General features: G+C 40.8%; 46 protein-coding genes and 1 pseudogene (1 of these 47 running past the window's edge). 18 read left to right on the top strand and 29 right to left on the bottom strand.

Features of this window, described 5'->3' with window-relative positions; genetic code table 11:
- Together DK846_RS16785 and DK846_RS16780 are read right to left on the bottom strand one after the other, a co-directional pair.
- Positions 1-3,034, bottom strand: partial view of a PAS domain S-box protein gene (locus DK846_RS16785; RefSeq protein ID WP_109970157.1) — the 5' portion only. The gene continues 113 nt to the left of window position 1, outside the view; 3,034 of the gene's 3,147 nt are visible here — the first part of the coding sequence; it begins with the start codon at positions 3,032-3,034; its stop codon lies beyond the left edge, outside the window.
- Positions 3,027-5,786 carry an ATP-binding protein gene (locus tag DK846_RS16780; protein ID WP_109970156.1) on the bottom strand — a complete coding sequence of 920 codons (2,760 nt, stop codon included), beginning with the start codon at positions 5,784-5,786 and terminating at the stop codon, positions 3,027-3,029. The genes DK846_RS16785 and DK846_RS16780 overlap by 8 nt, the downstream gene beginning before the upstream one ends.
- Before the next feature lie 243 nt (positions 5,787-6,029).
- Between DK846_RS16780 and DK846_RS16775 the strand changes: the two genes are divergently transcribed.
- Entirely contained in the window at positions 6,030-9,107 is a 3,078-nt protein-coding gene (locus DK846_RS16775; RefSeq protein WP_109970155.1) for a PAS domain S-box protein, read from the top strand.
- Between the two features lie 141 nt (positions 9,108-9,248).
- Here DK846_RS16775 and DK846_RS16770 read toward each other — a convergent pair whose 3' ends face one another.
- Positions 9,249-11,801 carry an oligosaccharyl transferase, archaeosortase A system-associated gene (locus tag DK846_RS16770; RefSeq protein WP_109970154.1) on the bottom strand — a complete coding sequence of 851 codons (2,553 nt, stop codon included), beginning with the start codon at positions 11,799-11,801 and terminating at the stop codon, positions 9,249-9,251.
- A 366-nt stretch (positions 11,802-12,167) separates the two neighbouring features.
- Between DK846_RS16770 and DK846_RS16760 the strand changes: the two genes are divergently transcribed.
- Both DK846_RS16760 and DK846_RS16755 read left to right on the top strand, forming a co-directional pair.
- Positions 12,168-13,520 carry a secretion protein gene (locus DK846_RS16760; protein ID WP_109970152.1) on the top strand — a complete coding sequence of 451 codons (1,353 nt, stop codon included), beginning with the start codon at positions 12,168-12,170 and terminating at the stop codon, positions 13,518-13,520.
- A 615-nt stretch (positions 13,521-14,135) separates the two neighbouring features.
- Entirely contained in the window at positions 14,136-16,367 is a 2,232-nt protein-coding gene (locus tag DK846_RS16755; protein WP_109970151.1) for a methyl-accepting chemotaxis protein, read from the top strand.
- Between the two features lie 71 nt (positions 16,368-16,438).
- Here the strand turns inward: DK846_RS16755 and DK846_RS16750 are convergent, their stop codons facing one another.
- The 3 genes from DK846_RS16750 to DK846_RS16740 all read right to left on the bottom strand — a co-directional run bounded on the left by DK846_RS16750 (position 16,439) and on the right by DK846_RS16740 (position 18,934).
- On the bottom strand, positions 16,439-17,047 hold the full coding sequence (locus tag DK846_RS16750; RefSeq protein ID WP_109970150.1) for a sulfite exporter TauE/SafE family protein: 609 nt from the start codon (positions 17,045-17,047) through the stop codon (positions 16,439-16,441).
- 114 nt (positions 17,048-17,161) lie between these two features.
- On the bottom strand, positions 17,162-18,301 hold the full coding sequence (locus DK846_RS16745) for a 4Fe-4S binding protein (RefSeq protein ID WP_109970149.1): 1,140 nt from the start codon (positions 18,299-18,301) through the stop codon (positions 17,162-17,164).
- Positions 18,302-18,445: 144 nt separating this feature from the next.
- On the bottom strand, positions 18,446-18,934 hold the full coding sequence (locus DK846_RS16740) for a TspO/MBR family protein (protein ID WP_109970148.1): 489 nt from the start codon (positions 18,932-18,934) through the stop codon (positions 18,446-18,448).
- A gap of 100 nt (positions 18,935-19,034) precedes the next feature.
- On the opposite strand from DK846_RS16740, the gene DK846_RS16735 reads away from it, so the two are divergent.
- On the top strand, positions 19,035-19,607 hold the full coding sequence (locus tag DK846_RS16735; RefSeq protein ID WP_109970147.1) for a DJ-1/PfpI family protein: 573 nt from the start codon (positions 19,035-19,037) through the stop codon (positions 19,605-19,607).
- A gap of 83 nt (positions 19,608-19,690) precedes the next feature.
- Here the strand turns inward: DK846_RS16735 and DK846_RS16730 are convergent, their stop codons facing one another.
- The 8 genes from DK846_RS16730 to DK846_RS16695 form a co-directional block, all read right to left on the bottom strand.
- Positions 19,691-20,203, bottom strand: a complete 513-nt coding sequence (locus tag DK846_RS16730; RefSeq protein ID WP_181391846.1) for an IPT/TIG domain-containing protein — start codon at positions 20,201-20,203, stop codon at positions 19,691-19,693.
- A gap of 124 nt (positions 20,204-20,327) precedes the next feature.
- The gene (locus DK846_RS16725; protein ID WP_109970145.1) at positions 20,328-21,038 is read right to left on the bottom strand and encodes an ABC transporter ATP-binding protein; all 711 of its coding nucleotides are present in this window, start codon (positions 21,036-21,038) and stop codon (positions 20,328-20,330) included.
- Between the two features lie 2 nt (positions 21,039-21,040).
- Entirely contained in the window at positions 21,041-22,249 is a 1,209-nt protein-coding gene (locus DK846_RS16720) for an ABC transporter permease (protein WP_109970144.1), read from the bottom strand.
- Positions 22,246-23,511: a COG1361 S-layer family protein gene (locus DK846_RS16715; RefSeq protein ID WP_146201263.1), complete on the bottom strand. Its 1,266-nt coding sequence runs from the start codon at positions 23,509-23,511 to the stop codon at positions 22,246-22,248. Before DK846_RS16715 ends, DK846_RS16720 begins: the two co-directional genes overlap by 4 nt.
- 70 nt (positions 23,512-23,581) lie before the next feature.
- Positions 23,582-23,887, bottom strand: a complete 306-nt coding sequence (locus DK846_RS16710) for a hypothetical protein (protein ID WP_109970142.1) — start codon at positions 23,885-23,887, stop codon at positions 23,582-23,584.
- Positions 23,888-23,932: 45 nt separating this feature from the next.
- Positions 23,933-24,703, bottom strand: coding sequence for a toast rack family protein (locus DK846_RS16705; RefSeq protein WP_109970141.1), 771 nt, complete (start codon positions 24,701-24,703; stop codon positions 23,933-23,935).
- Positions 24,700-25,281, bottom strand: a complete 582-nt coding sequence (locus DK846_RS16700; protein ID WP_109970140.1) for an HAAS signaling domain-containing protein — start codon at positions 25,279-25,281, stop codon at positions 24,700-24,702. The genes DK846_RS16705 and DK846_RS16700 overlap by 4 nt, the downstream gene beginning before the upstream one ends.
- Positions 25,268-25,594, bottom strand: a complete 327-nt coding sequence (locus DK846_RS16695; protein ID WP_109970139.1) for a PadR family transcriptional regulator — start codon at positions 25,592-25,594, stop codon at positions 25,268-25,270. Before DK846_RS16695 ends, DK846_RS16700 begins: the two co-directional genes overlap by 14 nt.
- 236 nt (positions 25,595-25,830) lie before the next feature.
- Between DK846_RS16695 and DK846_RS16685 the strand changes: the two genes are divergently transcribed.
- Together DK846_RS16685 and DK846_RS16680 are read left to right on the top strand one after the other, a co-directional pair.
- Positions 25,831-26,511: a DUF4013 domain-containing protein gene (locus tag DK846_RS16685; protein ID WP_109970137.1), complete on the top strand. Its 681-nt coding sequence runs from the start codon at positions 25,831-25,833 to the stop codon at positions 26,509-26,511.
- Between the two features lie 159 nt (positions 26,512-26,670).
- Positions 26,671-26,976 carry a hypothetical protein gene (locus DK846_RS16680; protein ID WP_109970136.1) on the top strand — a complete coding sequence of 102 codons (306 nt, stop codon included), beginning with the start codon at positions 26,671-26,673 and terminating at the stop codon, positions 26,974-26,976.
- Positions 26,977-27,003: 27 nt separating this feature from the next.
- On the opposite strand, the gene DK846_RS16675 is transcribed toward DK846_RS16680, so the two are convergent.
- Positions 27,004-27,657: a chemotaxis protein CheC gene (locus tag DK846_RS16675; protein WP_245926598.1), complete on the bottom strand. Its 654-nt coding sequence runs from the start codon at positions 27,655-27,657 to the stop codon at positions 27,004-27,006.
- Positions 27,658-28,137: 480 nt separating this feature from the next.
- Between DK846_RS16675 and DK846_RS16670 the strand changes: the two genes are divergently transcribed.
- Positions 28,138-28,653 carry a hypothetical protein gene (locus tag DK846_RS16670; RefSeq protein WP_146201262.1) on the top strand — a complete coding sequence of 172 codons (516 nt, stop codon included), beginning with the start codon at positions 28,138-28,140 and terminating at the stop codon, positions 28,651-28,653.
- 645 nt (positions 28,654-29,298) lie between these two features.
- Here DK846_RS16670 and DK846_RS16665 read toward each other — a convergent pair.
- Positions 29,299-29,886, bottom strand: coding sequence for a hypothetical protein (locus DK846_RS16665; RefSeq protein ID WP_146201261.1), 588 nt, complete (start codon positions 29,884-29,886; stop codon positions 29,299-29,301).
- A gap of 442 nt (positions 29,887-30,328) precedes the next feature.
- On the opposite strand from DK846_RS16665, the gene DK846_RS16660 reads away from it, so the two are divergent.
- The 3 genes from DK846_RS16660 (at position 30,329) to DK846_RS18385 (ending at position 34,111) form a co-directional block, all read left to right on the top strand.
- Positions 30,329-32,812 (top strand): methyl-accepting chemotaxis protein, encoded by a 2,484-nt coding sequence (locus DK846_RS16660; protein ID WP_181391845.1) that lies wholly within the window; start codon positions 30,329-30,331, stop codon positions 32,810-32,812.
- Positions 32,813-33,000: 188 nt separating this feature from the next.
- Positions 33,001-33,480, top strand: coding sequence for a GNAT family N-acetyltransferase (locus DK846_RS16655; protein ID WP_146201260.1), 480 nt, complete (start codon positions 33,001-33,003; stop codon positions 33,478-33,480).
- A 133-nt stretch (positions 33,481-33,613) separates the two neighbouring features.
- Entirely contained in the window at positions 33,614-34,111 is a 498-nt protein-coding gene (locus DK846_RS18385; RefSeq protein ID WP_394339603.1) for a DUF6444 domain-containing protein, read from the top strand.
- Between the two features lie 1,050 nt (positions 34,112-35,161).
- On the opposite strand, the gene glgP is transcribed toward DK846_RS18385, so the two are convergent.
- Positions 35,162-37,312 (bottom strand): alpha-glucan family phosphorylase, encoded by a 2,151-nt coding sequence (gene glgP, locus DK846_RS16640; protein ID WP_245926597.1) that lies wholly within the window; start codon positions 37,310-37,312, stop codon positions 35,162-35,164.
- Positions 37,313-37,423: 111 nt separating this feature from the next.
- Complete coding sequence (locus tag DK846_RS16635) at positions 37,424-38,461, bottom strand: 6-phosphofructokinase (protein ID WP_109970127.1); 1,038 nt, start codon at positions 38,459-38,461, stop codon at positions 37,424-37,426.
- Positions 38,462-38,731: 270 nt separating this feature from the next.
- On the opposite strand from DK846_RS16635, the gene DK846_RS16625 reads away from it, so the two are divergent.
- The 3 genes from DK846_RS16625 to DK846_RS16615 all read left to right on the top strand — a co-directional run bounded on the left by DK846_RS16625 (position 38,732) and on the right by DK846_RS16615 (position 41,559).
- A complete protein-coding gene (locus DK846_RS16625; protein WP_109970125.1) occupies positions 38,732-39,919 on the top strand; it encodes a phosphoglycerate kinase in 1,188 nt (395 codons plus the stop codon).
- Positions 39,920-40,218: 299 nt separating this feature from the next.
- Positions 40,219-40,737, top strand: coding sequence for a response regulator (locus DK846_RS16620; RefSeq protein WP_181391844.1), 519 nt, complete (start codon positions 40,219-40,221; stop codon positions 40,735-40,737).
- Positions 40,738-41,160: 423 nt separating this feature from the next.
- Entirely contained in the window at positions 41,161-41,559 is a 399-nt protein-coding gene (locus tag DK846_RS16615; protein ID WP_181391843.1) for an IS66 family transposase, read from the top strand.
- 622 nt (positions 41,560-42,181) lie between these two features.
- On the opposite strand, the gene DK846_RS16610 is transcribed toward DK846_RS16615, so the two are convergent.
- Entirely contained in the window at positions 42,182-42,445 is a 264-nt protein-coding gene (locus tag DK846_RS16610; protein WP_109970122.1) for a hypothetical protein, read from the bottom strand.
- Between the two features lie 92 nt (positions 42,446-42,537).
- The gene (locus tag DK846_RS16605) at positions 42,538-42,882 is read right to left on the bottom strand and encodes a winged helix-turn-helix transcriptional regulator (protein WP_109970121.1); all 345 of its coding nucleotides are present in this window, start codon (positions 42,880-42,882) and stop codon (positions 42,538-42,540) included.
- A 176-nt stretch (positions 42,883-43,058) separates the two neighbouring features.
- On the opposite strand from DK846_RS16605, the gene DK846_RS16600 reads away from it, so the two are divergent.
- Together DK846_RS16600 and rsgA are read left to right on the top strand one after the other, a co-directional pair.
- The gene (locus tag DK846_RS16600) at positions 43,059-44,243 is read left to right on the top strand and encodes a cytochrome c biogenesis protein (protein WP_181391842.1); all 1,185 of its coding nucleotides are present in this window, start codon (positions 43,059-43,061) and stop codon (positions 44,241-44,243) included.
- 107 nt (positions 44,244-44,350) lie between these two features.
- Complete coding sequence (gene rsgA / locus DK846_RS16595) at positions 44,351-45,445, top strand: ribosome small subunit-dependent GTPase A (protein WP_109970119.1); 1,095 nt, start codon at positions 44,351-44,353, stop codon at positions 45,443-45,445.
- Between the two features lie 71 nt (positions 45,446-45,516).
- Here the strand turns inward: rsgA and DK846_RS16590 are convergent, their stop codons facing one another.
- The 8 genes and pseudogenes from DK846_RS16590 to DK846_RS16555 all read right to left on the bottom strand — a co-directional run bounded on the left by DK846_RS16590 (position 45,517) and on the right by DK846_RS16555 (position 53,339).
- A complete protein-coding gene (locus DK846_RS16590) occupies positions 45,517-46,275 on the bottom strand; it encodes a class I SAM-dependent methyltransferase (protein WP_109970118.1) in 759 nt (252 codons plus the stop codon).
- A 227-nt stretch (positions 46,276-46,502) separates the two neighbouring features.
- A complete protein-coding gene (locus DK846_RS18080; RefSeq protein WP_109970117.1) occupies positions 46,503-46,760 on the bottom strand; it encodes a helix-turn-helix domain-containing protein in 258 nt (85 codons plus the stop codon).
- 25 nt (positions 46,761-46,785) lie between these two features.
- Positions 46,786-46,917 (bottom strand): annotated as a pseudogene (locus DK846_RS18380) (hypothetical protein); the annotation flags it as partial.
- Complete coding sequence (locus DK846_RS16575) at positions 46,917-47,357, bottom strand: hypothetical protein (protein ID WP_109970116.1); 441 nt, start codon at positions 47,355-47,357, stop codon at positions 46,917-46,919. The pseudogene DK846_RS18380 and the gene DK846_RS16575, both read right to left, overlap by 1 nt.
- Before the next feature lies 1 nt (position 47,358).
- On the bottom strand, positions 47,359-49,347 hold the full coding sequence (gene feoB / locus DK846_RS16570; protein ID WP_109970115.1) for a ferrous iron transport protein B: 1,989 nt from the start codon (positions 49,345-49,347) through the stop codon (positions 47,359-47,361).
- On the bottom strand, positions 49,344-49,577 hold the full coding sequence (locus tag DK846_RS16565; RefSeq protein WP_181391839.1) for a FeoA family protein: 234 nt from the start codon (positions 49,575-49,577) through the stop codon (positions 49,344-49,346). The genes feoB and DK846_RS16565 overlap by 4 nt, the downstream gene beginning before the upstream one ends.
- 2 nt (positions 49,578-49,579) lie before the next feature.
- The gene (locus DK846_RS16560) at positions 49,580-49,822 is read right to left on the bottom strand and encodes a FeoA family protein (RefSeq protein ID WP_109970113.1); all 243 of its coding nucleotides are present in this window, start codon (positions 49,820-49,822) and stop codon (positions 49,580-49,582) included.
- Positions 49,823-50,777: 955 nt separating this feature from the next.
- Entirely contained in the window at positions 50,778-53,339 is a 2,562-nt protein-coding gene (locus tag DK846_RS16555) for a calcium-translocating P-type ATPase, PMCA-type (protein ID WP_245926596.1), read from the bottom strand.
- Between the two features lie 167 nt (positions 53,340-53,506).
- Here DK846_RS16555 and htpX point away from each other — a divergent pair, with 167 nt between their 5' ends.
- The 3 genes from htpX (at position 53,507) to DK846_RS16535 (ending at position 56,612) form a co-directional block, all read left to right on the top strand.
- Positions 53,507-54,382: a zinc metalloprotease HtpX gene (gene htpX, locus DK846_RS16550; protein WP_109970111.1), complete on the top strand. Its 876-nt coding sequence runs from the start codon at positions 53,507-53,509 to the stop codon at positions 54,380-54,382.
- Positions 54,383-54,679: 297 nt separating this feature from the next.
- Positions 54,680-55,405: a winged helix-turn-helix transcriptional regulator gene (locus DK846_RS16540; RefSeq protein ID WP_109970109.1), complete on the top strand. Its 726-nt coding sequence runs from the start codon at positions 54,680-54,682 to the stop codon at positions 55,403-55,405.
- A gap of 163 nt (positions 55,406-55,568) precedes the next feature.
- Positions 55,569-56,612, top strand: coding sequence for an AI-2E family transporter (locus DK846_RS16535; RefSeq protein WP_109970108.1), 1,044 nt, complete (start codon positions 55,569-55,571; stop codon positions 56,610-56,612).
- A gap of 509 nt (positions 56,613-57,121) precedes the next feature.
- Here DK846_RS16535 and DK846_RS16530 read toward each other — a convergent pair.
- On the bottom strand, positions 57,122-57,671 hold a 550-nt coding region (locus tag DK846_RS16530), incomplete at its 5' end, for a PGF-CTERM sorting domain-containing protein (RefSeq protein ID WP_146201259.1).

The following is a 57,671-nucleotide window of genomic DNA, read 5'->3' as shown; positions in this document are numbered from 1 at the left end:
TCATCCCCAGACTCTCCAGTTCTTCAATATTGAAATTAGATGGAAGTCCTTTTCCATTATCATGATATGTCAGTGTATAACTTCCATCTTGTGACGGAGTAACCGAGATCTCAATATGCCCCTGAATAGTTGGACTAAATGCATATTTCATTGAATTTGTTACCAATTCATTTATTATTAATCCAATCGGAATCCCGACATCAATATCAACAACATAGTCATCTAAGCAGGCAACACTCACGGTAGCATGCCTTTCATCAGATTCAAATTCTTTAACCACCTGGTTAGCCAGTTGATCAAGATAATCTCTTAATGGAATTTCTGCAAGATTGTCTGTCCTGTATAATTTCTCATGCAGCATAGCCATAGAAATAATCCGGGTTCTACTTTCTCGAAGTATCGCATTTATTTCCGGATCAGTGGAACTATATTCCTGTAATTTTAGTATACTTGAGATTATCTGGAGATTATTTTTTACCCGGTGGTGAATCTCTTTCAGGAGAATTTCTTTTTCTTTTAATGATGCAATAATTTGTTGTTTATTTTGTTCTTCTATCTCTCTGACAATGTTCTCTGCATTTTTTCGTTCTGTAATATTTCTTGATACAGCCAGAATAACGGGTTTTCCATTAAGGGAAAAGAGGTGTGCACTAATTTCTATTGGTATTAATGTAAAGTCTCTACATCTATGCTCTTTCTCAAAAGTATCATACCCGACGACTTTTAACCGTGTAAATATCTGAGTATAAGCCTCTTTGTCTGGATTAGCATCAATATCAACAAAATTTTTGCCTATCAACTCTTCTTTTGAGTACTTCAGCATGAGGGTAGCTTTCTCATTAACATCGATTATCTGCCCGAATGAATTGTTTTTGGTCTCTATCAGGTAGATTGCATCATTTACATTATTAAATATCTCTTTGAATCTATTTTCAGAAATGGTGAGTGCTTTTTCTGCTTTTCTCCGATCTGTTACATCTATAGCAGTGCAGATTACTGCCCGTTCCTGTTCAAAGTGGACTTTTCCAATAAACAGGGTGAAGATTATTATAATATTGGTGCTTGAAATACTCCTTATTTCGAGTGTTACATCACTATTTTCATTATTTAGTATCGTGCTTATGATATCATGTAATTTTTTCCTGTCTTCGGGATGAAAAATGGAATAACAGGAAGAAAGGTTGAGTAATTCCTGCTCCGAATATCCAAGCATTTCAGACAGTCGAGGGTTTACAAATTTAAATTTGTCATTTTGTATGACAAATACGCCCGTGAGTGAATGCTCAATTGGACGACGAAATACCTCTTCGAGTTCACTGCGGTAAATTGCAGATCCGATTATGTCTGTAGCAATAATCAACGAGTTAATCTCGATTTCAGAGAACTGGCGATTCATTGAATAGTCTACAAATGAAAGGAAACCCCATCGTTTGGATTGGACATTAATAGGTAGTATTATTAATGAATGCACTCCGTTCTCCTCAAGATATCTTCTGAAATCAGTACTAAAAATTGGTTCTGTATCATCATTTTTCCAGATACAGGAGGTATTACATTCAATCAGATCATCAAATTTAGTAATGATTTCAAGTGGATTTTCAAGGTCCGGAGATTTCCACATCCCTATTAATTTCAGGTTGAATGTATTAGACCCCTTATCAGTAATCTGGTGTAATGTGATCTGATTTATGCCGATTGATTCACCTATGTATTTAAGAGCAGAGTCTATAGAATCGATCCAGTTAGTCTGCTTCAAAAATAAGGCTGAAATTAAATTAACAGATTTTAGTATTGCTTCCCTCCAGATTAATTCTTCAGATAATTTGACTCTATCAGTAACGTCAATTAGAGTTTCAATACCTCCGATGATGTTATTTTGTCCATCCCGAATCAGGGATGCAGTAAATGATAACCATTTACCATTTGCACCGAGAGATGGGAAAAAATTAGTAACCTCGTATGAATCAGGAATCAGATTTGAAATTGTGTATTTTCCAGGGTAAAGGAGCGGAATCTTTTCTAATTTCCCATCGACAAGGATATCAACCAAAATTGGTCTCTCCTGTTTATAAAACGGTTTCCACTGCAGACGAGTCCCTATCACTTCCTCATATTTAAACCCGCTCATCCGCTCCAGGGAAAGATTCCAGTTAATTATATTGTGCTCATTGTCGATGACAAGCATAGGGATTGGCAATCCCTGAATAATGGAGTTTAAAATAATTTCACTTGCTTTTAATTTTTTTTCAAAAATAATCTGATCAGTGATCTCAATACCGGTATTGACAATTTTTAGAATATTCCCAGCATCATCACGTATCGATGCAGATGAGTTAAAAATCCAGGTTTCTTTACCGTCTTCGTTATTTAGTTTGTATATTGTATTCATTGAGGTTTTTTGCTGACTAACAATCAGGTCTTCTGATGAATTATATTGTGAAGAAATCTCAATAGGAAATAATTCCTGATCTGTATGTCCTATTATTTCATCTTCCAGTTTTCCACTCTTTTCACAGAATGTTGAATTAACCATTAAATACCGCTGGTCAGGTCCTTTTACAGAGACCATAATTGGCATTGCGGAAATAAGGGATTTTAATTCTGCATTACTTGAGTTCAGTTGAATGTTTTGTTCCTTTTCCTTTTTCATGAGTTCAAACAGATGTATGTGGTTGGAAACTCGAAGGAGCAGTTCTTCAATCTCATAGGGTTTAGCAAGAAAATCATTGGCACCAAGCGAATATGCCTGCTTTTTGTAGATCATCTGATCCAATGCAGTGACCATGATCACCGGAATATCTGATGTTTTAGGATTATTTTTGATGATCTCAAGTACATCTATTCCACTCAGTCCTGGCATTGAAATATCGAGAAGAATGAGATCGATTGATATATTTTTTTCAAGCAATATCAGGGCGTCTTCTCCTGATTCTGCGATCTCTACATTGTATCCCTCATCCATGAGGGTGTATTTAATTAAACCGAGAATATCTGGTTCATCATCCACTGCCAGAATCGTGTTGTGATTAATCATGGTTCTCCCCTATAAATCCTAAAAACTTATCTAATAGAGATAAAAGTTCAGTGTTCTCAAAAGGTTTCTTGAGATAATAATCAGCTCCACAGGTATGGGCCTTGATCTGATCATCAGATCCTACTGCCGCCGTGACAATAATGATTGGAATTGTCTGGGTTTTTGAGTTCTTTTTCAGGGTTTTGCAGACATCATATCCGGTTATTCCAGGCATCCATGCATCAAGGAGAATCAGACTTGGAAGGTTGGATAGTGCAATTTTTATTCCCGTTGCCCCGGTGTTGGCTGTAAGAACATCGTATGTACCAGACAGAATATCCTCAAATAACTGGACTGTATCTGCTTCATCATCAATAATCAATATCGTCTGTTTCTCTGATTTTCGGTTCTTTGAATTTGTTTGGACATCATCAATTGGTTTTTTCTCTCTTGTGATAAAATGGTTTTTTTGGGGTGTACTTACCTGTAAAGCAACTTCTTTTACCGGGAGTATTATTTGAAATGTTGTTCCTTTTCCTTCTGAGCTTCTCACAGAGATTGATCCCTGGTGTGCATCGATAATTCCTTTTACTATTGAAAGTCCTAGACCTGTTCCTCCGGCTAAAAACTCCTCTTTTCCAGTTTTGTGTGTCGTGATAGAGTTTACCTGATAAAACCTGGTAAAAATACGGGGAATATTCTCCTCTGAAATGCCGATTCCGTTATCCTCAACTTCACATATTATATTCGTGCCTTCTGATCTGGCACGAACTGTGATGACTCCATGATCCGGTGTATATTTTATTGAGTTTCCAAGTAAATTAATAAAAACCTGGGCTAATCTGTCCTTATCGCCAAAAACTTGTGGAATGTTATCATCGATCTCAAGTAAGAGGGTGTGGCCGCGTTTTTCAAAAGAACTGGATAATTCTTCGGTAACATCATGAATTACATCTGGAATTGAGAACCAGTCCTGTAAAAGGACGAGTTTGTTCTGCTCAATAACTGAAATATCCAGCATTTCGTTGATAATTCTTCCAAGTCTTGATGTATTGCGGGAGATTATTTCAAGCATTCTCTTCTGATCTGAATTAGTTTGATCCCTTTTATCTGTAAGAAGCAGGTCAACATATCCCTTTATTGCTATGAGGGGAGTTTTGATTTCATGAGATGCAATAGATATGAACTGAGATTTTATTGTGTCCATCTGGCGGAGATCCTGGTTGGCTTTTTCAAGTTCTTTTAACTGTTTACTCAATTCATCAGCCATATTATTGAAATTTATTGCCAAATCTTCAAGTTCATCATGTGTTGATATCTTGATTCGATGATCCAGATCCCCTGATCCAATCTGTCTTGACCCTGCAATTAGTGTGCGAATAGGCTGTGAAATCATATTAGACAAAATAAAAGCAGTTGGAATCATGGCAACAAGAATCAGCATTATCAGGAGAGTTGTATTTACTTTTAATTGGTTAACATTATCAGAGATATGTTGAGATGAAATTTTTATCTGGTCCTGAATTTGATTATTCATTGTGAGAGCTGGTGCTGTTACTTCATCGACCGGGACTACTACTGCTACACTCCATCCGGTTTCACTAATAGGCGTGTAAGAGACAAAGTATTCATGGTTATCATGGGGGCTCACATATCTGATGACATTTTGATTTCCTTTCGACATATTGACTGCAATATCTCTGAGGTTTAGATCAGAACTATTCAGGAGATTGTATTGGAGTTGCTCATCTCCTTGAAATGTTCCCGCAAGTGTCCCGTTAAATCCCAAAAAAGGTCCTGCTCGTTCAGGGAATGCTATTAAATTCCCATTATTAGCCATTAAAAAGGCAAATCCACTCTTTTCGATTGTTACATTTAGAATTGAATCTGTAATTCGATGCAGTGTAATATCTGTTCCGACAACTGCTTTCAGTTCCTCTTTTAAATAAACCGGAGAGATTGAGGATATCATCCATCCGAGACCCGCAGGATCATAATACAATGTAGTCCAGACGGTTTTTTTGGCGGGGTTATTGGTTTCATTAGCAAGATAAAAAAAGTCATACATTGGGAGATTTATGTCAGAATGAAATTGCTTTGTTGCATCGACCCATTGGTAAGTGCCATTTACAAAAGGCATTCCCCGTGTAATCTGGCTTTTAGTATTTATATAGAGTTGAATAGCATTTGGATCATTTGATGCAATGGAACGAAATATTATGTCCATCCACTCTGTGAACCTGACTTCTTTTAAGATGGTATCAGGAATTATACCCTCTGAATTCTCTGCCAGATTTGAGACAAGTAACCAGGAATTGTTATCCGGGTATATACTACCATAATTTGAGCCATTTTTGCGGCTATACATGCTAGCATTTGGATAATTGTTAAAGTTATCCGGGTATTCATAAATGAAGGAAGCATAATCCCTCATTGTCGTTGTTTCAGTAGTAACCTGATGAAGTTTTTGGTTAATTTCATTTCCCAGTGCAGTTGTCTGAATGTAAAGGATTCGTATTAGTTCAGTCTCAAGAGCCCGGGTAGTATCTTCAGCAGATGTATTTGCTATCTCCAGATTTGTTGTGGAAGATATTGTTGAAACAGTCTGGACTGAGTAGAGTGAGTTAAGACTTACAATCAGATATGGAAGAATCGATACAGTCAGGATGATAATTATTAATTTGGCAGCAATTGACTGAGAGATCAGACTAATTTTTATCCCATGGAAGATGTCAAACCGTGAATCTTTTTTTGAATCCCTTTGTTTTTCCATCTATTGTTCCACATTGTTTCAACGACCAAAATCAGCCAATAATCCGAATATGAATGATATCAATTCTATCAATATATATTTAATTGTATTCTTGATAAAAACCGGAAAATATTCTGGAAAATCGGAATTTTATTTAGAAAAATTGATAGTTCTTCTGTAGAATCGAATAAAATGTACTCAATGTAATTAGGGAAATACTCATGTGTTAGTAGCGACAATAACCAATCAAGTTACAGAGTTATAATGGAAAAGGCTTTGGTTCTCCTGATAGACGATGAACTATCGTTTATTGAGGCTGTTATGGATTACTTAGCCTTAACTACTGAATATGACTTTGATTATGCTTTATCTCCTTTTGAAGCCCTTGAAAAAATCTCTAAAAACCGGTATGATGTGATAGTATCTGATTATACCATGCCACTGATGGATGGAATTGAATTATTAAAAAAGATCAGATCATTCTCCAACATTCCTTTTATTCTCTTTACTGGAATAGGTAGAGAGGATGTAATTATTGAAGCTATCAATAGTGGTGTCGATTTTTACCTGCAAAAAGGTGAAGATCCTGTTATTCTATTTGCCAAACTTAACCACCTGATACAGTTAGGTATCGAGAAAAAAAGGGCAAATGAAGCATTAGTAGAAAATGAGATAAAATATCGCGAACTATTTGAACAATCTTCTATTGCGATATTAATATTTGATGCAGATGGATTTTTAGAAGATATCAATTCAGCAGCTCTGACATTATTTGGATTGCATTCAGTCTCTGATATCAAGGGATTTTCTTTATCGCAATACTATCCGACCCTTATTCAAAGTTTGAAATCTGGCAAAATAGTAAATAGAAAGAAATTTTTTACCCAGGATGAGTTACAAAGAATTCATCTCCCATCTTCAAATGGTAAAAATAGTATCTATGTTGATATCACAATTATTCCTCATATCCTGTCTACTGGGAGAATCTCTAACTATTATGTCCAGATTATCGATCTTACAAAAGAACATACAATTGAGCATAATCTTTTGAAAACCTCTGAACAACTGAGTCTTGCCCTTGATGGTTCAAGAATTGGTCTGTGGGATTGGTATGTGCAATCCGGAGAAACAACTTTCAATGAGCGATGGGCTGAGATGGTAGGATACACATTAGATGAGTTATCCCCAACAACAATCAAAACCTGGGAGGATTTGACACATCCCGATGATCTTGAGTTGGCAAAAAAAATAATCTATCATCATCTCTCAAAAGATGAACCTTATTATGACATTATTATCCGGATGAAACATAAAGATGGTAACTGGGTCTATGTTCATGATAGGGGAAAAGTCACAGAATGGGATTCAATGGGAAATCCTGTCAGAATGATAGGGACACATACTGATATTTCAGACCAGAAAAAGACCGAAGATACATTATACCGGGTTCGTACGATATTAGAAGCGGTAGGCTATGTCGCTACCCAATTGATGATTGCAATAAATGATTCTGTAATTTATGATTTATTGGCACGAATTGGAGAAGCTGTTCAAATATCCCGTTCATACATTTATATTAATAAAAATCATTTTGTCAATTCACCTCTTACAACTCAAACCTATGTATGGACAGTAGGAGATTGTTTCGAAGAACAGAATAGATCAAACAATATTTTTCAATGTAATGAGTCACAATATAATCGATGGAATGCAATATTAAAAACCGGAAAAATAATATCTGGAAATGTGTCTGATTTCCAACCGGAAGATCAAAGTATCCTGCTTGAAAAAAAGATCAAAACCATTGCACTTATTCCGATCTTCTCTTTTGATACCTTTTTTGGAGTTATTGGGTTTGATGATTACAATAAAGAACACTACTGGAGTTCAGAAGAAATCGAAGCCCTAAAAGCAGCAGCCGGATTACTTGGCGCCTCTTTTGGACGATACAGGGTGGATGAAGAGTTACGAATAAGTGAAAATAATTTTTCAACGTTTTTTAATACGATCCAGGACTTTCTTTTTGTTTTAAATCCGGAAGGAATCATCAAAAAGGTGAATGATACGGTTGTAAAAAGACTTGGCTACTCTGAAGTTGAGTTAATCGATCAGTCTGTAGAGATATTAAACCCTGAATCCAGTATTGATGAAGTATTATGTAAATATAATCCTCATATTGATGATGAAACCAATTGTTGTGTAAGAACAATAGTCACAAAGGAGAGAAATCAGATTCCCGTGGAGACCCGAATATTATCCGGATATTGGAATGGTCTTCCTTCACTATTTGTTGTATCTAAAGATATTTCCGCTTTGAAATTATCAGAGGAAAAATTCTCAAAAGCATTTCAGTCCAGCGGATCGATTATGTCATTATCTACTTTGAATGAGGGAATATTTATTGATGTTAATAAGGCATTTATTGAAACCATTGGGTATACACGTCCGGAAGTAATTGGAAAAAGTTCATTAGACCTGGGAATGTTTATTGATCAGGATATACGTAAAGAAATAATACAGATAACTCGTGAAAAAGGCAGTGTTAGAAATCTTCGTATTAACATAAAAACCAAGGATAATAGAATAATTACCGGAATGTTTTCTGCAGATGTTATTCTGATTCACGATACTGAGGCATTATTGGTAGTATTCAATGATATAACTGAAATTATGCGATTAAATGACTCTCTCCTGACTGCTAATAATAAGTTAAACCTCCTCTCTTCAATAACACGTCATGATATTCTTAATCAGATCCAAAACCTGATTTTGCTTGAGGGGTTATTCAGGAGAAAAATTCCTACCGAAGTCCCGGTAAGTTCAGAACTTGAGAAATTACGCAAGTCTATAGATACAATACATCGTCAGATCCTGTTTACCCGTGATTATCAGGATATGGGCATAAAAAGCCCTGAGTGGATTTCTGTAAAAGATATTGTTGTTAAAGAAAAAAGGAATAAAATTTTCTCTGATATTTCAGTAGAAATCAGGATTGGTGATCTAGAAATCTATGCTGATCCAATGTTTTCCAAAGTCTGTTATAATTTAATGGAAAATGCTGTTCGTCATGGTGGTTCTGTTACGAAAATGGAAATTTCGTTTAATAATTCCCCTGATAATGGTATTCTTATATTTCAAGACAATGGTAATGGCATTGATATCTCTGAGAAAGTAAACATCTTTAAAAGAGGATATGGGCAAAATACCGGGTTTGGACTATTTTTAACTCAGGAAATCCTTGCAATAACCGGTATGACTATACACGAAACAGGATCACCTAAACATGGAGCCAGATTTGAGATTGAAATACCGTCTGGTGGATATCGGTTTAATGTAGAATAATGTTTTTTGAATATCGGTATAAGTCTTTTTACCATGAAATAGATAAATTAATAGCATACTAGAAATATAAAAGAAAAACGATTTTAATTAATTTACAAAAATAATTTGTAAATTTAATCTATCAAATTATCTGAAAAAAAGTCAGAGGATATTTTCTTCTTTCTGAACCTGTTCCTCGGTAACTGTGTATTCTTTTCCTGTCTGTTCGTTCTTATATGGTCCAAGCGTTTGAATATCTCCTACCTTTGCACTTGTCGGGTATGGAAGGGTGAACGATCCATTGACACTCTCCTGCCTATAGGTAAATGTTCTTCCTGTGTTGGTTATTATCGGGATCTCAAGAATTCCCTCTCCTGTCAGATGGGCCCCGGGAACGTACTCGAAGACCTTTACGTATCTTACATCAGGCAGTTCATCAGGTGATGCCCGGGTAGATGATTCATAAACCAGCCGGAAGTGATTTAATGCCGGAACTGTTGAAAGTGGAGAGGTATATACATAGTTCACGAGAGTGGAATTAAATTTTGAACCCAGGCTGTTCTGATCATTCTTTACTAATTGCTCTGCAACCTGATATGGAACTTCTGAGCCATTTACGATTAATGGACTACTTGTATGCGAGGAACTCGGATCCATGTACTGTATGTAATGGACTTTGTTTGGTTCCTGCATTGATCCATCAAAATTGTGGAGCCGGGAGACCATAGTCCTGTAATAGGGTTCCACAAAGAATGGAATGTTCTGACCGGTATTTGGATTATCCGGGTCTGGAAGAATAAACGAACGCTGATATGGATATGCACCAATTTCAGGGTTATCCCATGTTGCCATTGCCCAGAATTTGTCAGTATCCATTTCGTAATCGGTCATTACGTACTTGGTATGAAGTTTGTCCATAATTCCTGAAGCTACGGATTCATTGGTTGTGACAAAGAACCGTGCTGCACCATTTTCTCCATCAACTCCAAACTGGAATGGATTTGCATTTGGTAGTCTGTCTCCGAGTTCCAGGATAATGTGCCCATAATCCCACCATGACATTATACCGTATGATTCAGGAGGCTGATGGAAAGAGTTTTCATTATATATTTTGTAGAAATCAAGTCCGGTATCCGGAGTATTGTTTTCAAGCCATGAACATGCTTCCCACCAGTCAGTGTTCAATTGAAAAATACCAAGTGACTTGTCATCAGCGATGGCATTCATCGTAAAGAGAATGCTTAAAATTGCTACGATGATCAGAACAATAATTCCTACTCCCCTGGTGAATCTTGATTGATGATGAACAGTCCCTTGCACTTTCCTGGATCCTGACTTGGAATGTGCAGGTCTTTTTTGATCTTGTTCTGTTGCTTTTTGTTCCTGCTTTTTGTGTGGGAGGGCCAGATCAATTGCAGATCCGACCGCAATACCTGATAGCATGGCAATTGGAACAGCCATGTAATATTCGTACCTGATATGTTCGCATGTTGCGTACAAAATCAGCCCTGTCCAGATTAGCAGAAAAATGTAGGATGGATTAATTTCTCGCCTGAATTTCCTGAGTAAAACGAGAATTCCACCAGCGAATAGGAACAGGCTGTAGTTAAATGTTCGCCATGCATCAAAGATTGTCCATTGCCTGGCCTCCTGAATTGTTTTCCAGTGTATATCTTGTCCAAAGAATGCATTGGCATTTTGAAGGAAATATGAAAACATCGAAGGGAAGAGCAGTGCAAACAGGACTATACCAAGAATTGTTACCCCTATTATTGCAAGCACAAAGGAGATGAGAGATTTCTTACGCAGGTAATATGAGAATCCAAAGAGTATCCAGGTTCCCAGAATGATAAGGCCATATGCAATCGGATGTCCGGTTGAATAAAAGTCCATTCCAAGCTGGGATGTATTAACACCAATTGAAAAAAACCCGATAATTGCTATGATGAAGGTGGTTGTATTTATGACCAGGGCTGAAGCTCCGAGGTGGTGATTATAACGCTGGATCATAAACCATATCGGCGTAATTATTGCAACAATAAGTGCAAAAACTAGCATTGTCGGCATTATGGCCAGACCAAGGACATACGTAAATCCACAGAGAAGCCCGAGCAGGATTGGGATCTTCCAGGTGTTTTTGTCTTCTATCTGGACCGGATTTTTCCTACAGTAAACCAAGGCATATAGGTAACACAGACAAAACAGCGTGCTGAATAAAACTTCCCCGATATGATGGTCAAAATACCCGTAGTATGACCTGAAAAAATACTGACCCGGCACTATTGTCATGAATGCTGCAGTTGCAATCGCACTCTTCCAGTCTGACACCAGTTTGACTGTTGCATATGTGATTGGGATCATAAGTGCAGCCATAATCCCTGGGATGAAAAGACATACCGAAGCGATATCAACCCGTGTGGTTGCTCCAACCAGAATACATGCGGCTGCTGATATCAACGTAAAAAGTGGTCCCCAATGCTGTGGTTGGCCCTGTGGGTAATATGTCATCGGGTCAAACCATGCATAGTGCGGGAAATTAGCCACGGTCTGTTCAACCATTCGCAGGTTATACATGGGATCATCCATGGCTACATTAGAAATAACATTAAGATTGGCCTCAAATCCTGGCCACATTCTGAGATAAAACGCAAGAATTGTTAAAATTAGAAGTATTATTCCAATAATTACATTTTTCCTGGTAATATTACATTGCATGCTGAATCTCCTCTTCTGCCACTGTATCTCTCTTTAACATTGATATTATGATACGATCCTATTACTTGCACTACCATTTCACTTCCTGGAGAAGTGTAATGTGACGGTGATTACACCGTTATATTCTTTAATGTATGTATACGAAATTTCTTCTCTGATTGGTTATTAATGGAAGTTCTATAGTTTTGGTCCCACGAATCTGGGAACTCTGATTCTCATCAAATATCTTATCCCTGTGCATCTGCGCATTTTTACCTGGAACAACCGGGTTTGAGATATTCTGTTTCAAGTATCGGAAATAACCTTTATCATCTCTCGTGTTCGAGTAAAGAGTAATACCTCCTGATCTTCTTCGACAAAAAAATAATGACATCAATGGTTTGTTCGCATATTGTTCATCAGGCTGTCTTCATGATTCCAGGAGTACTGCTGATGCTTTTGTTCCTGGCATTACCTGTTTCTGTTGCAGGATCTGATTCTTTGGAATCTTCATATCATACCATTGATATTGAGTACCCAGACATTATAACCCCTGAAATATACTGGCAAAAATGCCTGAACGGACCAATTACTGATTCATCATATATTATCCAGCAGACCAGTGACGGGGGATATCTTTTGATCGGAAGGCCTGATTCTTCTGGAGAGAATGGTACTGACTCCAGGCAGAATCCTGGTTACTGGATTGTGAAACAGAGTCCTGGTGGTGAGATAGTATGGCAGAAGAGTTACCGTGGATCGGGTTGGCAATCTCCTGATATCCTGAGTCAGACAGAATCATGCGGGTATGCTTATGGAGGAAAATTTGGACCCGGTGAAAAGAATGCCACTATAAACCAGAGTATGAATACCTCCTGGATCATTAAACTTACACGAGAAGGCCTGATTTCATGGGAAAAAAGTCTTGACACTCCAAATCATGAAGAGATCCATAGTATCCAGCAGACCCGTGATAGTGGTTATATCGTATCAGGAAGTATCAGGTTTCCAGATGGATTGCACACCCCAAGCCGCAGTGATCGCGATATTTGGATTGCAAAACTGACCTCTTCCGGAGATCTCATCTGGAAAAAAACCTTTGGAGGAACAAAAGATGATCTGGGATACAGTATACGTCAGACAATAGATGGTGGCTATATCATGGCAGGAGCATCGGCCTCCCATGATGGTGATGTATCCGGTAATCACGGTGATCTCGATTATTGGATAGTCAAACTTACCCCCGGGGTTGAAATCACCTGGCAGAAGTGTTTTGGAGGATCACAAAACGATATACCATATTTTATTCAGCAACTTTCTGATGGCGGATATATTATTGCCGGAGCTTCAGCATCCGATGATGGTGATGTATCCGGTAATCACGGTGAGCTCGATTATTGGATAGTCAAACTTTCTCCAGGAGGGGATCTTGCATGGCAGAGATGTTTGGGTGGAAAAGGCATTGATGAAGCAAAAAGTATCAGACAGACCCGTGATGGTGGATATATAGTGGCAGGGGGATCAGCATCCGATGATGGTGATGTCACCGGGAACCACGGAGATTCTGATTACTGGATAGTAAAACTTGGCCCTGATGGGGGCCTGAAATGGGAAAAAAGTCTGGGAGGGAGCATGTATGATTCTGGAGAAAGTATCCTGCAGACAAATGATGGAGGATATATTATTGCAGGAATTACCCTGTCTGAAGATATAGATATCGCGGGAAACAGAGAGAAATAGTTTACAAGATTGTTTTCGTTTGTGTGAGTTTCCAATATTCCGTTTCCATAAATTCCTACAAATTAACAAATACTTTTGTGTACCATGAGAGGAGAATATAGGGTTATAAAAAAAATTTAGAAAGAATGACTCCCGGTGTGTACGAACCCTCGGAGAACTGATGGTTCTATCATAATTATTAAAGTTCCTGATGATGCATCTGTTTTTTAAAAAATGCAGATTTAATTAAATGGTTGTTCTTGTCTTTATTTTCCCTATTCGCCTTAATATCTCGGATCAGATGAATAAGCCGATATTGACTTTGTGTATGCTATGGCACCCTCCTAAAAAACCTCAAAATCGGAGGATAATGTATGTTTATTCATTATTCTCTCTCAAAATACAGGGTTCTCATTCATATCATTTATATTTTGTGTCGATGGCGCCATTATGGCCTTCCTTAATTAGTTTACGGTCTCACTAATTGTTTTAGACATTAATTTAAAAAAATGTCTTCAACTTCAGGAAGTGTACAAAAAGTGCTGGATCCAGCCTGATGTTTATATATTCTATAATGATCGATCATCAGGTGCAAAACCAGATCTAAAGTGAGTAAATGTTTACAGTGGGGGGAAAATGCAGTTTAAACGTCGTTTAATTCTTATGATGCTTGGAATTTCAGTAATTCCATTGCTGATTATTGGGTCAATTGGTATATTTAGTTTATTTTCAGTCAGTAATACGATTGACATCAAGGTAAATGAGATTGGAAATGAATCCATTACCTCTTCAACCGGTGCATTACAAAAACTTGCTGAAGATAATGCGGTTGACAGTACAAAATCTATCGCCAAAGAATTAGAGATATACCTGGCAGATCATCCTGATAAAACCTGGTCTGATCTTTCGAAAGATCCTGCTTTCAGGGCAATTGCTGTACAACCGGTTGGTTCACAGGGTTCCAGTCTTATTGGAGATCCAATAGGATTTAAAAACCTCATGCATTCTTCAAAAGCTAAAGAAGGTATGTCCTATGAGGATTACAAGGTTGATCAACCTGAACTTTACGAAATAGTGAACCGGATTAAAAATGGATCTCCGGCAACAGGATATTACAAGTCAAAAGAGACTGATGGATCATACCGGGATAAATTTATCAGTTATTATCCGGTAAATCTGACATCCAAGGATGGAGTCCATATGGTTGTCGGCATTGCTGTGTATATCGATGAATTCCTGAAGCCTACTAAGGTTCTTGGAGAGAAGTTACAAACTGAAAACGATAATCTTGTAAATGAACTGGCCAATTCAACACGGCAGGCCATACTTCTCATCTTCATAATTGCTATCCTCACTATCATTGCTGTTATGTTCATTGGGATTGCCTTTGCCCGACAAACCACTACACCCATTGAAAAAACTGCACGAATGATCAGTGAGATGGGGAAAGGTCATCTTTCAGAGAGGCTCAAACTTGACCGGGATGATGAGATAGGAATTTTGGGGAGGGAAATGGATGCATTTTCTGATAACCTCCAAAATACTGTTGTATCTGCCCTCAAAAAGATTGCATCTGGTGATCTTTCGATTAATGTCGTACCCAAGGATGAGCAAGATGAGATCTCACATGCTCTTATTCAGTTAGTTGAGTCAATATCTGGTATTACTGGTGAGATCAAAGGATTGATTCAGGATGCAGAAAATGGAGAACTTGCTAAACGTGGTAATTCTTCAAAGTTCATCGGAGCATACAAGGATATCATCATTGGTATCAATAACATGCTTGATGCCATAACCACTCCTCTCAATGAGGCACTTCGTGTTTCAGAACAGTTTGCACAAGCCAAATTTTCTGCCCGGTTTGATGAAACTGTTATTACAAAAGGAGATCTGATTTCCCTGAAGAATGGACTCAACACGATTGGTATTGAACTCTCAATTGCTATCAAGGATGTTTCTGAACAGGTTAATTCCCTCACTGCGTCATCAGAAGAAGCTGCAGCAAGTATTGAAGAGATAACTGCGGGTGCTTCATCTATAGCACAGAGTTCATCTGTAGTAAGTACAAATGCAGAAAACAGTGTCCATGCCATTGAGCAGGTTCTTACAGCTATGGAGGATTTAAACCATTCTGTTGCAACAGTCGCAACAAAGGTGGAATCTGTAAGCAATCTCACTCTTGATGCCAATACTACCTCTGTAAAAGGAGTGGAACAGGCTGCAGTAGCTGAAGGAGGCATTAAAGCTATTAATGGTGCTGTCTCTGATGTCGGGTCAATTATTACCGAAATTAGAGATCAGATGATTGAAATAGGAAAAATTGTTGATATTATCAGCAGTATTGCAGATCAGACAAACCTGCTTGCACTAAACGCAGCAATAGAAGCGGCACGGGCAGGAGATGCAGGTATGGGATTTGCAGTTGTCGCTAATGAAGTGAAAACACTTGCTCAGGAATCCCAGGGTTCAGCAGAAAATATTGCAAAAATTATCAGTTCTCTGCAGCATCAGTCAAATCGTGCTGCTGATGCAATGAACCAGGCCAATACTGAAGTTTCAAAAGGATCACAAGCGATTACTGACACAATCAAGTTCTTTAATGAAATTGCAATTCAGGTAGAAGAAATTTCAAAGAATATGACTGAAGTTGCAAGTTTATCAGAAGAGGAGTCAGCTACTGTTCAGGAAATTACCTCCAGTGTATCTGAAGTAAAAACTATGTCGGTAGAGACAGCAAAAGAAGCAATCAGTTCGGCTTCTGCTTCTGAAGAGTCTGCATCGGCTCTTAATCAGATGTCAACAATAATCAACGATTTGTCTATTATTGCAACCCGCATTGATGAGTCTATGTCAAGACTCAACAAATAAATTTTTTATTCTAGTTTTATTGCCCTGGTTAGTCTTTTATAGGGAATGGTTTTTAGGGTTGCAAAATAGGTTTATCCAACGATATAGCCTATTCCGACAAAGAAGAATACGATTGAAGAAAGTATTGCCGTGATTCTTCCTACAACTCTGAAATTTTCATACTTTCCTACGTATCCAACAGGGATGAGAAGCACAAGATAAATGGATGTCCCAATAAAAAATCCAAGAAATAAAAGTATACTACCTAGCAGATTTCCGAGTGAGATGGCATAACTTATCGCAAGAAGGAATGGAGGACATATATTTATCCCGGTTAGGAATCCGAATAACACTGGAATATTTGATTGGATTTTTGGGTTGCAGCCGCAAAAACGTGGGTGGATTGGGATTAGGCTGAATGTGTATAGCAATAGTAGTACTGAAACCAGCACTAATGCAGCTCCTCCAATTTTGTGGAATAGGTTTTCTTCCAGGTTAGCCGCGAATATTCCTACTGCAGTTCCGATTAGGATATATGCACAAAGTCTGCCTATTGATAGATTTATTGTCGTGGACACTATTTTTTTAAGGTTTCTTTTCTCTCCAAGCATGAATGGTACCATGATTGGAGCACAGGATGCAAGACAGAAGAGGCCCGTGGATAATCCGAGAAGGATACCTGATGCGATGGTCTCAATCATCAGTATCTCCTCATGAATGTATTTTCATAAGCATGGTGACTGTTATTATAAAAATTACAATCAGGTAAATATATGCAAGAATTCTCCTCACTGTTTCCTTGTTTGAAAACGTGATCATGATGAAATCCCCCCAGTGAGGAGAAAGACCTCAATGGCCATGGCAAATGTGTATGCCATCATGATACAGAATGTAACCGCCAGGATAATGAACAATGTACGAGCCTGAGTAGTTGTTCCAGTAAGAGTGTAGTCGATTGCTCCTTTTGGGCATTTATCCATACAATGACCACACCTGACACATTCGATTGTTGGTTCAGGTTTTTCTGACTTTTCTGTAGTAATAGCAAAGACATCGCAGGTCTTTACGCAGAGGCCACAGTTGATGCATTTTTCATGATCTACTTTCACCCTGAATGGACTGACAATTCCCACAAGTGCATTTGCTGGAAGAAGGGGACATACAAGACTACAATAGAGCCGTTTTTTTGTGAGGAATGGTCCTGCAATTAATAAAACAAACCCTCCAATAACAAAGATAAGTGCCTGAATCCATTCAATTGAAGAAGTCACCATTGGTGGATCATATACAATTCTGAGTGGGCATACCCATGAACAGAAGACCGGTGAAAACGTTACCAATGCAATGAGAATAAAAAATAGCATGAGGGCATATGGGAGCATTTTTGCCCATTTTGGAACAGTATCAAGTCTGATTAAAGGTTTCTTGGGAAGTGCAGCAAAAAACTGACTGATCCATCCGAAGAAACATATCCATGAGCACCATCCTCTTCCAAGTAGAATGATCATTGCAAGCCAGAGAAGAAGGATACTTATTAGTGCTGCAACGGTGGAGGGAAAGATCATCTTTCCTGTCAAAACAAGTGGAATCGAAACAAACGGGATGGTTATTGGACAAATTGGGGTGGTCCCTGCAGTAATTACTGACTGGCTTAATAAGATACTACCCCTGGACACAATATGTTCAATTGAAAATGAAATTGTGAATAAAATACCCATTAATACATAGATTCCCAGTCTGAACCGTGAAATTATTCTAGTAGTAAGTATGGAGTAGGTGATTGTTCCTCCAAAAATTGCCAAGATTCCGCTTGTAATTATTGAGGTTATTGATCCGGTTCCATGACTGGTGAAGAAAAAGATAAGAAAGCACGTTATTAATGCAGCAATGATATTGTTTCGCCGTAAATTGGAATATGAAACAATATCGTTGCCTGATGATAAATTCCCTGGCATTACTGTATCGTACAAATGGGAATTGTCATCCAAGTGTTATGTTTATGATTTCCTTTTGTTAAATCATTATATGAATAAACCATTTCTATACTAATTATTCCCCTGAAGTTTTAGGTATTGCGATTTTCGTATTTTAGTATGTTTTTACATATTCAGGAGAAATACTGCTGCATTGAGTACGGTTGCACAACATGTCCAGCAGAAATAAGGGATGAAAAGATATGCTGCAGGACTTGAAATATTTTTAAATATCTGAATTGTAAGGCCGATAAGGTATAGGAGTGCGATAATTACGACTAACCCCATTGCCGGGGATCTCATCCCAAAGAAAGCAATAGTCCAAAGAAAATTGAGTAGTAATTGTGCTCCAAAACAAATTACGCCTCTTTTGACCTCATTATTCTTAAATCCGTCTTTGATGATAAGCCACAGGGAAACGCCCATCATACAGTAGAGTATTGTCCATATCGGTGCAAATACCCAGTTTGGAGGGGTGAACCAGGGTTTTGTGAGTGTGTTGTACCAGATTGGGATTGAAGATGTTGTAATAACTGATCCTAAAGCTCCGATTAAAAGTGGTAGGACGATGCAGCCAATCAGAAGGAGAAGTGAATGAAGTGATGGGATCTTCATGATTCTTAATTGGTGGTGATGCTACATTATCTTTGGTTCCAGTTTGTGAGGTATGTACTTTGCTTTGAGCATCCAACCTCTAAAATGTCAGGTTTGAAGTATGAAGATCGCATTTGTTCTTTACGATAACGTTACACTCCTTGATTTTGCCGGACTCTATGATCCGATCTCTCGTCTTAAAACCATGGGATTTTGCCCTGATTTAGAATATGTGGTTTCTTCCCATACAGACCAGATCAGATCCTCAGAAGGGCTTGTCATGATACCAGATGATATCTGTACAGATTTCACTTTATATGACTATGTAGTCATACCCGGAGGCGACGGAGTGAAGGATCTCATGAAGAATTCTGAATTCCTCCAATGGATCTCTACAGTTGGTCAGGATACAACCATTGCCGCAGTCTGTGGCGGAGTTCTTCTCCTTGGAGCTGCAGGTCTTCTTCGTGATCGCAAAGTTACAACACATCCTGCAATGCAGCCTGTTTTAAGGCACTTTGCCCGGGATGTCCTGGAAGATCGAATAGTTCCTGATGGAAAGATTATCACTGCAGGAGGAGTAACTGCTGCAATAGATCTTGGTCTATATATCACAGAACTGATTGCTGGTCGGCAGGTGAGAGAGACGATCCAGAAACAGATGGATTATCCGCATTACCCTGTGACATTGTAAGATGGCATTGCTTCCTTATAATTGAAATGGGATTTGCACAATCGCAGAAAAAAAGTATAGGATCCCGGATATTGGGGTTCTTATTATTCTTTAATTGTAAATTTCACTGGTGTTGAGCTTTCCTTTCCATTCTGCTTGACAACTACGTTCCAGTCACCTGCTGGCACATTGGTTGGCATCTTGAAGTTTCCACTGATGAGTGAATTGGATACTACAGTATTCTTTGCAGCTTCAATGGTCTTGGTCTTGTTTTTGACTTCTGTCTCAAGGTATACCTTGGCAGTCTTGTCAAAATCTGAACCTGTCACGTTGAATGCGACCTTGTTTCCGAGAGTTCCTGAACTTGGTGTAATTGAGATTACCTTTGGTGCGGTCAGGATTTTTGCAACAGTTGTTGTGTTGGCTGGCTGGGTTGGTTGTGCAATCTTTGCAGTGCTGGTGACGTTTCCGGTAGATGTAGTGGTCGGTGTGGTGGTTTTTACAACCTTGGTAACATTGGTTGCGTTACCTGCCGGGGTGGTGGTTGTTGCCGACACTACTGAGAAGATGAGACAGCAGGATAATACTGCTGCAATAATGAACATTTTACGATCCATAATAACCACTTCATGTTGCATCTGTCCCTTTAATATGATTATTATCAAATCGATGTAAAATTGCGATGCTTTCTTTATTTTAGTATATGAATGAAAAAAGTGGGTATGCTCAATATCCCGCGTTTCAAGATTGAAGGGTACTTGTCCGTTCATGGAGTACTGGCGGACCATCAGAAATTATTTTCCCGTCACGCAGGATGATCACCCGGTCGAAGTATTCCATGTGCCACTCTTCATGAGAGACCATCACGATTGTCTGTTGGAGCTCATGATTGATCTGTCTAAAGAGATCAAGCACGTTTCTGGAGCTTTCTGTATCCAGGTTTGCACAGGGTTCATCAGCAAACAGGATTTCAGGTCTGTTTACAACAGCACGAGCGATAGAAACCCTTTGCTGCTGACCGCCTGATAGTTCACTCTGCAGGGCATTGTGGCGATGCCAAAGTCCGACACGCGTTAAAATCTCCTTTGTCTGGGACAGGTACTCTTTCTCGCTGGTACCCCTTACCATAGATGTGAGGTAGACATTCTCCTCCACGGTTAGTTCAGGCATCAGGGCATAATCCTGAAAAACATACCCGAGTCTCTTCAACCTGAATCTGGATTTCTGTTGCTCTGTAAGAGTTGATACATCTATGCCACCGATAAGGATCTTCCCACTTGTTGGTGTATCGAGAAGGCCAATCATGTGAAGAAGTGTTGATTTGCCTGATCCTGATGCACCCATGATCCCGACAAATTCACCCTTTTTGATAGAGAGGGTTACGTTCTTGAGAGCGTCAACAGTCACTTTTCCCATTTCATATACTTTTGAGAGGTCCGTTATCTCGATCATAATCAGGCCCGCATTGCAGTCATTATGTCCTCACTTGCCACACGCCATGCTGGTATATACCCGGCAATGGCTGCCGCAATGTAGAGTAGGATTGTGTTTGTGATGAGATCTGAAGCGCTGGCATAGGGGGTGACATCGCCGTCAGGGAATTTGATTGGGTATAAAGTGAGCAGTCCGACCATTCCCTCAACAATGCAGACTCCAAGGATGGTACCGGCAGTCGTGAGCAGGAGAACCTGGAAAAGGTAGTTGTTGATGATGATACTCTTTTCAACACCGATTGCCTTGAGAACACCGATCTGGCGACGACTGTTCAAGGTCTTGATCATGATGACGATAAAGAGAACTACGATAGCGATGACCAGGCTGACGATAACGGTAACACTGTTGATAATTGAAAAACTCTGAATTGCCCTGCCAAATGCTTCTTCAAGAAGATCCTGCCATGTCTTTACCTTCTCCTGGACTCCAAACCGTAAGATTGTCTGCTTAACCTGTGCTTCAGGAAGATCAGGCGAGGTTTTTATGATGAGGCCGGTAGATCTGTCAATCGGATGGCCAAGTACACTCTCCATCTCGTTCCAGGTGACAAAGACATCCATATCTGCCTGATAAGAACGGGTCTCAAAGATCCCTTTTACTCGATATTCACGGGTTACCCCGTTTGTATATTCGATGGTGACCGGGTCTCCGGTTCTGACATATCCAAGTGAGGAACCCATATCCTCATTCTTGTCTTTGTGACCGGCTGTCTGGATACCAATGATTACCTCACCTGTCTCACCATCAGAGAGGTATTCTCCTTCTTTCATCTTTTTCCAGGTCCCGGTAACCATACGCTCGTCATCAGGACGAATCGCAGTGACAGTTCCTCCTATCCGGTTTCCCTCATTTTTTAGTGTAGCTCCCATCGAATAATGGGCTGATGCCCTGATGACTCCGGGAATCCTGTTTAGTTTATCTAAAAGACTACTCACGTCCTCGATGTACTGCTCATTATCTTTAGTTTCGACAAGAATGTTGCCGGTCTGGTACTCTATGATCGATCGCTCAGAATTCTTGATGACCCCCATGATGATAGAGGACATGAAGATCATGTTTGTAAAGACCATCGCGATGATGAGGATGGAGAGGTAGAGACTTCCTCTGCTTCCCCGTGATAATCCCCGGATAGCGAGGAAGAATGATACTTTCAGGTGCTGCAGACTCATTCCATCTCATCCGGGTTATTCTTCCTGCGCCAGTACCAGAAAACTCCAGCACCGATAACGACCAGAATGATAACACCTAGTATTGTTGAGCCTGAATCATCAGATCCCGGAATGCCTTGTGAAAGTTCACGGGTGAATGAGTGCTCTCCCCAGTCATCGGTCCAGGTTATTATAGCCTTGTACTTGTAATCCCCAGCCGGTGCTCCTTCAAGGATAAAGGTTGCCGGAGCATCGTTTCCAGGTTTTATCTTTCCGACAAATGCCTCTTTAGTTCCGACAATCGGCAGATCGATCTTTGCCGAGACAGCCTTTGCATCACCAGTTCCGGTGTTCTGCACCCGTATCATCAGATCGAATGCCTGTTTCTGTGAGACTCTGCTTGGGGTGGTCTCAACTGCAGTGATTCCGAGTTCAGCATTTCCCCTGACGTCGATACCTATGCTGCCAAGTTGTTCTACAGATGAGCCATCAATCTGGGCATATTTCATTCTGACAGGGACTTCCACAAGTCCTGCCTGAATATTTTTGTCCACGAGCAGAGAGAGATCACGGGTAACTGACTGGCCAGCTGCGAGTTGTTCTATCTGGAATGAACTGATTCCTGATGCAATAACAGATGGAGGGGTTCCGTTTATCATTACCTGAATGTTGTCAGCCTGACTTGAACCTTCATTTTTTATTGTGATATTGCCGTCGATCTTTGTTCCCGGTTTGACCATGGATGGGAATGAGTTTTCCAGTGAGAGAGTGGGTGTTCGAAGGACAGAGAGTTGGGTGCCGACGTTGACTGGAACCGGATATTTAAGGCTCTGCCCGTCCCGTACCCGAATCCAGATCTCAGGGAAATACAAACCGGTTTTCTGGGGTGCCTGAATGTAGAATGTTACCGGTATCGCCTGATCAGGTCCGATGTTTCCTTCAAATTTAGAGTCTGTACTGAGGAGGTCAATATCCTTACTTTTGAATGTGACAGAATCGATGTAAGGAATCACCGGTGAACTGAGTGAAGTTGTATCACTCCCTGATGTGACTGAACTTGTTTTTGTTCCTGAAGTTACTGATTTTAATGTAACTGTAAGTGTTCCTTTCTCTCCCGGTGTAAGAACTGTAGGCGTAACTTTGTAATCTTGGATGATCACCGATGGTACCTGGGGTGTGTCACCTGCGGCTGAAGCGGGTAGATTGATTAGTATCAGCCCACACAGGATAAACAAGGCGAATTTCCATGATATAGTGCAGCGATTTGAATTCTTTCTGATCATAGATCTTTGATAGATGTTTGAATTGTGATGGTCAATTGTCGTTTCTTAAAGGGTGGATGATACAGCATGACTACATGCCTTTCTCCCGGATTGGTAATCTTTTCATATCTTCGTACATGTTCAATATCGTTACAACACCTTCGTGCAGGAGGAAAACGCCGCATATCATATTCAGCACATGAGAGGCGTCAAGATTCCAGTTAGCAACTGCAAGCCCGAACAGCACTAGTGCGGTGGTGATATGTACAAACGCCTTGAATGAGAGGAACCGTATGTCCCTCTTGATTTCGGCCCTGTACAGGGGATACGTCCAGACAAAGGTCAGGAGTATGAGTAGGATTATCAGGACTCCTGCTTTGACTACCGGATCGGTCATATATTCTCCATCGTGAGTTTTTTGAGGAGAATATCCTCCAGATATTCAGGATTCATGTACTACCTTCATGGTGAGATCTCCGATTCCCTGGTTTACAGATAGTGAGATCACCGGTGCCTGACGATCCTGAACGGTATGGTAATACGTGCCTTTCTCTCCGTCAAGCCCTAATATGCTTCTGCTCCCGATGCCATTCTCAACATGAGTTGCAATTGAGGCATATGCAGGAAGAATAATTGTCATGCTTCCTATCCCTTCGTCAATGGATCCCATAAGGTGGGTCCCTTTCCATTCAGAGAGATCGAGGGTGAGATCCCCGGTACTCTGTTTGATCGAAAGGTCGGTCAGATTCGCATTTCCTGGCTTTATTCGAAGATCACCGGTATTCATCATGATCGAGAGTGAAGTCGGTACTTTCTGCCCAAGGGTAAGATTCCACTGATCCTCTTTTGATATGGGATCAAGCCACATGGATGACTCCTGTTTCATGTTCATATGGCCGATCTCATCCGTGATTTTGTACGAGATATCAGGTCCTTTCTGGGCATGCACTCCTGATATGTTACCTGATATGAGACTGGTAAATTGATCTTCAGAGAGGTTGATACTCCCGGAGTCCATCTCCAAGGCTACGATTGCATGATTGATCGTTCCTGATTCAATTTCAACCGGAGTGACGTTGGATTGGTATTTTGATCTGTAAGAATTTCCTTCAATGCCTGCGATAATCGCTCCGATGGCGAAGGATACTACTGTTATGATGAGTAGCCAGATGATAATCTGCCTGAGGGGTGGGAATCTGATTCCAGTGTTCATAACGTCTCCTTCCCTGAAATTACTTCAATATTCCACCGAAGGTATCTGATTGTTTGGCGGTAGCAGATCCTTGTTAACCAATAATCGAGTGCGATCATGAGAAGGCCTGCTGAAGTAAGTCCAATCCCAAAGAATACTGCTGCCAGAGGAGGTGTATCCAGTTGCATAGGCAGAACCCCGATAAGGATCAGCACAGCATATCCAGCCAGAAATGGGCCGGCACATGCGATTGAGAATCCAATGATCAGGATAAGGACGATCATAAGTACCAGGATCAGGAACGGGAGAAAGACTACAAACAGGTTGAACAGCCCGAGACCAACAGTTGCAAGAACAGCCCTGCCAATGCCTCTGGCAGAAGGGCTCTCTTCGGCACGGTTTACAAGAGAGACTGCTGCGTACTCTTTTCCAATTGATCTGGGATCCCCGAGTGCCGATGCTATCTCTACTTCGGTTCTCCCTTCCGTGATCCCCATCCTGAAGTGTTCATCATAATCTGCAAGGATCTCTTCCTGTTCATCCTCGGGGAGGGCTCGTATCGCCTGCCTGAGTTGCGATAAGTACTCATCCTTCTGCATGACTCACCCCTTCCAGCAGGCCGTTAACTGCAACAATGAACTCCTGCCATTCAGCAACAAGTTCATCTCTGATTATCCCGCCCTTTGCCGTGAGAGAGTAATACTTTCGTGCCGGACCTTCTGCAGATTCCTGAAGGTATGTAACAACATTCCCCTCATCTCGAAGGCGCCTAAGCAGTGGATAAATACTCCCTTCTGATATCTCGAACCGATGTGAGATATCCTGGACCAGTTCATATCCATACCGATCTTTTTCGCCAAGTAACACCAGCACACACATCTCCAGAACGCCTTTCTTAAATTGCGCGTTCATCGGTTTCTCCCTTCATGCGCATCCCCGAAGAACGGCTTTTTTGTTTCATAATTCTGATTAGTGACAGGTTCCATCATTTTAGTAGTATCTTGCATTGAAAGATAGTGAATAATCCTTGTACTTACTGATATTAAATGATTTGTGGGCTTAATTTCGGTATCTTCTTCCGAATTATCCTGTTCCTGATAGAATATCATTAAATGTCAGTCATACAAAACTTCGGATGGTAGAGCATTATGGATATTGGATCAGCAATTCGGGACTCAATCGATTATACGAAAGAGTCGGTATGGCAGCAGTGGAAACGGTGGATTCTTCTTACCATTATGTCGATCATCTTCCCTCTCATGATGGGATATACACTAGAGATTTACCGGGGAAAGACTCCTCCACCAGAGGTAGAGAACTTTGGAAAACTCTTTGTGAATGGTCTGAAGTACCTCGTAGCAATCTGTGTGTACTTTATTCCGGTCCTCATTGTCACAGTAGTTTCTTTCATGGCCATTGGCATGAGTATCTTCTCCAAGATTGCCGCCGGCGGTGAATTTCATTTTAATTTACATGATCTTGCACCCTACATATTCCCAATAATTGGTAGTAGCCTTCTCATATTCATCCTGGGAATTATTACCGTCCTCATCTCATCCATTGGGATTATACGAATGGCACGAACAGAATCTTTCATGGAAGCATTCAATTTCTCAGCAATTCTGCAAACTATTCGTGAGATTGGGTGGGGTTCATATCTTCTTGCTTCAGTTGTTCTGTGGGTAATAAGTTTTGTAGTAGGCATTTTCTTTAATCTCGTTACGGAAATTCCATATCTTGGATTTATTATCATGTTCTTTGTTTCGGTTGTATTCACCATCTTTGAAGCACGGTACCTGGCTCTCGTGTATGAGAGTGGTAACCAGTAACCCTTTTTTTATTGTCCTGGATAAAAGAGAATGTTTGTAGTCTCCCCCGGGTAAGTGTTCTGTGGCTAATCGAACAGGAATCCGGGTGTTATGCAGACATTCAATGTGTAGCTCAGTCTACGACAAATGCTTTTGCATAGCCTTTCATAGATTAATACTATGGAACAACATAAAACCGACCGGATTCTCATTATTGTCGGTCTACTCCTTGTAGTTGCAGTCGTCGGCTGGATCATTGCCAGTTCTCTTATTCCAGTAAAAGCGGTTGATACAGAAAAAATCCAGAAAAAGTATACCTCAAGTGGAAAGGCGTTTGGAGAATCAAAGTGCTGTAAAAATGATGATCAGATCTCTGCCAGATGTCAATTAGGTGGATCAGTTGGTTGTCAGGGACAGAAACTAGGATGTCAGAAAGCCTGTTCGCGGTCAGGGTATCCCTCATGTGGCCGACTGGGTCAGAGCTGATTGGCTTTCTGATAATCTGTATATCTGTTATCCTTTATTTTCAGATCTGACTTTTCTGAATCGTTCGAGGAGTTCTTTTAGAAGGGCATGGCTAGGAAGCAGAAATAATTCGGCATCTATCTCCTCATCTGCACAACTCATCTCGGTTTTGAAGAAGAGAACCTGGTCTGCATTGTCATCCACCTCATGAGTTGCGATGATAGATTCTAGGATAGCATGTGCCATATCGATAGTCATGGATGGTGGTGACGGGAGGAGAATAATAGAGAGAAGAGTGGCACAGGCATCCAGATATGATGACATCATGATGTTGCCAACCTCGTGAAGCATGCTTTTATCCATCTCGTCGATTTCCCTGTCGTTTTCAGGCTGTCCAAGCATGATATGGGAGAGTCTGAGAATTGAAGGTTTTGGGACATGCAAAACAAGTGATCCTCCACTTGTTACCTGTCCTTTTATCTGAAAGATTACCATCGCTGCAAGGGTGTCGTCAATATGCTCCTGAAGATTGCTTAAGTTCACCACCGAAATTGAAGGAAGACTGATGGTAACCTTCTGGTTAAGGAGGGTTGAGAGCACTGCAGCAGCATTCTGTGCTCCTGCATTCCCAAGTTCCCAGATCTCTTCTGATTGGTCTTTTGAAAGAAGGATAGTTCCGTCAGTTGATACTTCTGAGGTCATATGTATTCCTGTCTCTATATATCCAAACTACCTATGTTCTATTCTGTGAAGTTCGTATCTGTTCTGTTGAGTGTCAGAGAGAATGTAGTGTTCCAGGAAAAGGTTTTCCGGTTTCAATTATTTTAATTGTTGAACTGAATAATTAAATCTGATCAATGTTGAAAAATGATCCCGGATTACTGATATTTCGATATAGTTTTCAAAAATCCTATTGAGGGAAATGATCCACCTGCAGTAAAATTTTATCTTTATTACATTGTTTCGTTGTGATAGTCAGAAATTAATTCAGGAAGCATATACGATCCCGGATGAGATACATTCTATATACATAATTGAAAACTTTTCTTTATGCCTTGAGCTCTGTATGGACACAAGGAGTATACCCCACGGTGACAAAAATGATTTATGCGGTTCAGGGTTTTTCCCGAAAAAATTGCTGGTATTCTACGATTTTGTAATATCAAGGGTATTCTCCTGTTTATGGTAATATTATTGGGATTCATCCCCTGTAGTTCAATCGCTGAAATGTGGCAGCCTTCAGAGGCAAGATCATGGGTTCAGGCAGATATGCCTGCAGGTTGGAGTGTTTCTGTGGATTCAAATGAGACAGTGAAACCAGATGATGTAACCATCAAGGCTATCTCTCCTGATATGAATTCCCGGCTTACCTATATTCTGACGCATAGTCCAGATCCTATGAGTATCAACGAAATCCAGCAATTTCAAAATAGGTATATGAGTCAACTTGGATTTCGCATCTGTCAAACCAAAGAACCTGTAAGGGAAGAAAGTCTGGATCACACCGCATATCGCCAAACATACGTCCGGGGTAGTGATGATGCAGCCGTGATTGGAACGATAACATATCCTGGATGGGGGGTTGGACATTATATTCTGGTCATGGAAGGTCCTGAAGCAGTCAAACAATATTATGAATCTATCCCTCCACAAATTATCGGGCATATAAAACCGGTGAATACCAGTTTACCCGCCTGACCTGTAGGAGGTCGGGGTTCTGGTTATCAGATTCGAGACAGGTAGTCAGATATTATTTTTGATGTGCCGCGTTTGAATTCTGTCTCATTTTTTTTTGAATAGCAAGAGGTCTTGTCAGCCATTGGAAAAAGTTCGTTGCAACCGGTTGCAACAATAAATCAGGTCTTCTTTCATTTATTGAGTTGCAAAATATGATGAACATGTTTCAAAATTTTAGTGCCTGAAACCAGATGCAACGAGTAGTCCATGTCAAAAAATTTATTCAGCCTCTCATTTAGTATTGGAAATATTTTTGTGAGTGATGTGATGGTAATTTTCAATGAAACTATGTTATATTCGTTTCCTCGTAATCCTTTATACGGTGTTTCAGACAACGTATGTATGTCATAGGGAGAACATGCGGGCTACGGACAAACCCAAACACCCTGCCTGTCTAACCCTGACAGGAAACCTCCTGAGTAATACCCCACAATGTCCTCCTACATCCGTGCCGTATAACCCCTCAATCCTGTCCGGCCTGACTGATTCACTCCCTCTGCAAATATTTCCACAATGGACTGATCCTCCATTGTTTTTTACTTCTATTGATTTTGGCTCGTTTGAGCGATCAACGTTTAATAAATAAATCAGGTGGATAATTCCTGATTATGATTCTTTTGTAGAATTGGTTTCAACTTTGATCTGTCTGATATGGTCTGCAACATCATCAGGGAGATCATCGTAATAGGTACTGACTGCACTTCGTCCATTCATGAGGAGTGCATACTGGTACCTTCCCCAACCCGGGTATGCTCCAGAACAGACAACAGCTCCGTCGTCAGTGCCTTTGATATATGTCTGTTTCATTGCTGTGTTTCCATTAGTTTCGGTAAATGACGGTCTTTCCTGGCAGAGACAGAAACCCTGCTGATTCATGTACTTATCCTGGGTTCTGCTGAGATCTCCGGGAGATGCCTGGTTAGTATCGTGATCAAAAAGATATTGGAGAGTTGCTGATCCATCCGGGGATTTTGCCTCAAGAGTTGTTTTATCAGAATCAAATGGATCAGTGGTAATATCTCCGTAAGTCCATCCAGGGGGGATATCAACCTGGGCCCATGATGTCACATTAACCGGTTGCCATCCTGAATTTGTAACAGCGGTTGTTGAAGGACACAAGAAAAGGATAGAGAAAATGAGAATATTTACTGCCAGAAACATTTGGTTTTTACATAGGATATCAGGGATCTGCATATCTATTATTGGGAATTATGGAGACTAACAAGTTGTGCAGTACCTCTCAATGAGACTGTGATTATTGGTATATTTTTTTATTGTTATATTTTGACCGAGATATCCTATTAGATCTTTGATTTGAGTAATTTTATTCTTAAAGAACAATGCAGAATCATTTTGTCATGTAACTGAATCATCAGTTTTGGTTTATAAATTCATGGGACTCGCTTCAAAAAGTCAGTGCTATTGTAAATCAATATTCTCAATATTCTACAATAAATTCGTATCGATAATTATTATAAATATTACATAGAAATTCTTAGTCATAGTATTTAGAATAAAGTAATTTATTAATTATATCGATAACAGTGATCCCCGGTTTCTTTAGAGGATGGGAGTTAAGGCTCAGAGAAAATCGACTGATTACTGGTTTGGATATCTTCTTAAAAAAAGGGAAATCATGAATTCACTTATAGAACGTTCACATACTATTCAGGGACAAATTCTCATCTGGGGTGCTATTTCTCTCTTACTCGTAGCCGGAGTCCTTATCTGTCTGTCTTCATTTAGTATCTATCAACTTGTCCTCCAAGAGTCAACACATGAACTCATGGACTCTTCAGAGTCATATGCACTCAAGGTGTCAGATTCTCTTGATAAAAACCTGCAAATGGTTACAAATCTGGCCAATGCACTCACCGGTATCAAGAATCAGAACCTCTCGGTGAGCAGGGATCTTGTCAATTCTATGCTACGACAGTCTCTGAGCTCCAGTGACAAGGTCATTGGCATGTCAACCGGATGGGAACCAAACGCTTTTGATGGAGCTGATCGCGACTTTGTCAATAAAACCGGCCATGATGGAACCGGGAGATTTATTCCATACTGGAGTAAGGGTCAGACAGGCAATATTGCTCTTGAACCTCTGGTGGACTATGATACCCCGGGTGCAGGCGATTATTACCTGGTTCCAAAAAATACACACAATAACACCCTGACTGAACCGTATGTCTACCCTGTCCAGGGCAAGGACGTTTTTATGACAACAGTAGTCTCCCCTATTGTCGTTGAGGGAAAATTTGTCGGTATTGTGACTGCCGATACACCCATTGATTATATGCAAAGCCTTGCAGATCAATTTAAAGGAGATCCCCTGAATCAAACGATGACCATTGTGAGTAACCAGGGGATTGTAACCGGAAGCACAAATCATCCTGAACTGATCGGTAAAAATGCTTCAGATGCAATGTTGAAAGAGATCAAATCAGGATCAGGGTTAACCATTGTTGGTGATCAGATTCATCTAATAAATCCGGTGATTGTTGGAAATACTGACACTCCCTGGTATATTATAATCTCTGCTCCGTCCGGTGTTTTGTATAATGAGGCATACACAGCAATGCGAAATCAGGTAATTATCGGTATTATCCTGATCATTATCGGTCTTATTCTGCTGTATTATAAATCCCGGAAGATATCATATCCAATCGTTGCTATGACAGATCTCTCTAGAAGGCTGGCAGAAGGAGATCTTACTGTACCGATACAGCATACTTCCAGGGATGAGACCGGTAAACTGGCAGATGCATTTCGTGAACTTCAATCTAGTCTCCAACAAAAATCTGCCATTGTAGAAAAAATATCTGCAGGTGATCTGAATTTTACGTATCATGCCTCATCAGAGAAAGATGTCCTCGGTCAGTCTCTTGTTCATATGCAGACGACAATAAAAGATCTGACATCAGTTATTCATGACCTTGCAATCCGTTCATCTGATGGTGATCTGTCGGTCAGGGGAGATGACGGGAAATTTGTTGGAGATTTCAAAATAATTGTTCATGACCTGAATAAATCCTTAGAATCTGTTATTAATCCGGTACATGAAGCAATGCGGGTTGCAAATCATTATGCAGAGGGTCATTACTCTGTCAGGATGGATGAGCATGTTCCTGTTAAAGGAGATTTTATCCTCTTTAAAGAGACTTTAAACCAGATCGGGATGAGAGGCTCTGAGGCCATTGGTGGGATTCAGGACGAAGTTGAAAAACTTGAAAGCCAGATGGAAAAAAGTAATAAACGGGTTGATGAGATTGCCAGATCCATGAATTCTCTTGCTGAAAGTTCATCATCTGTAAGTTCATGTGCTGAGTTTAGTGGGAACGGGATAGTTGAAATTTTGGCTGTGATGAATGATCTGTCTCATACAGTAGGGGATGTAGATGGAAAAGCTCATCAGGCCAGTTTATACACAAACCAGGCAGTTACCCTTTCTGAAAAAGGTGTTTCGTTCGCACAAAATGCAGAAAAGGGTATGGAGGGAATTATCCAATCATTTGATACAACTACGAGCATTATCAAAGATATTACCAGTCAGATGGATGAGATTGGAAGTATTGTTGAATTAATTACAGATATTTCAGAGCAGACCAACCTTCTTGCTCTTAATGCAGCGATAGAAGCAGCCAGAGCTGGTGAATATGGGAGAGGCTTTGCAGTTGTTGCTGAAGAGGTTAAGTCACTTGCAGTTGAGTCACAGAAATCAGCAGAAAATATTACCACAATAATCGGAAGATTGCAGGAAAAATCCTTAGTTGTATCTGATTCTGTTGATGTTTCTTCTAAAGAGGTCCAATCCGGTAATGTCTCTGTTCATGAAATGCTTGGAATATTCAAAGAGATAACCGGGGTCATCACAAGTGCAAATACGAATCTTGTACTAGTGGCAAAGGCCACTGAGGAGCAGGCAGAATCGGTTGGCCGGATTATTAATCATGTCATGGAAGTTGAAAAGATGGCAAAAGAGACTGCAAAAGAAGCAGCAGGATCATCTGGCGCAACAGAAGAGATCAATGCAAGTCTGAATAAAATTGTGATGGCAATTCATGAATCTACTCTTTCCATTCAGAGTATTGCTGGAGAGCTGAAAAAATTCATAATTTCGTAGAATTGTTTTTTGTTTTTTTTGTATCTGGTCATCAGGCTTAAGGTTCATTTTCCAGATGATCTTTAACATTTTATTCATTTTGTCCGGTGTTTCGTGTGTTGATTTAGAAATAATATGGAATTTTTAATTGATTTCCTTTTTATGAGAGAAAAGCCTTATCTTCGAAAATATATAGTTTTTGAGATATTTTGCAGAATTTAACTATATTGCCAATGAACTCTGATAATTTCGAAGAAGCGAAAAGAATCATGGAAGAAACATTTACTGCATCTGTCCCTGATTTACCTGAAGATTTTGGCGTTGCAGATGATGACGGAAATATTCCTTCAATAGATGGAATATTAGAAAAACCAGATGCAACTCCCTTAGTTTTTTATCAGGGGGAGAGGATGATTGGGGGTGCAGTTGTAATTATAAATGATGATAATAACAACATTTTAGACCTGTTATTTATTGATTTAAATTGCCTGGACAAAGGAATCGGCTATAAGGCCTGGCTTGAGATCGAAAAAAAATATCCGCATACCAAAACCTGGACAACAGTAACACCACCATGTTTAGTGAGAAATGTACACTTTTATGTGAATAAATGTGGTTTTAACATTATCAGAAAAGATGATCCTAAAAGTCCTGATGCCATGTTTGTGTTTCAGAAAGTTATGACATAAATGTAACTACTCAACGCTATCCATATTATTCTCTTTTTTTGGGCCTACATTTTATAAAATTATGGCATAATTACCGTTAGATCTAATTAATATGAATGATAATGTATTATTTACGATCTAATTATGGAATTAAGTGAGGACGATAAAAGAATTATTGAAGATTCTCATCCTCGCCTTATCGAAATCATCAATCTTTACTTCAAACAACCTTGATTTACAACACCGGGTACAAGAACTCGAAAACCGTCTAAGCCTCAACAGTTCAAATAGTAGTATCCCTCCTTCAAAAAATCCATTAAATAAAAAGGTCAAAAGAAACCATAATTCTCGTGAAAAGACAGGAAAACCACCCGGAGGGCAACCTGGTCATCCAGGGAAAACTTTGGTCTCGAAAAATGAGCCAGATGATGTGATCGATTATACATCTGATTTCTGCTCACACTGCAGTTCTATTCTATCAACGAATGATCAATTTTTTATAGAAGAACGGCAGGATGTGGAAATCCCTGAAATACAAGTTCAAACATTGCGCATCGGATATATGCCTGTACTTGCCCTCGGTGTAATAATCTCAATAAAGGAGAGTTTCCCCCTTATATCACACAGAAAATCCAATATGGGTTCAGATTGACTGCATTTGTTGCATATAAACCGGTCAACAATGGGCCGTAAAACTTAGGTCACTTCTTGTGAATCCTAAGAAAGCCGCCGAGTTTTATCACAGGATGACTTAGTAGTACCAGATAAAAAACTCAAAAATAGCGTCAATCCTATCTGAAACTAGTTGCAGAGGGTTTTGCAGAAAAGCCACCTCCCCCTATACCGGAAAAAAGACTGGGAGAAAAAAGCAGGTTATTGCACTAAATTTTCTTAAACGATTAAATAAACATCAGAATGATATTCTACGGATTTTATATGATCCTTTGGTTCATTTGATAATAATCAAGCCGAGCGGGATATCGGAATGGCCAAACTTAAAAATGAAAATATCTGATGCTTTCAGAAGTAACAAAGGGACAGATACGTTTTGCAAACTTCGAAGGTACATCTCTACGATGAAAAAGCAAAAGGTGTCAATTATTGATGGACTTATTTTGGCATCAATGGGAGAGCCATGGTTGCCGGGTCAAATCCTTACCCCTGAAACTTTGGAAACCCAAGGTTTAGATGTACAGAAGGCCTATGACGAATAGTAACATTTTTTAAAGCACTCTGCGACAATCTCTTTTTTTAAGATCAGAATATTCCAGATGGGAAAAGCCGGGGAACTGAATCTTCAGGATCGGGATGGCGATCATAATAGTGCCCTGATCATTTTTTATTTCCATAGTTTGCTGATACCCCCACATCCAGTGTAGCCGTCGTTGAGTCCCCTCATTTATAAATCCATGAGGAAAATTTTTGATAACTCCAGATCGGCTGTTATTGAAACATCAGAGTTCTTACTCGACCGATTTAGTATTAGGAATATCAGAAACATTGATCACATCGATAATCCTGTTGAGGTGTCGCATGAATGCTCCGATCTGAGCATCATTTCAGGGGTCAAGCCTGAGACAGCGCCTCATGGGTGTTTTTATCCTCCGTATCCTCATTTATGAGTTTTTTATTCAAACTGTTCCTGTCTTTTACCATCATCTGGGACTGGTAATTTTGGATTCCTATTGATGGAACCATCTGGTTAATGAACATGATTTAAGGCTTCCAGATAAAATTTTTGTACATATTCTTTCACCATCCTGCGACTGGAGAAAACCGGCCCGACGCTCTTCATGGCCTCTTTCATGACGTGTACCCACCCGTGAGGAATACCTTGGCCATCAACTTCGTAATAGAGGGGGACGATAGTGTTTTTCAGGAGATCATACATTGCCTCAGCATCGGCTTTGTCCCGGTTTTCCCCGACCTCCTTTCCAAATGTCCATCCATTCTTGCCGTTATATCCTTCGATCCACCAACCATCCGGGATGCTCATATGAGGAACACCGTTTAATGATGCCTTCATTCCGCTCGTCCCACAGGCCTCCATGGGAGGAAGAGGATTGTTCAGCCATACATCAACTCCATGTACAAGGTACTGGGCAAGTTGTTCATCATAATTTTCAACAAAGGCAATTCTTCCCCCCATATCGGAATTTCTGGCATAATTAAAAACCCTTTGCAGGATTTGTTTCCCTTGGTCATCATTAGGGTGTGCTTTGCCGGCAAATATGATCTGAATTGGCTTCCAGCGATCATTAATGAGATCTTTCAGACGCTCAAGATTAGTAAAAATGAGATCTGCACGTTTGTAAGAGGCAAATCTGCGAGAAAATCCGAGAGTTAAATATGACGGGTCAAGTAGTATGCCTTCTGCCATAACCACAGATGAACTAATCTCACGATTTGCCCATTCTGTACGAACATTTTCGCAGATCCTGTTGAGAAGCTTCACTTTTAGCCAGTAATGGGTCTGCCAGAGTACCTCATCTGGGATCGTGTCAATGAGATCCCACCGGGATGGTTCATCGTGATGCATCTTCCAGTCCTTACCCAGGTACCGGTCAAGCAATTGTTCCATCTTCGGTTCTATCCAGGTAGGGACATGGATACCATTAGTGATGTACCTGATTGGAACTTCTGTTTCAGGAGTATCTGGCCAGAGGCTCTTCCACATGTGGCGGGAGACCTCACCATGGCGTTTGCTGACGGCATTGTGATATCGGGAAAGTCTGAGTGCAAAGGCTGTCATGTTAAAGCCTGATTCAGGCTTTTCCGGATGGATTCCGAGTTTGAAAAAGGTTTCACGGTCAAGGCCGAGAAGAGAATAATACCCATTAAAGTATTTCTCCATTAGTGGATAGGAAAAGATATCTGTACCTGCCGGTACTGGTGTATGGGTTGTAAATATCGTTGTGTTCCTGACATACTCAGATGCTTCAGAATAACTCATATTTTCTGCAACTTTTTCCCGGATTCGTTCCAGAAGGACAAAGGCAGGGTGACCTTCATTGAGGTGAGCGATTGAGTACCGGATTCCGAGAACATTCAACATTGCAGTTCCACCGATTCCCAGCACAATCTCCTGTCGCAGTCGTTGTTCACTGTCCCCGGAATAGAGGTGGGATGATATTGACCGGTTCCATGGGTCATTCTCACTGATATCAGTGTCCATCAGGTAGAGTGGAATACGACCGACCATCACCTTCCAGACTGCTACATGGATCGGAGGTTGGATGAACGGTACTTCAATGATCAGTTGCTTCCCATCTTTGTCAAGGACCCTGGTGATCGGAGCACTATCCCGGTCGAGAATATCATCGAAATTCAGTTGCCATCCGTCCTCGCGGATCCTCTGGAGGATGTAACCTTCCGGGTACATGAATCCAACTCCGACCAGCGGGATATTGAGATCGCTGCATTCTTTGAGGTAATCACCTGCCAAGAATCCGAGCCCGCCTGCATAGAATGGTAAAGACCGATGTAACCCATATTCTGCTGAAAAAAAAGCAATCGGGAGGCAACAGGAACTAGTGTACTGTGTAGAGAACCATCCCCCATTCTCTTCCATATCAGATCGAAACCGGTCCATTATGGCTGAATAGTGACTGGTATACTCCGGATCGTTTGCGGCTGCCAGGAAAACCTCCACAGGAAGTTCCCTGAGCAATTTTACCGGATTATGTACACTTTCTTTCCATTCAGGTCGGCTGAGTGTTTTGTACAGCATCCTTGCAGAAGGATGCCAACCCCACCAGAGATTATAGGCAAGTTCTCCTATCCCTCCAATCTGTTCTGGAATTTGCGGAAAAAGATTATGTTCTTTCGCCATGCTGCCCGGACAATTATTCATGATGCTTCCTATATACAATATTCCGACGTTTCAGGTTTGATAATCATGCAAATCGAGTATACGTGTTTTTTATGCACATTCCAAACCTCTTTTAAAATTACATTCCTCTTATTAGTTCCTCCCATCGATTACTGTCATAGCCAGGTTATAGGTATCATTGTCCACGGTTTTCAGTTGGTTCACTGCTTTTTCCAGAGGGATGTTGATGATATGGTTTCCCTGCAGCGCAACCATCTTCCCGAAGTCTTCAGCATGTACCAGTTCAACAGCCCCAACACCAAATCGCGTAGCAAGAATCCGATCATTTGCTGTTGGCGATCCACCCCGCTGAACATACCCAAGTATCGTTACTCTTGTCTCGATACCCAGACGGGATTCCAGTTCTTTCCCTAAAATATTCCCCACTCCTACGAATTTTTCGTGATCATTATCATCACGCTCAATAGGGGCAGATAACAAACCGAGATCCTGCAGATGAACACCTTCTGAAATCACCACCAGAGAAAATCTTTTTCCGGCCTCGTATCTGTTCTGTAATTTTGTACAGACCTCATCGAGGGTAAAATGCACTTCAGGGATCAGAATCTCGTCAGCTCCCCCGGCCATACCTGCCATGACCGCAAGCCATCCGGCGTTTCGACCCATTATCTCAACAACCATGATTCGATGGTGTGACTCAGCGGTGGTGCGGAGATGGTCGATTGCATCAGTGATAGTCGTTATTGCAGTATCAAAGCCAAATGTCACATCAGTTCCACAAATGTCATTATCGATAGTTTTGGGAACGCCTACCAGAGGAATTCCCTGCTTCGCTACATCACGGGCAGCTGAAAGAGTCCCGTTACCACCAACGACAATCAACGCAAAAAGTTCGTATTTTTTTATGTTCGTTTTTATCTTCTCAAAATCAGAGGTATTTTTCAACGGGTTTGTGCGGGATGTGCCAAGGATCGTTCCGCCCTTGGATAGAATCCCAGCTACCGAAGAATCATCAAGTGGCTGGATATCCCAATCGATAAGGCCCTGCCATCCATTTCGGATCCCGAGAGTTTCAAAGTCATATTTTATTCCCCCTCGTAGCACTGCCCGGATAACTGCATTCATCCCGGGACAATCTCCTCCTCCGGTCAAGACTCCAATGGTTTTCATCTGATGACAACTCCCGAATTGAATAGATCCTTGTTTCGATATCGTGACAGAATGATCGAAAGGAACTTTATACATGATTTTGAGGGCGTTTGTTTTTTCATGAACATCTCCTGCATTTTCATTTTCATATACTGGGTAAATCTTAAGGGACGTGGTACCTGATGTCGTAATATAACCGTGTTGAATTCTATTTTTTGAAATAATAAGGTAGTTTTTTCCAAGAAAGCAGCATGTTTCACCAAAGAATCCAGGTGGAAAAAGAGAGGAACCATGCAGAAAAAGACAATCCGGGATGAAGAGGTAAGCGGAAAACGAGTACTGGTGAGGGTTGATTTCAATGTGCCCATGGATCTAAACGGGGTTATCGAAGACGATACCAGAATCCGGGCCTGTCTTCCTACGATCATGTACCTTATTCAACACAAAGCCAGAGTCATCCTCTGCTCCCATCTAGGCAGACCTCATGGAAAGGTGGATGAACATTTGCGACTGAAACCGGTAGCCCGGCGATTATCTGAGATCCTACATAAGCAGGTCAAACCACTTATGGAATCAATAGGAGCTGGGGTTGAGCACATCGTCTCTGAAATGCAGAATGGGGAGATTGTTCTCTTGGAGAACCTGAGGTTCTATCCGGGTGAAGAGACGAACGATCCAGGTTTTTCCCATGATCTATCTCTTCTCGCTGATATCTATGTCAACGATGCTTTTGGAGCAAGCCACCGGGCTCATGCATCGATAGTAGGACTGGCAGAGTATCTTCCCTGTGTAGCCGGTCTCCTCATGGAAAAGGAGATCGAGCAATTGAGCAGTCTGTTTGAGAATCCTTTACGGCCTTTTGCTGCTATTATGGGGGGAGCAAAGGTGGCGGACAAAATTGGGATTCTGGAAAATATCATATCAAAAGTTGATATTGTCCTTATTGGGGGAGGAATGGGTGCTACATTTTTGGAAGGAGAGGGCTATGGCGTTGGAGTCTCTCCGGTAGAAAGGAACAAGATGGAAATGGTCAAGAAGATTCAACAAAAAGCAGAAACCCTTGATGTGAAAATCTTTCTTCCCAAAGACTTGATTGTAGCCGAAAAACTAGAGAGCAGTGCGACTGTCCAGGTGGTGAGCGTAGATGATATCCCTGGTAATCAAATGATCGTGGATATCGGACCCCTAACTATTAAGGAGTTCACAAATGAACTTAAAAAATGTAAAACAGTGGCTTGGAATGGACCAATGGGGGTATTCGAGATTCCTCAGTTTTCCAACGGGACAAAATCCATTGCTACGGTCCTTGCAGACCTCGATGCTACAACCGTAATTGGTGGAGGATCAACAGCAGAGGCCGTAACCCAGTTCGGTCTTACGGATCATATGACGCATGTGTCTACCGGTGGGGGAGCCTCCCTCCAGTTCCTTTCTGGAAAGACACTTCCGGGGATAGAGGTTCTGGCAGGCTTCCAATAGGTTTGGTGTGATTAGTTCGTTACAATACCTGCATCAAATATTCGGTTTTTCTCATCTCCTTTTTTGTTTCAAATTTTGAGATTCGAACAATAATATATATATTTTTATTTTAGATCTATTTTCATCGAAAATATTCGCTCAGTACGCAAGTAGAAAACAATCAGAAGAATTTAATGTTACGATTTAATTCAGGAGAGTGAATGGAATATTCGTTTCCGAAAGGGACAAATTTAAAAATTCGGGAGAATAACGGCAGGATAGTTCATTGTATGGAATATTCATCTACGGAGGTAAAAGAAATGTCACGCGAAAAAATCCTAATTGTTGAGAATAATGATTACGTCGCATATTCCCTGAAGAAAATTCTCACCTCATCTGGTTACACAGTTGCCGGAATTGCATCAACAGGCATGAATGCTATCTCTATGACCGAAAAAAAGCATCCAGATCTCATCCTGATGGATATCTGGCTGAAGGGATATATGGATGGAATTACTGCGACAAGAAAAATCCTATCCCGGGTGTATCTTCCCATTATTTTAATGACTCCATATTCTGATGAAGCACTAGTTAAAAAAGCGAACTATGTGCCGTGTGGATATCTGACAAAGCCAGTTGATGAAAAGAGTTTACTGGCAATAATCAGAAGGACTCTGATATATCATGCCTGGGGAAAAATATCAGTTGAAAATCTTAACCAGTGTTTTAATGGGTATATGGAGGTGGTATGTTCAAAGGCTCAGGAATATGATTCATCCATTCCTATTTCTGATACTAATACTTCCCTACTTCCCAAAGCATATTGGATGGTGAACTAATGAGAAGAGATTTAATTAAAAATCCGGTACTTCATCCTAGCCGAATCTGAAGGAAGGTAAGTGGCTGTTACACGCAGATCTAAATCTGAAAAAAGTCCGTGATATGCCATTCTTTTTGCGATAATTCAGACAGACAATATATTCTATAAACGACATGTAACAGGCCCATTAAACCGGAATTTTAAATGGATGAAATGGTAAAAATTCGTTCGAAAAAATCTCAATGAACGAGATAACTCAATATTTTCGTTAATAATCCCTCGCTAGAGTGTACCAATAATAAGGCGGAACGAAATCTCCTTGGGGAACTATAAACGTAAAATTACTGGGATTATCCTTATGAAAATTGGACTGAAGGATCTTCAGATTTAAGGGTAGAAATCTACATTTGATGACTAGTAACAGTAATAGTTGCAGAGGGTTTTGCAGAAAATCCACCTCTCCCTATACCGGAAAAAAAGACTCGAGGGAGAAAAAAAGCAGGTTACTGCACTTAATCTTCTTGATCGATTAAATAAGCATCAGGATGATATTCTACGGTTTTTATATGATCCTTTGGTTCCATTTGACAATTATCAAGCAAAGCGGGATATCAGAATGGCCAAACTTAAAATGAAAATCTCAGGTGCTTTCAGAAGTAACAAAGGGACAGATACGTTTTGCAAACATCGAAGTTACATCACTACGATGAAAAAGCAAAGGGTGTCAATTATTGATGGACTTATTTTGGCATCAATGGGAGAGCCATGGTTGCCGGGCCAAATCCGTACCCCTGAAACTATGGAAATCCAAGGTTTAGATGTACAGAAGGCCTATGCCTGAATAGTAACACATATAATTCCATTAGATCTTTTCTGATTCATATGGGATTTAATGAAATATGTAAATTTAGACATTAAGGAAACTGATATCTCCTCAAATATATGTATGCCAATATTAAATTCATTCAAATAATATCAGATAAATTAAGTAAATAATTGATTTATAGTAAGTTAAAAGTGCCATCAGGCAATGAAGTTATTTTTCTTACTATAAATTGCCCTAGCATGAAGGTGAGACGGTTTTTGTATCTGCCTCATTCATGAGATGATGCAAATGTTCATCCCGGTTTTTCAGATGGCAAATGTGGGCTTCAATATCACGCTGCACATGTTCAATATCTGCATGGACATGTGATAGTTCATCTTTCACATGGTCAATTAATTCATTATGTTGAGTCTTTTTTCCATCCGCAGGTTTATTCCTGCATTAATGGTTTCTGACTTTCGGGACTAATGGAGTGAACCCGAAAATGTTGATGATTTACTCTTCTTTCAAAAATTGAATACGATTTTGAATTCTTTTATAATATGAATAATGATAGTAACTAAAATTTAACCCGCAGAAATGAGCCTGAAAAAAGTTGAATCCTGGTATCTGGTGTAATAGAAATCAGAAAGGAGGTTCAAACGCTTGACTGATATTTAAAATTCTTCATGAAATTTTTGATTCCACCCGTTGATTCAGAGTTATCCAGATTTTTTGTGGTATTTGTTTTGTTTACACTTGTCTGATTCGTATTTGCATGCTCTGTCAAATTTTGTGAGATGTTTTTTGAATCAGATATGTTGGTTGCATTCATTGTCTTGTTTTCTGCATACGAGATACCAATCAAACTCATCAGAACAATGCTGATGAAAATGGCTAATGTAATTTTTGTAGAGATCATGTTGTCAGAACCTTTTGTTTGAGGTACGATTTGCCTCGATCCTAGATGGGTTTTCCTGTTTGAAAAAAAAATGTATTTTGTTATATTCAGGATTATTCATTTTGTGCGAGACACTCAGTTCCAAGATATTTTGCACCCCATGTACAGAGTGCCTGAATAATAGGGACCAAAGTCTCTCCAAATTCAGTTATTGAATATTCAACTCTGGGTGGTATTTCCGGATATACTGTTCGGGAAATAACCCCGTCATGTTCGAGTTCCCTCAGTTGTTTGGTCAGGGTTTTGGAATTTATTTCTGGTATTTCCTTTTGTAATTCAGAAAACCGCATAATCTTTTTTCGGATTCTCCAGAGTATGAGCGGTTTCCACTTTCCCCCAATAACATCAAGTGTTGCCTCTACCGGACAACTATACATTTTGCCGTTTTTTTCATACATTCCCGTTACCTCAATGTAAGTAAGTGATATCACTTTCAGTATACTGTATAAATTCTTGAGGTTTAAAATATATTATTAGAGTAAAAAATTCACCCACGTAAAAAAAGAAAGTAATGTGAGTTTAATGATTTTTAGAAAAAATATTTTCAATGTCTCATTATGAGGTAACAACAAAAATGCATACAATAAAAATGGTCAATGTAATTGGACTTATACTTCTTCTCTTTTCTAGTCTAGTCGTTCCGGGAACGGCAACAGTATATTCTGCAAGTGGAACTTCAATCCTATCTGATCAACTTTCAGTATATCTCGATGACGATTCATCTCTTTTAACTGGAAATCTTCCTCCAAAAGAGGTCATATTTTTTACAAACTCCCGATGTGAGGCCTGCCACGAAGCAGACGAATTTCTAAATAAAATCTCTGGATCTCATCCTGAAATTAATATCAGGATATACGATCTTTTTAATAATACTGCTAACAGGACGATATTTCTATCATATAAGCAGTTATATCACTTGGATTATCTGTCAACTCCATCTGTAATGATCGGTAATCTGACTCTGGAAGGAAACAGGGATATTCAAAATCATTTAGAAGAGATTCTCACTAGGCAGCAGGAAAAAATTCATTCAGGAGGACTTGAGTTTATTCTGCCATCTTTTTCTCTTTCGGATAAAGACGAAATTCCTCTTTCCCTTATCATTGGGGCAGGAATTCTTGATGGTATCAATCCCTGTGCTTTTGCTGTTCTCATAATTATGCTGATAAATTTGATGGCACTAAAAAGCAGGCGGGCAATACTGGTCACCGGTCTTATCTATACAAGTGCAGTATTTGTGTTCTATTTCCTGTCTGGCCTCGGGATTTTCTCTGTTATTCAAACTACCGGATCAGCAATACTATTTTCAATAATTGCGGGATCTATTGCCCTTATTGCAGGACTTTTGATGATCAAGGATGCTCTGATCCCAACCGATCATCCGGTACTTGCAATTCCGGAATCTCAAGCAGGAAGAATCAATAAGATAATAAACGTTGCAACCCTTCCTGCTGCTTTTCTCCTGGGAATAATGGTTGGCATGTTTGAACTCCCATGTACCGGAGGGATATATCTTTCAATTATCTCGATGATTTCGTTGCACGTTGATCTTTTCCACTCTCTTGTGTACCTTCTGGTTTACAACATCGCATTTATCATCCCGTTACTTGTTATTCTCATCCTTGTTCTGTTTGGACTACCACCTGAACGAGTAAACGAATGGAGAATTGAACAGCGTCGGGCACTGAGGGGAGTTATTGGAATTGTCCTGATATTATTCGCCGTCTACATTCTCTTTGGTGTTCTTGGAAGGTTGTAATATATAATTGGCTGCATACACCAGAACTTCCCTTTTTATAATCTCCAGATTAATCCATTTCATGACAGATAAATCAGTTATACCCTGGGATAGATCTGTTTTCTCAAATGAGTCTTAATAATTCTAACACGGTATCAATTGAACTACCTGGATGGAACCAACACTGGGAAGATCTATTTGTCAAATATGAGGGGCCTTATCTCCCCGGGAGGATCTGTACTGTTCAAAAGACCCGGTTTGAGGTGATTATTCCAGGTGATGCCATATCCGTTCCATTGTCTGGGGCGTTGAAATCACAAAAAATGTATCCGGTAGTTGGAGATTTTGTCGTGATTCTCAATCAGCCTGAATCAGCAACCCGTATGATCGTTGCTATCCTGCCAAGGAGAACCGTTCTTTCCCGTGGAGGTGCTGGTGATTATTCTGGAAAACAGGAACTGGCTGCAAATATTGATACAGTCTTTATCGTCACTGAACCCGGATCTGATATGAGTATTTCCCGATTGGAACGTTACCTGCTCATAACCAGAAGTTCTGGTGCCCAGCCTGTGATAGTCATAAATAAGTCAGATACCTGTTCAGATATTCCGACCCTGGTTAAGATGATCAACTCTGAAATCAGAGACATCCCTGTTATCCCGGTGAGTGCTACAGAGAAAACCGGTCTTGATCATTTAAATCCATATTTCGATTCCGGTAAAACGGTCATTTTTATCGGCTCATCAGGGGTTGGAAAATCAACCCTCACTAATGCTCTAACCGGAAAAACGCTTCAGACAACAGGAGAAATCAGAGAGGATGACGGAAAAGGCCGGCATACTACAACAGTCCGGCATCTTCTTACTCTTCCGGATGGAAGTTCTTTGATTGATACTCCCGGACTTCGTGAGATCAGGATATGGACTGCCGGAGAAAGTGTAGCAGAGACATTTGATGATATCATAGAATATGCCACGCGATGCAGGTTTACTGACTGTTCTCATAATAATGAGCCCGGTTGTGCTGTCAGGAAAGCAATTGAGGATGGCGTTTTGTCTCATGACCGGTTTACAAGGTACCAGAAAATCCTCAAAGAAATATCATTTGAACGCGAAAAAGCAGATATCGGATTGAAGAGATTTGAAAAGAAACGCTTCCGTGAGATCAGTAAATTATCTAAAGAGATCACTCTTGACAGAAATACAGGAAAATACCGGTCATAGGTAAAAATTGGATTGAGGCTGGTGTTTTTCAGTAAACATCCCTCTGTCAAAAACATTTGGCCAATACCTTATTATCCCTCCTTATGTGATAATTTCAAAATAAAATACGTGTATCCGTATTCTTTTGAATATTTCCGGTGAATATCCATCTCCTTTTCAAGTTCCTGTATAATTAATCCAGCATCCTGATTACCCTGATATTTCTGCTTCAACATATCAATCCGATCTGATAACGGAGAGTAATAGTGATTCCACCAACCAGAATCCGGGAGTCTGAATGATCCTATAAGTGAATATCCTTCTGCCCTGATAATGTCTTCAACTTCAGATGAAGTTGGCATACCCGGTGATATTTCATCAAAAAAATCTTTGCATTCTTTTGATGGAGAATCTGTAAACCAGGTAAGGTCAGAGAAGACTAAGTATCTATCAGGTTTCAAAAATTTTTTCCAGTAGTGAAGAGCTGGTTCAATACCGATAATAAATGTCGAACCTTCTGCCCAGATAACATCGTACGAACTTTCCGGGAATGGAAGATTATCCATAGAAGCCTTGAGTGTAGTAATTCTATCATTAAGACCAGCTTTTTTTGCCCTGCTTGTGAGATCATCCAGAAATGGTTGATGAAGATCTGATGCTGTGATCTGGCAATCAGGCCCGATTTTTGCCAACATAAGGGTCTGCATACCGGATCCACACCCGATATCCAGGAGTTTTCCCTTTTTGTGATCAGGCGGGATGAACGCCCAGGCAAAAGCCGTGGCTTCATCAAGGCCCGGTCCCTGCCTTGGTAATCCTTCAAACATTGATGAAATAAGTGCTACATCCATGATAAAAAGCGTTAGAATGAAGGCATTATATCCTTTCTGGTAAATTCAGCGAAAAACTGTTAGAAGTGGTATATTGAAAGAGAAAGTGGGTTTAAACAGGAGACTGGGTTTATGAATAATTTCCCCGTGGACCCGGCCTTCAGGAGTCAGGTAAACCCCTTCATACCGTTTCCACACCATACGTTTAGGACAGCGATCCTGCCAATCATCTCAACAACAGAAGAAGGTTAAACATGAAGATCTTTTGCTATTTCGCTGGTTCGTGCGTATCTACGACTTTGACTTAAGACAAAGATTGCCTCAAGATAGTCTTCCATTGTCCGGGATAATTTCCGTTTTACCTGTTTCATGTCTATTCCTTCTGAACAGGTCCAATCCCCGTTCTGTGACCTCAATTCTGACAGGGAGGCCTGCCTGGGATGCCTTACATGAGCAACTGCATGAGATACATCTTCGTCCGGTCTTTTCACATGGACATGATCCATGTTCTATTTCACAACGTTTCAGATATCCAGTGCTACATAACAGAGATATCCATCCATGAACAGAACTGAGTGGAAGGTTCAGCTCTGAGCAGATATCAGAGAGCATGCAACCACCCTGGGAGTGAATGAATCCCAGAACTTCGAGTCCCTCGCTCATTAAAAGGCGCCTCCTTGTGAGCACCCGAATAGAAGTTTCTTTAACCCCGGATATATTGGCAGGGCAAGAATTGCTGCCCATATATATCCGGAATAGAGGATTGATACAGGGTCTGTTTTTTCACCCTCCAGTATTAGTGAGAGAAGATTTGCTCCCGATATTATCACAGTGCAGACTCCGAATATCAGGATGAGAATGATTCCTGTGTATCCAAACTGCACCCATCGGGCATGGTCATGTCTTCCTTCATATAGGCCGGTTGCGAGAAGCAAACCCAGAAGAAAAAGGATTATACCCCCCGGGATATCCGGTGTTGCAGGAATTGCTGTTTTTATTCCGATGCCTGTAATAATTGAGAGTATGCCCCCTATCATGGTGACCGCTGTGAGAACAACAGTCCAGGCATACAGGTTTTTGTGTGGAAGTTTGTTGATTGACATATTATGCTCCTATGATGAGTGATCCGACAATCCGGGTTACCCATGCCAGTATGAATGCAACCAGAATTCCCCATCCCAAAGCGATTCCTGTCCATTTCCAGGAGCCCATCTCCTGTTTAATAACTCCAAGGGTCGCAACACAGGGGAGATAGAGGAGTACAAAGACCATGTATGCAAGAGCAACCACCGGACCGAGTGACGGATCTGCTGCAAGAGAACCTGCAAGGGAATCTTCTCCACCGTAAAGTGTTCCAAGAGATCCAACAACCACTTCTTTTGCGATGAAACCAAATATCAGGGCGACGACGAGTTGCCATGTAAATCCAAGCGGGGCGAAGATGGGTTCGGCCAGGTGTCCGAGAACTCCTGCTAAACTGTCTGCAGATCCGTATTCAACGCCAAATGGCAGACTTGCCAGAACCCATACAACGAGAACTCCGCCAAAGATTACAATACCTGCCCGCTGCAGGTACTCTTTTCCCCGTTGCCACATGTGCAGGGCTGCAGCCTTGAGAGTCGGGCTGCGGTATGGGGGAAGTTCCATGATAAACGGAGAGGGATCATCGTGGAATATCAATCTACGGAACAGAAGTGCAGTTCCGATTGCAGCTAAAATGCCCAGAATATACAGGAAAAATATCACGGTTCCTGCATGAGCTCCGAAAAATACGCCTGTAAGGAGTACATATACCGGAAGTCTTGCTGAGCAGGACATGAATGGAATTGAGATAATGGTGATGAACCTGTCAGCTCTGCTTTGAAGTGTCCGGGTTGCCATAATGGCTGGAACGTTGCACCCGAATCCTATGAGGAGAGGAATAAAAGATCGCCCGTGTAGACCGATGGAATGCATCAGCCTGTCCATGACGAATGCTGCCCGTGCAAGATATCCTGAATCTTCCAGCAAAGAAAGCAGCAGGAACAGGATAAAGATGCTTGGAACAAAGCTGAGTACAGTTCCAACTCCACCGATTATACCATCTGAAATGAACGAAGTAACAGTCTCTCCAAGTCCGAGATTACCAACAAATTCATTGATGCTTCCAAATATGATCTCAAGAACTGATGCGACAGGGGCGGAAGCACTGAATGTTAACTGAAAGGCAAACCACATGAACGAGAGAAAGATAGGTATCCCGAAAAACCGGTGAGTCAGCACATGGTCAAGAAGATCAGTTGGCATGATCCTGGCCATTGAACATGAGACAGAACATCCGGTGATCTGCTCTGCAGTCGCATACCTGGCTAACATGATTTCCTGGATAAATCCATCTATGGCTGCAGGTTCAAGCGTGTCAATCACCGGGATGGTCAAGCCTTCATGGTGAAGTTTATCTGATAATTTCTGATCTCCTTCTAAAAGCCTGATTGCTGTGTACTCCGGAGTCAGTCCACTGAGATGTTGTGTGTGGTGATTAAGGAAGGAGCTGATTTCTTCCCGCCGTTGTGTGATCGTAGAGGAATACTGTGCCTGAGCCGGATTCTGTTGTTCCTTTTGCTGCGATATATGGATAATTGTCTGAACCAGATCCTCTATTCCTTTTCCCTGGCTTGCTACAACTTTTACAACCGGGAGGCCGATACTTTTTGAAAAACATGCTGCATCAATGGCAATTCCGGTCTGTTCTGCAAGATCTACCATATTCAGGGCTATGATCACCGGAAGACCAATCTCCACGAGTTGTGTTGTCAGGAAGAGATTACGTTCGATATTGGTTGCATCAATAATCTGTACGATTACATCTGGATGAGATGTGAGGAGAGCATCGCGTGCAACCTGTTCATCTGGTGTAAATGCACTCAGGCTATACGTACCGGGTAGGTCTGATATCCGAAATATCTGCCCATCTGATTTTCTTATGCCTTCTTTAATCTCAACTGTTACTCCTGGATAATTTCCCGTGTGCTGATACACTCCACAGAGTGAATTAAACAGGGTTGTTTTTCCAACATTGGGATTTCCAGTTAGAAGAATGCGAATTTCTGTCATGCTGCTCCTGGTAATGGGTTTACCATAACCATGCACGCTGCCCCGGTTCCAAGGGCATATCTGCTTCCACGTATTCTGATAATCACTGATTCATTCACTTTCTGAACAACTATGAGTTCCTCGCCGACAATAATGCCAAGCTGACTGAGAGTACTTGCAAGGTACCCTGTTCCTAAAATTTTTTCAACCTGGACCCGGTCTCCTTCTTGTTTCAGACTTAACGGGACCAATGTTATGCATCTCCTTCCTGAGAGACCGTTATCAATGCAGCCTCAGATCTTCGAATAGAGAGTTTGTAACCTCTTATCTGGCATTCAGCCGGGTCACCCATCGGAGCCCAGCGGATAAGAGTCAGGGGTGATCCAGGCAGAACACCCATTTCCATAAGTCGACGTCTGATCATGGGATCTCCTGATATCCCAGTTATAATTGCAGTTGATCCGGGTGATAAGTTTTCAACAGTAATATTTTTCATAAGCCATCAGATTAATTTCGATTGATCTAAATTTACTCAAGGGATCATATATATTTTAGGTTGATCATCTCGGTTCAGTTTTAAAAAAAAGCAACTTTGAAATTATTCTGCCCGAGTTATACTGATTGCGCCAACGATACTTTGTTGAATCCTCAGAATTATTTGTAAAGAATATTCGCAGGGCACAGGTTAAGGATCGTAATGGATATGCGAATTTTTCGTTTAGCAAAGATAAATTTGGAAATTATAAAATATCCGTATAATGTGAGGGTCTTTGTAATGCGATTCGAAATATGAATCTATGTGTATGAAACCGGGTTACCCGGTGCAGGAGGTGAACCTAACAGACGATACAGGATTTAAACAAGAGAATCTCGCGATGCACTATTAACTATATCGCTACTCATCAGCGAGAAATTTCCGTACAATCTCTCCTCATATTTCCCGGTTTTGTTTCAGAATAGCAGTTTCTTTTTGATTCCTATGTTGAACTAGATATTTCAGATCCTTGTTTATGTGCTCGATAATTCAGATCTTTGCATTATGAAATAGTCCAATTACCATAATACACTGAAAAAGATCTGCATCGAACAGGTGTGAGTAATGAAAGTCAGATCATTTTATTCTGGAATTTTGGATTTCGGTTTAAATCCTGATGAAATGAGGATTGATGTAATACCCCTCGAAAGATGAATATACGTATACACGTCTGTGATACCCGGACGCAGGAGGTGAAACCGAGAAGAGATATGATCTACGAGGAGTTCGATTGCCGTACATCAGCCTGATTGGATACCACACATGGGAGAAATCCCTCTTATTATCACTGTAACAAAGAACGGGAATCTATTACCCGGAGTTTTTTTAAACAAATCAAATGAATGTCTGAAAAATGGTTCAGATCATTCCCTCCATGAAACCGGAAAAAAACCTTCTTAATTCAAACCTGAATGAATCAGGTACAGGCCCTTTCCTGATTGAATATGCAGTTCAAAAAGCGAAGCACAGGCCAGATAAGGAGAACTGGCAGTGTTCCACATCCGATAACTATCCACTGAAATAGTGAGAGCGGAACTGTTCCAAAAATGGATCCACCGAACTGGATAATGAGGATCTGGATGACAACAATTAATCCCATTACACCGAAAAATACCGGATTCCCTTTGAAAAGTGGAGGCATAACTCCGTTAATTCCCCTACAGTTTATTCCGTTCCATACCTGAGCGATTACAAACCCTGCAAAGAAAGCAGATGCCTGTTCCTCTGGAGTATTCATGAAGGGGAGTCCAAAAAATAGTGCTGCTATTCCTGCGATGATATAAATTCCAGCAGTAATCAGAATTGATTGTGTCATATATGGGGTAATTACTGATGCCGATCTTGGGATTGGATGCCGGTTCATGAGTGCCGGATGAGGAGCTTCTGAACAGAGAGCAAGAGCAGCAAGGGAATCCATAACGATGTTAATCCAGAGCAACTGGATAATTGTAAATGGTGGAGCATATCCCAGAAGTGGAGCGATAAATGTCAGTAATGCGGCAGCAATATTGATTGTCAGCTGAAAGATCAAAAACCTCTGAATGTTCTCGTACAATGCTCTTCCCCACCAGATCGCCTGCTTAATGGTTGGGAATGAATCATCCAGAAGAATAATATCACTTGCTTCTCTTGCAACCTCAGTCCCTGCAATACCCATAGCAAGCCCGACATCTGCATTCCGGAGGGCCGGTGCATCATTTGTTCCGTCCCCGGTCACTGCAACAACTTCTCCGCTTGACTGAAGAGCTTTAACCAGCAGAAGTTTGTCGTGAGGTTCAGAACGGGCAAGAACCTGGATTTCTCCAGCAATATCTTTTCGCTGTTCATCTGTTAATTCCCGAAACTCAGGCCCGGTTATAATTCTTCCGGAGCCTAAAATGCCAGTCTCGCGTGCAATAGCAGCAGCTGTTTCAGCACTATCCCCTGTCACCATTTTCACAGTGATTCCTGCATCTTTGCATGTCTGAACTGCATCAGGAACATCAGGTCGCACTTCATCGCGAATGCCAACGTACCCATCCCAGGTGAGATAAGCCGGTTCTGATCCTGGTGATAAAATCTCTCCATGAGCAAATGCCAGTGTTCGCATAGCCCTGCCTGCCAGATCGCGAATATGGGAAAGATCAGGAACCGGACTGCATTGTGCAGCAATGATCTCCGGAGCTCCTTTGACAAGAATGAATGTACGGGGACCACAAGAAAACGTACTTGACATCTGTTTTTTCCTGGAATTGAAAAAATCCTGATGTATAAGCGGGTATGCCTTTCTGATCTCCTGATATTTAATTCCCGCCCGGTGAAGCCACCTGAGAAGAGCCGCTTCTGTTGAGTTGCCTACTGTAATCATCCGTCCGTTATGGTGATCAAGTTCAGCAGTACTGTTCACTGCAGCGTTCAGAGAGATCCATTCGGCTGAATTTTCAGGAATGTCTCGCATGTCTACAGGAACTTCGATAGAGGAAGCAGCAACTTCCATCTGGTTCATGGTGAGTGTTCCTGTCTTGTCTGTACAAACAACCGTGACTGATCCGATAGTTTCGCAGGCAATGAGCCGCCGGACAAGGCTTTTTGCCCTGGTCATTTTCCTCATGGTGAGGGCTAGAGAAACGGTTACGCTCACCGGAAGACCTTCAGGCACTGATACAACGATAATAACTACTGCGAACATACAGGCCTGTAATAAAATTCTCAGGAGTTCAAGTGGCGAATCTGGTGACACTCCCAGGATTAACTCCTGAACAAGGACGAGAGTGATAATCAGACCTGCCATCACATATCCGAATTTGCTTATGAGATGAGCGAGAGCCTTAAGTTTGACCTGCAGCGGAGTATCTGGTCTGGTTCCTTCTATCAGGGATGCTGCAATAACCCCCATTTTTGTAGCGTTTCCAACAGCAGTAGCAATAAGGACAGCCCTCCCTGCTGTGATATAGGATCCTTTCAGAACTGTATCGTTCTCAACTTTTCCGACCGGTTCACTTTCACCTGTGAATGCTGATTCATCTGTTTCAACATCAGATGCCTGGATAAGGAATCCGTCAGCCGGGACCATATCTCCTGCTTCAAGCAGGATCATATCACCGACAACAATGTCCCGAAGCGGGACGGTGGTCGGTTTCCTGTCTCGTATAACCTTGACTGCCGTGTCATCACGCATCGCATTTAATGCGTCAAATTCCCGGTTACTTCGAAATTCAGTAATAAATGCAATACTGGTAGAAAGAATAACCGCAAGTGCAATTCCTATGGTATCAATGAGACTGTTACCTTCTAAAATGGCAACAATGGCTGAAAGAGTTACAGCAATGAGAAGAATCCTGATGATAGGATCCTGGTATTTATCCAGATATTGTTTCCATACCGGAATCCGCTTTGGAGGAGTCATTTCATTCTTACCATAGGTATCTCGGGATTCCAAAACAGATTCAATGGAAAGGCCGTCTTTGTTATACTGGCCAGGTTCCGGTACGGAGATCATGATGATTATCATGATGTATGGCAACATCACAATTCCGGCAGTTTTCATATGATGAGCTACCTGTTGGTACAGAAAGATAAACAACAGGTAATACAAGGGGATCACCGGTAGCTTATTGAATCATGGATCCTTTTCCGGTTGGAATACAAATAAAACCGTGATTATTCATGAAATGGCAACGCGATACCGGACTTTCCGGAAGAATATTTCTCACATGGATACTGCTGTTACTTGTTTATTTGATCTTCATGGGAGTGCTTATGGCACTTGGACTTCCTTCCATGTTTATCATAGTAATTGCAGTTGGAATGGGTCTTGTCCAGTATTTCTTCTCAGACAAACTCGTGATGATGACTACTGGCGCACGGGTTGTTGAGCAGGATGAATACCCTGATCTGCACCTGATGATAGAAAAGTTATGTACAGAAGCTGATCTGCCAAAGCCTCGCATTGCAGTTATGCAATCTCCAATGCCGAATGCCTTTGCAACCGGCAGGAGTCCTCACCATGCAGTCGTGGCAGTGACCGATTCAATTATGGTTACACTAAATAAGGCTGAACTTGAAGCAGTGTTAGCACATGAACTCTCCCATATCAAAAACCGGGACATTCTGACAATGACAGTTGCTGGTTTTGTGGCTATGATTGCTTCAATGATTATGAACAACTTTCTGTTTGCTTCATTATTTAACCGTGAACAGGGTGGAGCATGGATTATTGCAGGGATTGTTGCAGCAATTGTATGGGTGTTTTCAACAATACTCATGATGGCTTTGTCCAGGTATCGTGAGTTTGCCGCAGATCGCGGGGCAGCCTTTATCACTGAAGATCCGGATGCACTCATATCAGCACTTAAAAAAATCAGTGGAAAAATGGAACGGGTGCCTGTTGAAACCCGGGCAGCAGCTGAAGGAGCAAATGCATTTTACATTATTCCTGCAATTTCCGGAAAATCATTTGCTGCTTTATTCTCTACTCATCCGGCACTGGAAAAACGGATTGAGAATCTTGAAAATGTACGTAGGGAAATTCGTGGATATTAATCCACGTTTTAATTTTACTGTTCATCTGAAACAAATAAAAAATGGTTTACGTTTTTTTACGATGAACCAGAATATTGTGAAGATAGGTGTATTAGACCAGACTATGGGCTCCCGTGTGTGGTATCAGGATTTTATTGAAATGTGGTGTTCACCTCCGATTTTATAGCGAATCCTCTCTGTCCATTAATAAATAGGTAGTGGTAACAAAAACTCACTCTGGTCTCATCAGCTACCGATGCTCTATAATAAATAAAATAAGAAAAGGTTTTCTTTTTGTACATGTAATTCTATAGAGTTATGCAATACACCAATCTGGGTTTTGCATGTGGTCTGTTTCTCATTACACTTGGTTTTCCTCTTGATTGTTCTGTTTCAGAGAATAGAATTTCATTTGAGGATGAGCCGGAAAACGAATCTGATGATCAGGAGCACTCTTCATCATTTCCCTGGGCCCATACCGGGATGAATGAACATTGGCGATTATCAAATTTAATTGCTGATATCGATCAGGCACTCCGAACTCTTCATCAATTCAGGGGATACAGGAGAATTACAGCACATAATGTTCTGGAAAATGAAACCCGGAGAAAAATATTCAGTATTATCTGTTCAAATCCGGGTATTGACATGACCAGACTTGCCGTCCTCTCAGACTGTAATGAAAGAACTCTGCGTTATCATATTGATCAGATAGTGGAGAAAGATTACATTACAATATATAGCCCGGGAAAATCATTTCATTTCTTTGAAAATCATAATGCATTTTCTTTAAGGGAACAGAAATTTTTATCTTACTATTCCTCAGGCCAGACTGGAAAAATTCTATCATTAATTCATCAGAAACCTGGCATAACCCGCCGGGAGATTGCTGATTATCTGGGAGTGGCAAGCTCTACAGTTACTCGGATGGTTCAGGTGCTGGCACAGGAAGAATGTGTAAGACTTGTAAAAGAGGGGAAGTACACCAGGCATTATCTGATGAGTGATTTGGTTTCCATCATACAACGGATGATCCCGGCCTGAGTCTATTCAATTTAATGTTTCAAGTTTTTGAACGGGAATTTACAACTGTTTTTCTTCATCAATAAACAGGATTGGATTCTGAACAAATTCTTTACATCCCTGATTGGGCATAAATCGGCCTGCGTAGACGCAGGTATTTTTTCTTTCCCTCTAAATTTATTATATGCTTACCTTTTCTGATTATCCGCAGATTGACAGATTTCTTTTTTTAGGGGCCTGTTGCTTTATTATTTTAACTGGTTTCAAAATGGCTGGTGGCTTTATCGGGCCGCTCCTCATGTCAGTTTTTGCTGCGATCATCTTTTCGTTTGTCTCTTTATGGTTTCAGAAAAAAGGATTTTCTGTACGCACTTCAGGGTATATCGCTTTTAGTATCTTTGTCGCCTGTCTCATGATTGTAGGTGGTATCATTTTATTTTCGGTTTCGCCACTTATAAGCCATCTGCCAAAGATATCTGAAGGTATCAGTTCAAATATGCATATTCTTCAGTCTTCTCTCTCTCAATTTGGTATAGATATGGGGAGTATCCTTCCGGTCACACAGATGTCAGGATCACTTTCAGCTTTTTCCTCTGATGCTGTATATTCTATTATTGGTCAGGTTTCAACATTATTTATCGTTCTTTTTACCACACTGTTTCTTCTCCTGGAAGCGTCATCATTTTCTCGTAAAATAGATGTCGTGCTTGGATCCTATAAACAGGAACTTGCTGACCGGATTCATGAATTCGGATCTATTGTGGTAGATTATGTTATTATCAGGACAAAGGTCAATCTGGTTACCGGTGCAGGGTTTGGTATTGCACTTGTCTTCCTTGGAGTTCAGGATCCCCTGTTATGGGGGGTTATGATGTTTATATTAAATTTTGTTCCGTACATCGGATTTCTTATTGCAGTAATTCCCCCGGCAGTGTTGGCACTTATTGACATCAGTCCTCTTACTGCTGGTTTGGTGATACTCATAGCCTCACTGGTAAATTTATTCTCTGAAAACATTATTTTTCCAGAACTTGCAGGTCGTGGGTTGGAACTTTCACCAGCAATAGTCTTTATCTCTATGATATTCTGGGGATATTTTCTTGGAGGATCTGGTGTAATTGTTGCAATTCCGCTTACTGTTCTCCTTAAGATGATATTAGAGAGTTATCCTGAGACTCGATGGGCAGCTCATTTTATAGGTCCTGGATTGCCTGAAGTAAAGCAATAACTCAATATTTTGGCATTTTATTAATTTCACTCTTTTATTTATTATAGCAAATTAATACGTTGATTATTCCTTGAATGAGGTATCTATCAAAAGTATTCACATGAATTATGAGGATTTTGATGATAAGTCTGTGAATATGTTTTCAGTAAAATTCGGGTAAAAAAATCTCTTTATAAATCGTCTTTTTTTCAATATAACTCCTAATTGATACTATGAATGGTGTCACCCCCCAATCCTTTAAATATTCTTTCAATATGGGTCCGGATTTCAATTATTGACAATTATCATGGACTTATATAGCGTCGCTATTGTTTCATATAATACAGACGATCCAGACCATGGATCCACTATCGATAATAGAATAGCGAAGCGATATGGAAGGGGTTTTCTATCTCATTTTTGGGATAGATCCAATATTTGATAAAGATAAGACGATTCGGATTCACACGTTAGCAGGATTAATGTGTTAAATTCTGGGTAAGAAAAAAAGGGTATTTAGGTTTTCAACCTTAGTTCCGGCGCAGTGCAAAGAATGCTACTGCTCCGAGGCCTGCGAGTGCTGCCATTGCGCCAAATCCTGGTGACTTCTTGGTCGGTTCAGGGGTTGGAACGGTGGTTGCCTTCTCGGTTGGCTTTGCGGTTGCTGCTGCAGTTGTTGCTACAGTGGTTGGCTTCTCGGTTGGAGTTGCGTTCTGCTGAGTAACATTTGCTGCTGGTGCTGCTGCAGTTGCGTTCTTGGTTGCGTTAACTGCTGGTGCTGCTGGGGTAACCTTTGCTGCCGGCTCTTTTGCTGCTGCCGGAGCGCCGCCTGCCTCAACAACGTTGAACAGTGAAGTCTCAACTGCATCAACAGTTACACCGGAAACACGGACGATGTACTCGTCTGGCTTGAAGGTGGATGCGTCAACGCTGAAGCTCCACTTGTTCAGACCGTCAGTGCCCTGCTGGACCTTGACAGTTCCGGTTGCGCCGCTGAACTCACCGCTCTGTGACTTGTCGGTCGGCTTGAATGAGGATGAAGTAACCTCAACGAGCAGATCGTTGTCGTCGTATGCCAGG

The organism is Methanospirillum lacunae, assembly GCF_003173355.1.
GTDB classification, from domain to species: Archaea; Halobacteriota; Methanomicrobia; order Methanomicrobiales; family Methanospirillaceae; genus Methanospirillum; species Methanospirillum lacunae.
Note: the sequence above shows the minus strand (reverse complement) of the source record. Positions and strands in the feature narration are given on the sequence as shown.

What these genes read in the sequence shown, in the direction of transcription:
- DK846_RS16755 (WP_109970151.1), top strand. Translation starts at nt 14,136, where the DNA reads ATGCAGTTTAAACGTCGTTTAATTCTTATGATGCTTGGAATTTCAGTA.
- DK846_RS16760 (WP_109970152.1), top strand. Translation starts at nt 12,168, where the DNA reads ATGACATCAATGGTTTGTTCGCATATTGTTCATCAGGCTGTCTTCATG.
- DK846_RS16610 (WP_109970122.1), bottom strand. Translation starts at nt 42,445, where the DNA reads ATGATCTCTACAAAAATTACATTAGCCATTTTCATCAGCATTGTTCTG.
- DK846_RS16620 (WP_181391844.1), top strand. Translation starts at nt 40,219, where the DNA reads ATGTCACGCGAAAAAATCCTAATTGTTGAGAATAATGATTACGTCGCA.
- DK846_RS16735 (WP_109970147.1), top strand. Translation starts at nt 19,035, where the DNA reads ATGAAGATCGCATTTGTTCTTTACGATAACGTTACACTCCTTGATTTT.
- DK846_RS16575 (WP_109970116.1), bottom strand. Translation starts at nt 47,357, where the DNA reads ATGTCAATCAACAAACTTCCACACAAAAACCTGTATGCCTGGACTGTT.
- DK846_RS16555 (WP_245926596.1), bottom strand. Translation starts at nt 53,339, where the DNA reads ATGATCTCCGTACCGGAACCTGGCCAGTATAACAAAGACGGCCTTTCC.
- DK846_RS16625 (WP_109970125.1), top strand. Translation starts at nt 38,732, where the DNA reads ATGCAGAAAAAGACAATCCGGGATGAAGAGGTAAGCGGAAAACGAGTA.
- DK846_RS16695 (WP_109970139.1), bottom strand. Translation starts at nt 25,594, where the DNA reads ATGAACGCGCAATTTAAGAAAGGCGTTCTGGAGATGTGTGTGCTGGTG.
- DK846_RS16745 (WP_109970149.1), bottom strand. Translation starts at nt 18,301, where the DNA reads ATGCCAGGGAATTTATCATCAGGCAACGATATTGTTTCATATTCCAAT.
- DK846_RS16775 (WP_109970155.1), top strand. Translation starts at nt 6,030, where the DNA reads ATGGAAAAGGCTTTGGTTCTCCTGATAGACGATGAACTATCGTTTATT.
- DK846_RS16710 (WP_109970142.1), bottom strand. Translation starts at nt 23,887, where the DNA reads ATGACCGATCCGGTAGTCAAAGCAGGAGTCCTGATAATCCTACTCATA.
- DK846_RS16740 (WP_109970148.1), bottom strand. Translation starts at nt 18,934, where the DNA reads ATGAAGATCCCATCACTTCATTCACTTCTCCTTCTGATTGGCTGCATC.
- DK846_RS16700 (WP_109970140.1), bottom strand. Translation starts at nt 25,281, where the DNA reads ATGCAGAAGGATGAGTACTTATCGCAACTCAGGCAGGCGATACGAGCC.
- glgP (WP_245926597.1), bottom strand. Translation starts at nt 37,312, where the DNA reads ATGAATAATTGTCCGGGCAGCATGGCGAAAGAACATAATCTTTTTCCG.
- DK846_RS16685 (WP_109970137.1), top strand. Translation starts at nt 25,831, where the DNA reads ATGGATATTGGATCAGCAATTCGGGACTCAATCGATTATACGAAAGAG.
- DK846_RS18080 (WP_109970117.1), bottom strand. Translation starts at nt 46,760, where the DNA reads ATGGATCATGTCCATGTGAAAAGACCGGACGAAGATGTATCTCATGCA.
- feoB (WP_109970115.1), bottom strand. Translation starts at nt 49,347, where the DNA reads ATGACAGAAATTCGCATTCTTCTAACTGGAAATCCCAATGTTGGAAAA.
- DK846_RS16725 (WP_109970145.1), bottom strand. Translation starts at nt 21,038, where the DNA reads ATGATCGAGATAACGGACCTCTCAAAAGTATATGAAATGGGAAAAGTG.
- DK846_RS16750 (WP_109970150.1), bottom strand. Translation starts at nt 17,047, where the DNA reads ATGATTGAGACCATCGCATCAGGTATCCTTCTCGGATTATCCACGGGC.
- DK846_RS16605 (WP_109970121.1), bottom strand. Translation starts at nt 42,882, where the DNA reads ATGTATGAAAAAAACGGCAAAATGTATAGTTGTCCGGTAGAGGCAACA.
- DK846_RS16670 (WP_146201262.1), top strand. Translation starts at nt 28,138, where the DNA reads ATGGTAATATTATTGGGATTCATCCCCTGTAGTTCAATCGCTGAAATG.
- DK846_RS16600 (WP_181391842.1), top strand. Translation starts at nt 43,059, where the DNA reads ATGCATACAATAAAAATGGTCAATGTAATTGGACTTATACTTCTTCTC.
- DK846_RS16780 (WP_109970156.1), bottom strand. Translation starts at nt 5,786, where the DNA reads ATGGAAAAACAAAGGGATTCAAAAAAAGATTCACGGTTTGACATCTTC.
- DK846_RS16770 (WP_109970154.1), bottom strand. Translation starts at nt 11,801, where the DNA reads ATGCAATGTAATATTACCAGGAAAAATGTAATTATTGGAATAATACTT.
- DK846_RS16705 (WP_109970141.1), bottom strand. Translation starts at nt 24,703, where the DNA reads ATGAACACTGGAATCAGATTCCCACCCCTCAGGCAGATTATCATCTGG.
- DK846_RS16730 (WP_181391846.1), bottom strand. Translation starts at nt 20,203, where the DNA reads ATGGATCGTAAAATGTTCATTATTGCAGCAGTATTATCCTGCTGTCTC.
- DK846_RS16665 (WP_146201261.1), bottom strand. Translation starts at nt 29,886, where the DNA reads ATGCAGATCCCTGATATCCTATGTAAAAACCAAATGTTTCTGGCAGTA.
- rsgA (WP_109970119.1), top strand. Translation starts at nt 44,351, where the DNA reads ATGAGTCTTAATAATTCTAACACGGTATCAATTGAACTACCTGGATGG.
- DK846_RS16675 (WP_245926598.1), bottom strand. Translation starts at nt 27,657, where the DNA reads ATGACCTCAGAAGTATCAACTGACGGAACTATCCTTCTTTCAAAAGAC.
- DK846_RS16715 (WP_146201263.1), bottom strand. Translation starts at nt 23,511, where the DNA reads ATGATCAGAAAGAATTCAAATCGCTGCACTATATCATGGAAATTCGCC.
- DK846_RS16540 (WP_109970109.1), top strand. Translation starts at nt 54,680, where the DNA reads ATGCAATACACCAATCTGGGTTTTGCATGTGGTCTGTTTCTCATTACA.
- DK846_RS16660 (WP_181391845.1), top strand. Translation starts at nt 30,329, where the DNA reads ATGAATTCACTTATAGAACGTTCACATACTATTCAGGGACAAATTCTC.
- DK846_RS16720 (WP_109970144.1), bottom strand. Translation starts at nt 22,249, where the DNA reads ATGAGTCTGCAGCACCTGAAAGTATCATTCTTCCTCGCTATCCGGGGA.
- DK846_RS16590 (WP_109970118.1), bottom strand. Translation starts at nt 46,275, where the DNA reads ATGGATGTAGCACTTATTTCATCAATGTTTGAAGGATTACCAAGGCAG.
- DK846_RS16560 (WP_109970113.1), bottom strand. Translation starts at nt 49,822, where the DNA reads ATGAAAAATATTACTGTTGAAAACTTATCACCCGGATCAACTGCAATT.
- DK846_RS16535 (WP_109970108.1), top strand. Translation starts at nt 55,569, where the DNA reads ATGCTTACCTTTTCTGATTATCCGCAGATTGACAGATTTCTTTTTTTA.
- DK846_RS16635 (WP_109970127.1), bottom strand. Translation starts at nt 38,461, where the DNA reads ATGAAAACCATTGGAGTCTTGACCGGAGGAGGAGATTGTCCCGGGATG.
- htpX (WP_109970111.1), top strand. Translation starts at nt 53,507, where the DNA reads ATGAAATGGCAACGCGATACCGGACTTTCCGGAAGAATATTTCTCACA.
- DK846_RS16680 (WP_109970136.1), top strand. Translation starts at nt 26,671, where the DNA reads ATGGAACAACATAAAACCGACCGGATTCTCATTATTGTCGGTCTACTC.